This window comes from Nocardioides carbamazepini (genome assembly GCF_024614185.1).
GTDB classification, from domain to species: domain Bacteria; phylum Actinomycetota; class Actinomycetes; order Propionibacteriales; family Nocardioidaceae; genus Nocardioides; species Nocardioides carbamazepini.
In genome coordinates, this window is sequence record NZ_JAHTLF010000025.1 from 509140 (window position 1) to 566810 (window position 57671).

Genomic DNA, 57671 nt, shown 5'->3' on the forward strand with positions numbered 1-57671 from the left:
CTGCTGTGCGTAGCGGTCGCTGGTCGTCGCCCAACCTTCCTGCGAGTGCCAGGCCAGGCCGGTCTCGGCCTCGCGCACGCAGATCCCCGGGATGGTCCGCTCAACCAGCTTGCTGCCGACCATGAAGGACTGCTCGACCGGGAGCGCGTCACCGTCGCAGGTCTCGGGTGTCTGGGTCAGCAGGCGGTCGTTGCCGAAGCCGATCCCGGTGATGTCGTCGAAGACGTCCGTCCCGGTGTCGTAGGGGACATTGAGCTGGGCGAGGTAGAGGGAGCCGATGACCCGCAGCCATCCTTGGTCATCTCCAGTTCCGGTGGCGGACCGGAACTGGACGTCCTCGAGCACCAGCCCCTTGAAGGGGTGGATCCGCGTGCACATCCGCCACGCGGAGCCGGTCGACAGGGTGCGGGTCACCAACGCGGGGCCACACGCGGGCTCCTCCGCACTCGCACCGGGCGCCGCGGCGGCCGCACGAGAGGGGCCGGCCAGCGTCGTGGTACCGGACAGCAGGGTGGCGCAGACCAGCAGCACCGAACAGGCGGCCGCGGTCAGCAGCGACCGGTGTCGGGGGTCAGCCATGACGGTGCCCTCCCGGCGGGAACAGGGTGACGGCGCGGCGACTCAGGTTCACCACGAAGTCGTCGGTGCTGAGGTACTGCCCGGATGGCAGCGCCACCAGGAGCTGCACACAGCGCTCGGTGCCACACGTCCGTGTAGCGCTGCTTCCACCGCCGTCCTCGGGAGCCCAGGCGGCTCCGATCACGCGCACCTCGTCCGCGGCAAGAAGCGGCGCCCCGGTCAGCTGGCGGAACTGGTCGACGAAGGCGGGCGCCGGCATCGCGGTGAGGGCCAGGTCCAGCGCGACCTGGGTCTCGGCTGTCGATGGGGGCGGTTGTACGCCGGTCAGTGCCTCCTCGGAGATCACCCGCCCGGTCGGCAAGTCCAGGAGGATCTGGTGCAGCCGATCGTCGTCATAGTCGTACGCCGTGACCTGGACCCGTCGACGGCCGTCGCGCAGGTCCACCGCCGGCAGATCGGCCGCGAGCACCTCCGCCCTCGCCTCGTCGAGGACATCGCGGCCTGAGTCGGGGAGGCTGGCGAGGGCGAGGCCGATGGCGTAGCCACGCTCGGCGGTGCTCAGCGGTGCCCCCTGCTCCCTAAGGGGTGGCCGCTTCTCGGGGAGAGTGCCGTCACCGGCCACCTCGAACTCGTCGCTGCTGGATGCGCTGCCGTGTGCCGGTGCGCCCGGGGAGGGTGTCCAGAGCAGGAAGAGACTGCCGGCCACCAACACGACCGCAGCCACGGCGCTGGCGAGAAGATGGCGAGGCATGCACGCTCCTTCTCGCTCGTGAGCGGGGAGTCAGCGACCGCTCTGTGCTGCTGCCTGATGGAGGGCCAGCGTTGCCCGGTCTACCGTCGCTATGGCGCGGCTCCATGGGGAACCTTGCAATCGCAAGCCGAATTACTCACCCGCGTGACAAGCAATTGTTCGTGCGCCGAGCGGGGACAGCCGACACCAAACAGCCCTCCCCTGGCGAGCTGCCAGGGGAGGGCTGGTGGTCGGCGAGAGCAACCGTGGGGGCCTCAGTCCTCGCCGCGCTCGGGATAGGGAATCAGTTCGTCCGGCTCGTATGGACGGCACCAGACCGGGTCGTCGGACGGGCCTGGATCCGGAAACGGGAACTTGTTCCAATCGCCGGGAGCCGGGGGACGGTAGAAGGTGCTCTCCTGGGTGCACGCCGACCTTGCGCGGGCGGCCACCCGGTTCCCGGGGCCCGAGGCGCTGAGTGTGAGCATGGGGGATAGATCATCCCCGCTCTTGGTGGTGCATCCTGTGAACGGCGGGATATCGATGGTGCCTGTGAGCTGACCGCCGTAGATCGGGTTGAAGTAGTTTTCCTCGCCGAGCGTCGCCAGGTACGCCATGACATCTTGTTCGGAGCCCGCGTGTTCGGGTGGGATCGTGTATCCGGGGCCCACCATCCGGACCGGCGCGGGCCGGACTGTGCGGCACTTCCCGCTGATCCCGATGTCAACGCCGTCCAGTAGGACCTGGGTGACCCGAATCTCGAACGCGTCTTCCACCACGGTGTCGGGGAAGATCCTCGTCTGGTCCGGCATGACAATGGAGTCGACTTCCGCGTGGACGGGGATCACCCGCCCGTCGGGGCGCCGCCGCTGACTGATCTGGATCGTGGCTTCGGTTGGGAGCAGACCGAAACCCACTGTCCGCACTCGCATCGGCGGCATGTAGCCGTAGGGCTCCGGTGCTCCTGGTGGTGAGACGAAGGCGGCGTCGCCTCCCACCTTCAGGAATTTCGGCTCTCCGGGCTGGGTTGTTCCGGTGGGAATGCTCCCGCCATAGGCGGCCAGCGTTAGCGGCGGGACAGCCACGTACTGCTTGGCCTTGGCCGTCTCCGACATTCCCATCTGCTGGACCCACATCCACTGGCCTGGCTCGATGGTCGGCTCGGGGAGGCCGGGGTACGGCATCGGAGCGGCCTGGCTGCTGACTGGCCAGCAAAGCACCAGAATCAGGCCTAGACACAGCAGCCGCCGTCGTCGGCGGATCGTGGTCCACATGGTGGGGACTGTGCCCGATGTGACTGGACTCGCTCAAGCCTTTGCTCTGCACGGCGGCGTCGGGCGACCGATGTTGTGACGGGGGTGACAAGGACGGGGATGTCGTGTTCCAGGCGGCAGCGGTGTCTCCGTTGCTTGTTCTGTAGGGAGGGCGGCATTGTCGCGCGATTGACTCTGTGGTGACTGTGCGCGAACAGCGGCACATTGGGCCAGGTGGATGTCGGTGAGGCTGATGGCGCACGTCGATGTGGCGCTCCGCGCCGACGCACGGCGGTTTCCGGACTTGTCAGGTTCCAGACTGTCCGTTGCCAATCCGGCTGGTTCACGGCTACGTCGATGGCGGCTCGGGTGATCGAGACGCCCGGCTCCGGGGCTGACGGTGGTTCGGAGAGGTGCGAGCAACCAACTTTCAAGGAAGCCCGGCGGTGATCGGGTGACCTGGTAGCTGCGCGCAGGCAAGGGCGCCGTGCTCGCCTGCTGCCGTGGCACCCGGATGGCCGAAATGCAACGGTCCTGCCCAGGGGGAGTTCCCTGGACAGGACCGCAGCTCGTAGGTCGAGGGGCGCGGAGGCCTACCTCTTGACCTTGATCTTCACCGGCGGGCTGGAGGCCGCGTTGTGGGTGGCGTCGCCCGCATAGCTGGCGGTGACGGTCCACTTGCCCTTGGCGCCCTTGATCTTCTTGATCGTGACGTTCGCGGTGCCGTTGGCGACCGCTCCGGTGACGGTGATGGTCTTGGTCTTCTTCTTCTTGCCCTTCTTGAGGATCTTGCCGGTTGCGGTCACGGTGACTGAGCCGGTGGCGGCGACACCACCCTGCACGGTGACGGTGGCCTTGCCTGCCTTCCTCGTCGTGGGAGCCTTGGTCACCTTCACGCCCACCACCGGCGTCGTCTTGGACGTCCCCGTCGTGGGGGCCGGGGCGACAGTCGTGACGGCCGAGGTCGCGGTCACCGGTTCCTCGCCGGCTTTGGTGGCGGTGGAGCGATAGGCGATCGTCGTGCCGGCAGGGTAGTCAGCCAGGGGCAGCGAGCCCGAGGTGGACTCACCGGCGACCGGTGTGCCAACGGCCTGCCCGTTGACCAGCCACTGACTGGTCACGTCGTCGGGCTCGGCGGAGAAGGTGCCAGGCGTGCCCGTAAGCAGCCCGGAGCCAACCTGAGCCGTCCCAACGACCGTCGGCAGTTTCGCCCGGAGCATGCGTGTCACGATGGCTGCGGCGTTGCTGGAGCCGTAGATGCCGAACTGGCCAATCGGCTGGCCTGCCAGCGACGCCGGGATCTGCAGGAATGCGCTTGCGTGCAGTGCTCCATCCTCGTCCAGGGCCAGCGCGCCGACGGGCAGGCCGGCAGCTGTGATCGCCACTGCCTTGGTCCCCGCCATATCGGGCAGGGACTGTGGGCCACTCGCAGATCCCCAGGACACGGTCGAGCCGTCGGCCAGCAGCGCGTACGCCGGTCCCGCACTCGTCCCGTTGCTCGCGATCGCCTTCACATTGCCCGACACCTGGGTGGCGGGCGGCAGCGGGAAGGTGCTGTTAGTGGCAGAGCCCCAGCCGATGACAGTGCCGTCGGTGGTCAACGCGTGCACGAAGTACTGGCCCGCCGCGATCTGGGTGGCTTCCAGTCCATTGGGCACTTGGGTCAACCCGTCTGCAATCTCAAACCCATCGCCGCCTTGGTTGCCCCAGGCCACGACGGTGCCGTCCGACTTCAACGCAAACCCGTTGTAGTAGCCCAGGGCGAGCTGGACCACTCGGGGTTCTCCGGGCGCGGCGGGCCGAGTCAACTCCTGTGGCACGTCCGTCGGGTCTCCATAGGACGCTGAGCGACCCCAGACCACCACCCGGCCGTCTGCGCCCACTACTCCGGCGTTGTTCACCGACCCGACGGCCAGGTCCACCACGTCCATCGACGCGACTTCCGCCGGTATGTCCTCGAGGCCTGCGGCGTTCTGGCCCCATGCTGCGACCCGACCGTCGCCGGTTAGCGCCAGTGTCACTGATTCTGCCGTCGCGACTTCGAGCAGCGCGACGTCCTCTAACTCGGCGGGCAGACTCCATTGGCCAAGGTCGGTGCCGCTGCCCCAGCCGACATAAGAACCAGCCAGTGCCAGGGACGCGGGCAGCGCCATCGGGCCCGGCACGTCTGTCCCGGGGCCGCTCGTCGGGCCGTCCGCGATTGCCGGCGCCGCTGCCAGTCCCAGGCCGACCGTGAGAGTGACTGCCGCTATGGCCGCCCTCCCCGATGATCTCCGCATGCTCCGTCCACCCACGATCTCTGCGTCACGTCTCATGGTCGGGACTGTGCCGGACGAGTCGGTTCGACTCAACCTGTTCCGGTGTCTTGGTCCGCTGCGCAGGGCGATGTTGTGACAGGGATGACAAGGACGTGCATCGGGCGCTTCGGGGATTCGGTTCTTGTGATCCGCGTGAGCAATTCCGGTGATGCTTGGGCATATGGACGGCCCGGGACCTTGCGGACCGACGCGTGATCGGGATCACTATGCGGTGCAGCCCGGCGCATCCGGTGCCGGGTGTCAAATCGAAAGGATCGGACCCATGTTCCGTCATATTTCCAAGCTGGGCCTCAGGCTCCTCGCGGTCGTGGCCGCGCTGGCCGTGGCAGCGATGATCGCAGCCCCGGCCCAGGCCGCCTCGGGCCCCATGCGCGCAGTCGTTCTCCAGAACGCGGCCGGCGTCGCCTATGCCTCGGGCGACAAGCCGGTGACCCTTGTTGACAAGGGCGCTGGCTCGGTCTCGGCCACGTTCCTCGGCACGACCTACGCCTGTGCGAGCGCGAGCGCGAGCGGCACGTTCCACTCCAGCACGACCTCCGTGCCGGACCCGTACCTCACGCTCACGACTGTCAACATCAACGGTTGCGCTGGGCCTGCCGGTACGACCATCAATGTGCGGCTGAAGTCGACCGCTGGCTGCTCGCTGAGGGTCTACGCCAACAAGCCCAGCCCGCTCCCGACGGTTGACGACCTGCTCATTGACACCGTTCTCGGTCAGCTGAACACCAACCACCCGGTCACCGGTGCCCCGTGCCTGGTTGCCGACGGCGGCGCTCTCTGCCAGATGGACGTCGGCGGCGTGACGGGTGGGGACTTCCTCGAGGCCACCCAGCAGCTTCGGGTCAGCGGTCCTGGCCTGAGCATCTCGAACGCCACCGGTCTGTGCGCGTTCGTCAACGGCGCCGCGATCACGCTCAACGTGCTCTTCAAGGTCACCCCCGGCAGCACGGTGGGCGACAAGATCAACTTCATTCCGTGATCGCGCGCACGTTGATCCTCGATTGCTGAGGGTCATCTGATCTCGGGGAACCCCCCCCCGGCCGGTCGGCCCGGTAGACGAAGTACCGGGCCGACCGGCCACCCATGGTAATGAGTCGCTCCCACGCGTGGTAATGAGTCGGTCGCTGTGTGTGGGTGTCGACATTTGTCGAAGACCAGAGATGGAGCATCCCTTGAGAATCCGTACCCTGCTGACCGCCACGACCGTTGGCGCCGTGACCTTCGCCTTGGCTGGCGCGGCAGTTGGCCCGGCGCTTGCCAGCCAGCCGATCCCCGCCAATCAGAGCGGTCATCTGGTGAGTTGGGGAGCGGCGAGTTCTGCTGTTGCCACCACGTTGCCCGCAGAGCTTGCTGGGAAGCGGATCGTGAGTGTTTCGGCCAGCAACAACCCGGTGACCGGTGCGGTCACCGACGACGGTGAGCTGGTGGTCTGGGGTTCCGGAGCGGACGGAGTGAAGGCAGGCGCGCCCACCGGCCTGACCGACGTCGCTGCGGTCGAACTGAAGGAGGGCAACGGCATCGTCCTGCGCGAGGGCGGCGAGGTCGAGGCGTGGGGAAACAGCGCTGGAATCTCCAACGAGCCGAACGGTCTACTGGCCCGGGCCGTGGCGGTGGACACCATGGGCACCGCCTTCGCGGTGACGACCGACGGGACCCTGGAGCACTGGGGCACCGCTCCGTTCCTGGCTCCGCCCGATGACCTGACCGGCCTGGTTGACGTGGTGGCGGGCAACGCCGGCGCCGCGCTCGACGCCGATGGCAATGTCATCGCCTTCGGGACCGACTTGATGCCCGGCAACACCCCGCCCGGTGACATCCAGGGTCACGTCACCCAGCTCGCCAGCGGTGCCTACACCCTCGGGGCCATCCTCGACGACGGCTCGATCCGGCTGTGGGGCACGGTCCTCAATCCGGCTGAGCCCATCCCGGCCGTGCCGGCGAAGCCGGACGGCAAGAACGTCATCTCCCTCGGGATCGCCAACGGCAACAATGTCATCGCCGTCACGGAGGACGGCCAGGTATACGCGTGGGGGCCCCACGCCGATCTGGGCAATGTCGGTGCTGTGGACGGCATCAACGACGGCGAGCAGGTCGCGGCCGTCAGCGTCGGCAAGGATCACGCCGCTGTCATCGTGACCGACTTCCGCGCGGCCGCCGCTCCCATCATCGCCGGCTCGCCGGTGACCGGGCAGCAGGTGAAGGTCACCACGCCTGCGGAGTTCACTCTCGACCCCGACGGCGAGGTCACTGGCCAGTGGCTCAAGACGACGGGTGGCACCACGACCGAGGTCGCCGGTGCGACCAGCGACACCCTGACCCTCGACAAGAGCCTCGAGGGCGCGACGATCAGCTACGAGGCCACCGCCGAGCGCGGCGGCGAGACCGTGGTCACCACCTCCAACGCGCTCGGTCCGGTCACCGCGGCGCCCGTCGTCAAGGTCGCCAGCAAGCTCACCGCCGACAAGCCCGTGAGCAAGTACAAGGGCAAGAAGGCCGCCGCGAAGAAGGCCAAGAAGACCACCTTCGCCGCCACCCTCGCCACGCCCGGTGTCACGCCGGCGGGCACGCTCACCCTCGCCGTCGAGGGCAAGGTGAAGAACAAGAAGGGCAAGACCAAGACGGTCACCAAGAACGCGACGGCGACCGTGGGCGCCAACGGCACCGTCCAGATCGTGATCAAGGGCCTCAAGCGGGGCAAGTACACCGCCACCTGGTCTTACCCGGGCAGCTCTACCGCGCTTCCCTCGACCATCGTGGTGAAGTTCAAGGTCTGACCTGACCATCACGTCGAGTCTGCCGAGACCTCGGGGTCTCGGCAGGCTCGACGTCGTCTGTCATCGCATCTGCCCCGGACCGCTCGCGGTCCGGGCAGATGTCATTCGGGCACGCATGAGGGCGAGCGCAGTTGACGGTCGTCGTTGCGGAGCCGGTTCTTGTGATGTGGGTGAGCGATTCCGGTGTTGTCAGTGTGCTTGGGTGACCGGACCCCTTGCGGGGAGAAGTGCGAGCGCGGGTCACTGTCCGGAAAGCTCGGTGCACTCGGTGCCGGCGTCCATCGGAAGGATCGGACCCATGTCCCGTCAGATTTCCAAGCTGGGCCTCAGGCTCTTCGCGGTCGTGGCCGCGTCGGCCGTGGCAGCGATGATCGCTGCGCCGGCCCAGGCGGCCGTGTCATCGGTCGTGCTCCAGAACGGCCCGCCTTATGCGTCGGGCAACTATCCCGTGACTGTTGTCGACAAGGGGCCGGGCACGGTTTCGGCGACGTACCTCGGCAGCACCTACCCGTGTGCCAGCGCGAACGGGTCCGGCCAGGTTCACACCAACATCGCCGGTGTGCCGAGCCCGTATCTGACGCTCACCGCCGCCAACATCAACAACTGCGCCGGTCCGGCCGGCACGACGATCAACGTCGTGCTGAAGGCCGGTTGCTCGCTCAAGGTCCGGGTCGACCCGACCACTCAGGCCTCGGCCGCCGGGCTGACCGACACCGCCATCACCGGCAAGGTGAACGCCAACGATGCCTCGGGCAACCCGTGCCTGCGTGCTAACGGCGGCGCCCTGTGCCAGATGGACGTCGGCGGCGAGACGGACGCGACCTACAACGAGGTCACCCAGCAGCTCACGATCAGCGGGTCCGGATTCAGCGTCTCCAACGCCACGGGCATCTGCGCGTTCGTCAACGGCGCGTCGATCTCGCTGAACGTCGCCTTCGACATCACTCCCGGAAGCAACCCAGACGATGCGATCAACTTCCGGCCCTGAACCGGGTGCGCAATGACTCCTGATCACTGAGAGCCAGCGGATCCTGGCAATCCTCGGTCGGCCGGCCCGGTAGACGAAGTGCCGGGCCGACCGGCCACCAGTCCTCTGAGCGATGCGGGACAGTACGCCGAAGACCGGACCACTGCGACCCTCGCTCTCGGCACGCTGCGCTATCGCGTCTAACGGACGCACATTCTGCCATCCAAAAACGCGCTATCGCTTCCGTCGGCACCGAAGAGACCTACGCTGTGATGGCGGACACATCGGGGGGTTGGTCCTCGCGGACGCGGGACCAGTGGTGCCTGTGAGCCGGAGGGAGTCCGACATGACGGAGACGCCGATGCCGTCCCTGGAGTCATCGGAGGAGTCGCCTCGAGATGCGCTGTCCCGGGTCGTCCAGATCCTGCGCCCTCAGATGGAGACCATGGCCGAGCAGATCGTCCGCCAGATCCAGGACTCCGTGCCCGAGCTCGCCGGGCCCGCCGGCGCGCCACGTAGCCAGGTCCTCGTCCTCGCCGCTCGTACGGCGGCGCGGCACTTCCTCGACGATGCCGAGCAGCTGCCCGGGCAGGAGCGTCACGTCGACGAGATGTTCCGTCGTCTCGGCTACACGCAGGCCCAGCGAGGGCGCAGCCTGGAGGCGCTCGAGGCCGCACTGCGGGCAGCGACCCGATGGTCCTGGCGCTATCTCGCGGAGTTCGCCGTCGGTCACGACCTGTCCGGCACGGATCTGCGAGATCTGGCCGGTGCCGTCTTCGACTATCTCGAGCACCTGCGTGACCAACTCGTCGCGGGCTTCGAGCTGGCACATCGGGTGGGGAAGGTCGGTCACGACGCCGCCCGTGACCGGTTGTTCGAACGGTTCCTGGCCGACCCGGTGTCCCGGCCCGGTCCAGGGGTCAGGCTGGGAATCGACCACCAGGACCTGCGGGCGCTGGCCGAGGCCGCGGGATGGTCCATCCCCGAGACCGTGGTGGCGCTGGCGGTCAGCTACTTCGGGGAGCCCCCCACTGTGCTCGAATCGCCGACCATGCTCATCCATGTCGAGCCCCGGCGCATGCTCGTCTTGTGCCCACCCGAGGAGCGGGACGAGCTCGTCGCGCAGATCAGCTCCTCCGGCCCCGGCCTGCGGATCGCGGTGAGCTGGCCCGTACCCCCTGGAGAGTCGGGATCGGCGCTGCGCTGGTGCCAACGTGCCCTCGACCTCGTCCAGCGCGGCATCATCGTGCCGACACAGGTCGTCAACTGCGCCGAGCACGCCACCCAGCTGTGGCTGCACGCCGAGCCGTCCATGCGCCAGCACCTGTGCCAAGAGCTGTTGCGTCCGCTCCTCGCCGAGGCGCCCAACTCACGATGGATCCTGTCCGAGACCCTCCTGATCTGGGCCGAGACCCGGGACAGCGCACCCGCGATCGCGGCTCGGCTCGACGTGCATCCACAGACCGTGCGCTACAGGTGGAAGCGGATCAATCAGCTGTTCGGGGAGTCCTTGCGCGACCCCGAGTTCATCGTCCAGATGACCCTCGCGCTCAAGTCCAGCCTCCCGTTGTGGAAGGCCGGTGACCAGAGCGACTTCGACCTGTTCCACGAACGGTTGGAGTCGAGCGCCTGACCCGGCGCACGGCACACGGCAGACTCGCCAGCGCTGACTGACCGCCGTTCCCGCGGCGAACACCGGATTTCGGGCCCGGCAACGGCCTCCAGCAGTCCGTCCCCGCTTCGGAGCACCGTCGGCTCGGCCATGAGCACCTCTTCCTTCGGGCCTTCGGTCTCCTGGAGTGCGGGTCGGATGGCGGTGGGCGCCTGCCTGTGGAGAGTGATCGGGAGGTGCCGGAACTCATGGGCAGACTCGGCGCATGCCCAGTGCCGAAGACGAGAGTCGGGGTCAGCCTCACGACTCGCTGTTCCGGCTTGTCTTCGACAACGCCGTGAACGCCGCTTCGGAGTTGCGGTCGCTGCTGGCGCCGGCGGTGCTGGACCGGATGGACCTCGATGGCCTCGAGCGGGTGCCGGGCAGCTTCGTCGACGATGACTTGCGTCAGCGTCATGCCGATGTGCTGTTCCGTGTCCCGCTCGACGGGCGTGAGGCCTATCTGTATGTGCTGGTCGAGCACCAGTCCGCTCCAGACCGGTTGATGGCGTTGCGGATGGCGGCCTACCAGGTCCGGATCTGGGAGCGGCATGTCAAGGCGCACCCGGGGAGTGGGCTGCTGCCGTTGATCGTCCCGGTGGTCGTCCACTCCGGTCGCCGTCGTTGGAACGCTGCCACCGACCTGGGCGAGCTCATCGACCGCAGCAGTGCGAGCGACGGGAGCGCGGATGGGCTGGTTCCATCATGGCGCTATCTGCTCGACGATCTGGCCATGGTCGATGACCAGGCGTTGCGGCAGCGTCCGCTGACCGACCAGGCGCGTCTGGCGTTCGTCGCGTTCCGGCTGCCTGCGTCCGAGGACGCCGTCGCTCGGTTGGCCGGGTGGCGCGAGGACGTCCGGCGGGCTCTCGATGAGCCGGGCGGGCGCGGCTTCCTGCACGCGTGGTTCACCTACGTGTGGGCGACCACCGATCATCCGCTCGAGAGTATCGTTGGCTTTGCTGAGACGGTCGGACAACAGGCAATGGAGGTCGCCATGAGCACTGCGGACGTCCTGGAAGCACGCGGTGAGGCGCGTGGGAAGGTCGGTGCCGTCCTCTCGGTGCTCGCTGCGCGGGGGATCGAGGTCCCCGACGATGTGCGCGAGCAGATCGCGTCGGCGACTGACCTCGATCTCCTCGACACCTGGCTCCGCCGAGCGGTGACTGCCGCCAGCGCCGGCGAGGTTGTCGCGCACTGATTCTTGCCGCGGCGGCAGTCTCCGCCGTCATGCGCGGCTCCGAGCACGACGCCCCCGTCGCGCTCTCGTCATGACTTCGAACTCCCGGCCGTAGGCGCCGCCTACCGCGTGCCGGGACCCTTGCGACGGTCGCCGGCGTCGAAGCGCCGGTACCTCTCGGTCATCGTCATCGCCGGGCTCCTCCGCCGGTACGCGCGCCGTCTTGTCACGCACCTCACAACTGTCGGCCCATACTCGGGTGGGGTGATCGCAGGTCGTCGCGGGGGAGTGGGCGGTAGGGCACGGTGTCGGCTATGAAGATCGCCTGCCCGCGGGCTGCTGAAGGTGCGCGGCGTGCAGTGAGCCGCTCCCGCGCGGTCCCGTCACGACACCGTTTGTTGTCACTCCACTGACAAGGCGCGTCACTTGCACGCGCGGTCGTACGCAATCGCGCCCGTGTGACTGGGCGCACACCTACGCTGCTGGGGGCCGCCCCTCGGTCACGGCAGCCCCACTGACCAGCACGCGTATCCAGCACGTACGAAAACCGCACAGAAACCCAGGAGGACCCCGTGGGCGGATCGATCGAAGTGACCGGGCTCAGCAAGACGTACGGCCGACAGAACATCTGGCACGACGTCACGCTGACCCTGCCGCCCGGCGAGATCACGGCGATGATGGGGCCCTCGGGCACCGGCAAGTCGGTCTTCCTCAAGTCGCTCATCGGGCTGGTGCAGCCCGAGGAGGGGCAGGTGCTGGTCGACGGCGTCGACATGGTGTCGGTGCCGGAGTCGCACAAGCTCGAGCTGCGCAAGAAGTTCGGCATCCTGTTCCAGGACGGCGCGCTCTTCGGCTCGATGAACGTCTACGACAACGTCGCCTTCCCGCTGCGTGAGCACACCAAGCTCAAGGAGCCGCAGGTGCGCGACGTGGTCATGGAGAAGCTCGACATGGTCGGGCTGGTGGGTCAGGAGCACAAGCTGCCGGGGGAGATCTCGGGTGGCATGAAGAAGCGGGCCGGCCTGGCCCGCTCCCTGGTCACCGACCCGGAGATCATCCTCATCGACGAGCCGGACTCCGGCCTCGACCCGGTGCGCACCTCCAACCTCGCCCAGCTGCTGATCGAGGTCAATGCCGCCACCGACGCCACCATGCTGGTCGTCACCCACAACATCGAGCTGGCGCGCACGCTGCCCGACAACATCGGCATGCTCTACCGCCGCGAGCTCGTGATGTTCGGCCCGCGCGAGTCCTTCCTGATCACCGACCACCCGGTCGTGTCGCAGTTCATGAGCGGCGACCCCGACGGCCCGATCGGCATGAGCGAGGAGACCGACCACCGGCGCTCCGAGCCGTACGACCTCGTCGGCAGTGGCTACCCCGGCGGCGGGATGATCCCCAGCGGGGCCCGCGCCATCGAGGTCGTGCCCCGGCAGCTCGCTCCCCGCTCGGGAGCGGCCCGGCCCAGCTCCGAGCGGCACCGGGCGCGCGTGGCCTCCGGCGGCGCGCCTCTGTACGTCGCCGACGACGAGGAGTCTGACCAGGCGCGTTCCGTCGCTCGTCCCAGCCTCCCCGTCCGCTCGCTGAACGCCACCGGAAGCCTCTTCGCACTCGCGTTGGACACGATGCGGGCCCTCTTCAGGCGCCCCTTCCGGGCGAGTGAGACGCTTGAGCAGTTCTGGTTCGTGGTCAGCGTCTCCTGGGTCCCCGCGATCCTGATCTCGATCCCGCTGGGCGCGGTGATCGCGCTCCAGCTGGGCACGCTGACCACCCAGCTCGGGGCGCAGTCCTTCACCGGCGCGGCCAGCGTGCTCGCCATCGTCCAACAGGCCGCGCCGATGGTCACCACGCTGGTGATCGCCGGCGCCGGAGGTGCCGCGATCTGCGCGGAGCTCGGGTCACGGACCATCCGCGACGAGATCGCCGCGATGCGGGTGATGGGTCTCAACCCCGTCCACCGGCTCGTGGTGCCCCGGGTGCTGGCCTGTGTCGGGGCGGCGGTCCTGCTCAACGGCCTGGTCTCGGTGGTCGGCGTGCTCGGCGGCTACTTCTTCAACGTCATGCTCCAGGGCGGGACGCCCGGCGCCTACCTGTCGAGCTTCACGGCCCTGGCCCAGATCTCCGACCTGTGGGTCGGCGAGATCAAGGCCGTGATCTTCGGGTTCATCGCCGCCGTCGTGGCCTGCTATCGCGGGCTCAACACCGCGCCCGGCCCCAAGGGCGTCGGCGACTCGGTGAACCAGTCGGTGGTCGTCACCTTCCTGCTGCTCTTCTTCGTCAACTCCGTCCTCACCGCGCTCTACCTGACGCTGGTGCCCATGAAGGGGGCCTGACATGGCTGCCACCACTCCGCAGCCCCGGTTCTCGCCGCCCCGACGGGTCGCGATGCGACCGGTCGACAAGCTGGCCCAGATCGGCGCCGACATGCGCTTCTACGGCGAGGTGATGCGCCACATCCCCGCCACGATCCGCCACTACCCCCGTGAGGTGATGCGCCTCCTGGCCGAGGTCAGCTTCGGCTCCGGTGCCCTGGCCGTGATCGGCGGCACCGTCGGCGTGATGCTCGGGCTGACGCTCTCGGTCGGCCTCGTCGTCGGCATGCAGGGGTACGCCGCCCTCGACCAGATCGGCACCGCGACCCTCACCGGCTTCATCTCCGCCTACTTCAACACCCGCGAGGTCGCCCCGATGGTCGCGGCGCTCGCGCTCTCGGCGACCGTCGGCTCCGGCTTCACGGCCCAGCTCGGTGCGATGCGGATCAACGAGGAGGTCGACGCGCTCACCGCGATGGCCGTCTCCAGCGTGCAGTTCCTCGTCACGACCCGGGTCATCGCCGGCTTCGTCGCGATCATCCCGCTCTACGTGATCGGCCTGCTCACGTCGTACGCCGGATCGCGGTTGGTCACCGTCTATGTCTACGGCCAATCCGCCGGCACCTATGACCACTACTTCGAGCTCTTCCTGCCACCGATCGACATCCTGCTGTCCTTCGTCAAGGTGCTCGTCTTCGCCGTGATGATCATCCTGGTGCACTGCCGGATGGGCTTCTCCGCCTCTGGCGGTCCCGCCGGTGTCGGCGTCGCGGTGGGCCGTGCCGTGCGCCGCAGCCTCGTCGCGGTGGCGCTGCTCGACCTGATCCTGTCCATGGCGCTGTGGGGCGCCACCACGACGGTGAGGATCGCGGGATGAGCACGACCAATCCGGGTCGGATCCGCGACGTGATCGTGGGTCTGTGCGCCGTCGGCCTCGCCGTCGTGCTGCTGACCGTGGCCTATCTCGCCTACCACCGGGTGCTCGTGCCGAGCGAGACCGTCACGCTGCGCACCGACGTGGTCGGCAACGCCATGCAGACCGGCTCCGACGTGAAGCTCAACGGGGTGCCCATCGGCCGGGTGGAGAAGATCCGGGCCACCGAGGAGGGCGCCGCGCTGTCCCTGGCCCTCAACCCCGACGTGCTCGAGCTCCTGCCCGACAACGTCGTGGCCCGGCTGCTGCCCAAGACCCTCTTCGGCGAGCGGTACGTCGCGCTGGTCGAGCCGGGCACGCCGAGCGGCAGCCGGCTGCGCGGTGGCGACGTGATCCGGCAGGATGCGTCGGCCGAGGCGGCCGAGCTGCAGCAGGTCCTCGACGAGCTGCTGCCGGTGATGAAGGCGATCCAGCCCGACAAGCTCGCCGCGATGATGGGCGAGTTCGCCGAGATGCTGCGCGGCAACGGCGAGGAGATCGGCGACGCGCTGTCGATCTGGCAGCGCTACCTGACCAAGCTCGAGCCGCTCGTGCCGCAGATGGCCGACGACCTCGTCCGACTCGGCCGGGTCGCCGAGGAGTGGAACGTCGCCGCGCCCGACCTGGTCGACGCCCTCGCCACGATGACCACCAGCACGCAGCTGCTGGTCGACGAGCAGACCCAGCTGCGCGACGTCTACGCCAGCGTCATCGGCTCCGCCGACACCACCCGCGGCTGGGTGGCGAGCAACCACAACACGATCACGGTGCTCTCCAAGGAGAGCCGCCGGGCGCTGCGGGCCACGTCGCCCTATGCGTCACAGTTCCCGTGCCTGCTCCGCGCGGTGCGCGACTTCATCCCCAAGATGGAGCAGACGCTCGGCAAGGGCCGGGGCGAGCCCGGCCTGCACGCGGTGCTCCAGGTGGTGCCGACGCGGAGCAAGTACCTCGCCGGCCGCGACAAGCTCACCTACACCAAGGGAAACCCGAAGCCCCGGTGCCCGTACGTCACCGGACAGGTCGGCACCCAGCCGGCTCCCCGGGCCACGTTGCCCGGTACGACGGACCCGGCCGAGGGCGCCGACACCGGCTGGCCCGCCACCGGGACGCCCGACACCGATGACTCGGCAGATACGGGTGACTCGGGTGAGCCGCCCGCCATCGCCCCGCCGCCGGGCAGCAGCGTGCAGTCCTACGAGTACGCCATGACCGGGCTGGGCGACGCCAACTCGCCCGGTGAGAACCAGCTGATCGCCGAGCTGGTCGCGCCCACCCAGGGCATGGCCCCCGGCGAGTACCCGACGTGGAGCAGCCTGCTCCTGGGACCGACCCTGCGGAACACGAAGGTGGTGCTGCGATGAGCGGCGCGTCCGACCGCCACCACCTGCGCTGGACGGCGGTGAAGGCCCTGGTGTTCACCGTGGTCACCGTGCTGGCCACCATGGTGCTGGCCCTCACGATCCGCAACGACTCCGGTGGCGACGCCCAGGACTACGCGGCCGTCATCACCGACGCGACCAGCGTCAGCCGCGGCGACGACGTCCGGATGGCCGGCGTCAAGGTCGGCAGCGTCCGAGACGTGAAGATCACCGACGGCCGGCTGGCCAAGGTGAGGTTCACGGTCCGCAAGGGCGTGCGCCTGCCGGAGAGCACGATCGTCCAGATCCGCTTCCGCAACCTGGTCGGGCAGCGCTACCTGGCGCTCGTCCAGCCGTCCGGCGTGACCAGCAGCCCGACGGTCGGGCAGACCGGCACCGACGCCACCGCGGTGAGCAACACGACCGCCGCCACGGGTGCCACCATCAAGCCCGGGCACACCTTCGGCGTCGACCAGACCCGGCCGGCGCTGGACCTGACCCTGCTGTTCAACGGCTTCCAGCCGCTGCTGCGGATGCTGGACCCCGACGACGTGAACCGCCTCAGCGAGCAGATCATCGCGGTCTTCCAGGGTGAGGGCGCCACCGTCGAGGGACTGCTGAAGAGCACCGCGTCGCTCACCACGACCCTGGCCGAGAAGGACCAGGTGATCGGGGACCTGATCACCAGCCTGAGCAGCGTGCTCACCACCGTCAACGAGCGCTCCGGCCAGCTCGACACCACGCTGCTCACCATGCAGCAGCTGGTCTCCGGCCTCGCCGAGGACCGGGCCGCCATCGGCGGCGCGATCAGCGGCATGGGAGACCTGACCACCAGCGTGGCCGACCTGCTGGGCCAGACCCGACCGGCCGTCCGCCAGTCGATCAAGCACCTGGGCAAGCTCTCGCAGAACCTCGACGAGCACAGCGACGAGGTCGAGTCCTTCCTCGAGCTGCTGCCCGTCAAGCTGGACCGGATCGGCCGCCTGAGCAGCTACGGATCGTGGCTCAACACCTATCTGTGCTCGATGGAGGGACGGATCCCCATGCCCCAGGGATATATGGGCGACCTCGGCGCCCTGCCGGTCGCGGAGAGGTGCCACTGATGACCCGCTTCCGCCGCTCGTTCGCCGAGCGCAACCTGGTCGTGATCGCCCTGGTCGGGATGGTCGTGCTCGGTGTCTCCTTCATGGCCGCCATCAACCTGTCGTCCCTGCCGGTCGTCGGCGGCGGCCCCGAGCACGAGGCCGTCTTCGCCGAGGCCGGCGGGCTCAGCCCCGGCGACGAGGTCCGCGTGGCCGGCGTCCGGGTCGGCGAGGTCACCGACGTCGACCTGCGCGGTCGCGACGTCGTGGTCCGCTTCCGGGCCAAGGGCGTCGACCTCCCCGACAAGACGACCGCCGCGGTCAAGGTCAAGACCATGCTCGGGCAGAAGTTCCTCGCCATCGACCCGCTCGGCTCCGGTGAGCTGAAGGGCGCGATCCCGCTGGAGCGCACCTCCGTGCCGTACGACGTCAACGCGGCCTTCTCCGACCTGAGCACCGCCGCCAGCGAGATCGACACCGATCAGCTCGAGCAGAGCTTCCGGGCGATCTCCGACACCTTCCGCGGCACGCCCGAGTCGGTCCGGCAGATGGTCGACGGCCTGACCGCGCTCTCCCGAACCATCTCCACCCGTGACGAGGACCTGGCCGAGCTGCTGAAGGCGACGAGCAAGGTGAGCGGCACCCTCGCGGGCCGCAACGAGCAGATCGCGGCCCTGATCAACGACGGCTCCGACCTGCTCGGCGAGCTCCAGCAGCGCCGCGACGCGGTGAACGCGATGCTGGTCGGCACCGCCAACCTCGGCACCCAGGTGCGTGGCTTCGTACAGGACAACCAGAAGACCCTGGCGCCGGCCCTGGCCAAGCTCGACAAGGTCTCCGCCATCCTCGAGCGCAACCAGGACAACCTCGACAAGGCGCTGCGCCAGCTCGGTCCCTACTACCGCGTGCTGGCCTCCGCCACGGGCAACGGTCCCTGGGCCGACTCCTACCTGTGCGGCCTCTTCGACGACGACCTCAACCCGATCCTCGAGAACGACGTCGTCCGCAACTGCCACCCCGGAGGTGCCCGATGAGCTCCCTGCGCCAACGCCGACTCGTGATCGGCCTCGTGGTCCTGCTCCTCGTCGCCGGCGGCTTCGGCCTCCGTGCGCTGCTGCGCGACGAGCCGGTGCGGTTCAGCGCGATGTTCGAGTCCACGGTCGGCCTCTACCCGGGCTCCGACGTGCAGGTGCTCGGCGTACCGGTCGGACGGGTGACGGCGGTCGAGCCGGACGGCGAGAGCGTCCGGGTCGCCATGGAGCTCGACCCCGGCCGCGAGGTCGCCGCCGACACGGCGGCGGTCATCATCGCGCCGACGCTGGTCAGCGACCGGTTCGTCCAGCTCACCACGCCCTGGGTCGCGGGGGAGGGCACCACCAAGCTCCGCTCCGGCGCCGAGCTCAGCATGGACCGGACCGCGGTCCCCGTCGAGGTCGACGACCTGTACGAGGGCCTCCAGAGCGTGTCCGACGCCCTCGGCCCCGACGGTGCCAACCGCGACGGCGCGCTGAGTGACCTGCTCGAGGTCGCGGCGGCCAACCTGGAGGGCGAGGGCGAGGGCCTCAACACCATGTTCCGGGAGTTCGGCGAGGCCAGCGCCACGCTGTCCGGCCTCGACGACGACTTCTTCGCCACCATCAGCAACTTCGAGAAGCTCAGCGCGATGCTGCTCGAGAACGACGCCGCCGTCGGCGAGGTCAACAAGCAGTTCGCTGACGTGGCCGGCTACCTCGCCGAGGACCGTGACGACATGGGCGCCGCGGCGAAGAACCTCGGGGAGGCGATGCAGGTCCTCGACGACTTCATCCGCCAGAACCGAGGCAAGCTGAAGGCCAGCGTCGACAACCTGGTGCCCACCACCAAGGTCCTGCGCAAGCAGCGCGACTCCCTGGAGGAGATGGTGCGGCTGGCGCCCCTGCTGATGCAGAACCTGCTCGACCTCTACGACCCGGAGCACAACGTGCTCGTCGGCCGCGGCAACCTCAACGAGGCCACGATCTGGGCCGACGCGCTCACCGCGCGGACCTCCGAGAACGCGCCGCCGACGATGTTCGAGGGCGCCGGAAGGAGCCGACGATGAGCACCCGACCCACGACCCGCCCGCCGCGCAGCGCCCGTCGCTGGGCCGCGGTGACCGGAGCCCTGGCGTTCGTCCTCTCCGGCTGCGGCCTGGGCGGCGGCATCTACGACGTGCCTCTGCCCGGTGGCGCCGATGTCGGCAACGACCCGATGACGATCACCGTCGACTTCACCGACGTGGTCGACCTCGTGCCGCAGAGCAGCGTCAAGGTCTCCAACATCGCCGTCGGCCGGGTCTCGGACATCGAGCTCAACCCCGACGGGCTCAGTGCCCGCGTCACGCTGGTGGTCCGCAACGACCTCGACCTGCCCGAGAACACCGGCGCCCGGCTGCAGCAGTCCTCGCTGCTGGGCGAGAAGTACATCGCCCTGGTGCGCCCGTCCACCCCGGCCGGCGGGGGAGAGCTGCGTACGGGCTCCCACATCGGGCTCGCCGCGACCAGCCAGGTGGCCGAGGTCGAGCAGGTCCTCGGCGCCGTGTCGACCGTGCTCAACGGCGGCGCGGTCGGGAAGTTCCAGGAGATCTCCCGCGAGCTGCAGAAGGTCGCCGAGGGACGGCCCGAGCAGATCCGCGACTTCCTGCGCACCACACGGGTCTTCGTGGAGAGCCTCGACGCCCGCAAGGACGCGATCGCCTCCGCCCTCGACTCGCTCGCCGACCTGTCCGCGACGCTCGACGACGACAAGGACAAGATCGCCACGGCGCTGGAGGGGCTCAGCCCCGGCATGAAGGTCCTCGCCGAGCAGCGACCCCAGCTGGTGGCCATGCTCACCTCGCTCGACCAGCTCAGCACGGTCACGATGCGGACCCTCGACGCCTCGAAGGAGGACATGATCGAGGACTTCCGGCTGCTCGAGCCGATCCTGAAGAACCTCGCCGCCGCCGGTGACGCGCTGCCCGAGTCGCTGCAGATCCTGCTGACCTACCCGTTCCCCGATGCCGTGCTCGGCACCATCAAGGGCGACTACCTCAACGCCTTCGTGACGACCAACTACAGCTCGCTGCCGCCCGGCTGCGCCGCGATGGGCTGCCCGTGGTCCCAGCCCGGCTTCGACCTCACCGGCATCGCGTCCGGGGGGCCGGCGCAGGCACAGCGGCACTCCTCCTCGGCATCGACGCCGCCCGCGACCGAGGGGACGCCCGCGGCCACGGAGTCGCCCTCGGGCACGCCGTCGTCGTCCCCGACGTCCGGGGCCTCGCCCTCGCCGTCGCTCCTGCCGCCGACGGACTCGCCGATCCCGGGCATCCCGGCGCCGACCCTGCAGGTGCCGAAGCCGACCGGCACACCGAGCCCGTCCGGTCCGACCGGCGCTCCGTCGTCCACTCCGACCACTACGGAGGACTGATGCTCAACATCACCGCCAAGGCCAAGCTGTTCGTCTTCATGGCGCTCGCGATGGTGACCACCACCTTCCTCGCGGCGCAGTACGTCGGGCTGGACCGCTACGTCGGCGGCTACCGGATCACCGTGGAGCTGTCCGAGGCCGGCGGCCTGTTCGACAACAGCGAGGTCACCTACCGCGGCGTCCCGGTCGGCCGGGTGGAGAGCCTGGTCGCCACCGACGACGGTGCGCGCGCCGTCGTCCGGATCAAGCCGGGCTCGCCCGACATGCCGGCCGACGTCGAGGCGCGGGTCGTCAACCGCTCCGCGATCGGCGAGCAGTACCTCGACCTGCGCGGCGGCCCCCTGGGCGGCGACAAGCTGGGCGAGGGCGACCGGCTCACGGTGGGCGCCAACGGGCTGCCGCCGTCGCTCGACGGGCTGCTGCGCAGCGGCCGGGACTTCGTGGCGTCCGTGCCCTCCGACGCGCTCACCACGGTCATCGACGAGACCTACGACCTCTCCCGCGGCAACGGGCAGCACATGGCCCGCCTGGTCGAGACCTCCTCCGAGTTCGCCCGCAGCGCGGACAAGCACTTCCTGGTCTCGGCCAGCCTGATCCGCAGCTCCGGCACGGTCCTGGCCACCCAGGAGGCCGCGGCCGAGAGCTTCCAGAGCTTCAGCAAGGACATGTCGCTGCTGGCTCACGCGCTCGCCGAGCAGAACGAGTCGTGGCGTCAGCTGATCGAGCAGACCCCGGCCGCCGCGCGCGAGCTGGGGGTTCTCTTCAAGACCGTCGGAGAGCCGCTCGGCGACCTGATGGGCAACCTGGTCTCGACCGCCCAGGTCTTCGGCACCAACGCCGCGGGGGTCAAGGAGACGCTCATCAAGCTGCCCGAGGGGATCAGCATCACCTATGCCGTGATGACCGCGAAGGGCCTGCGGATGGGCGTCACGCCCACCTTCTTCAACCCCCTGCCGTGTGTCACCGGCTATGGTGCGACCGAGTTGCGCCCCGGCCTGGACGTCAGTCCGGGCAAGCCGTTCAACACCGACGCCGGGTGCACGGCGCCCGCCGCGGGCGGCAACGTCCGCGGGCCGGGTGCGGTGCCGAAGGGCAAGCGGCCGGTGGGCGTGGACATGACCGGCAGCCTGGAGGATCTCATGGGAGGGACGCCGTGACGGACGGACCGGACGAGAGCACCGAGTCGTCGGAGGATCCCGTGGCCGACTCTGCGGGGGACCCCGCGGAGGACGCTGCCGGCGAGTCGGCCGCCGCGCCGGAGCTCGACGGCCGTCCGTCGGTCGTCGTGCTGGGTGCGGACGACTCCGCGGCCACGTCGGGGCGCCTGCGCCTGGGGCGCTGGACGCTGGTCGTGCTCGCCGCCAGCATCGTCGCCGTGGTGGTGGCGTACCTGTCCTGGAGCAGGGCCGACGACGATCCCGCGCTGGCGCGGGCGGAGCTGCGTGACCTGGCCATCATCGAGGGCACGGCCGCGGTGGAGGCGATGAACTCGATGGACTACCGCGACGTGGAGGCGGGCCTGGAGGCCTGGCGCTCGGTCACGACGGGTGTGCTGCGCGACCAGCTGAGCGCGATCGCCGCCGACGAGCGGCAGCTCCTGGCCGACCAGGGCAAGATCGCCACCGGCCGCGTCGTGGAGGCCGCGCTCACCGAGCTGACCGACCGCACCGCGACGATGATCGCGGCGGTCGAGGTCACCGTCGCCGACAAGGACCCCGCTCAGGAGCCGACCGTCAAGCGGAACCGCTACAGCGCCGACCTCGTCCTGGTCGACGGCGACTGGCTGCTCGAGAACCTCGGACAGGTCCCGGTGGCGACATCATGACGGTCATGACGCGATCCGCGAACCGCGCCTTGATCGCCCAGGCGCTCGCGCTGGTCGTCGCCGTCGTCCTGATCGGCGTCGCGGTGGTGCTGGGCCTGCGTGCGCAGTCCCTGCGTGACGACCCGGCCCTGGCCAACCGTGCCCAGCTCGACGACGCGGCGGTGCGTCAGGTGACGACCGAGGTGTCCCGCGGGCTCGCCCAGGTGTTCAGCTACGACTGGTCGCAGCCCGGCATCACCAAGGCGGCCGCCGACGAGCTGCTCTCCGGCCAGGCGCGCGAGGAGTACGACACCCTCTTCGCCAGTCTCCAGGAGCGTGCCCCCGACCAGAAGCTCACCCTGAGCACGCAGGTCCAGGTCGCCGGTGTCCAGCACCTCACCGAGACCAAGGCGACCCTGCTGGTCTTCCTCGACCAGTCCAGCAGCCGTGCCGAGGACGAGGAGTCCTCGGTGTCGGCGGCTCAGCTGCGCGTGGAGGCCGAGCTCGACGGTCGGTCGTGGGTGATCACGGCCCTCAACCCCCTGTGAGGGGCGGGGCTCAGCCGCCCTGGGTCAGATCGGGCGCCCAGACGGGGAGCAACGAGCTGAGGGACACGCCCAGCGCCTGACTCAGGGCCAGGGCGTTGCGCATGCTCATGTTCGCCGGCGAGCCGGGCTTCGACTCGCCCTTCTCGTACTGGCGATAGGTGTTGGCGGCGATCCCGGCGCGTTGCGCCACACGCTCCTGGCTCAGCCCGGACTCGTGGCGGGCGCGTTGGAGGTTGACGCCGAGCTCGCGGACGAAGGCGTCCCAGGAATGGTCGGCAGGCGAGGAGGACACGGGGTCAAGCATGCAGCGAATCACCGACACAGGTGTACATACTGGTATGTGGATATCTGGTGGTCGGGGCGTCCTGTGGACAACGTCCGGTCGACGGCGGCAGCTGTCGGGGCTGGTTCCTAGTCTCCAGAGACCGTCATCATCCGCTCGGACTCCGGAGGCAGATCATGGAGAGCTCGCGCCCCACCTGGCTCGATGAGCCGTGCCCGCCGTGGTGCCTCCGGGAGCACGACGAGGACGACCACCCGGAGGACCGGGAGCACCGCGGCGCGGCGATCGACGTGGCGGTGGTTGCCACGGGTGAGGATGCTGTACCCGTGACCGACGCACTGAGCCACCTCGACCTCGTCGTCCAGCTCCACCGCCGGGTCGGCGGACCGGAGGAGTGGGTCAGCATCGAGCCGGCCGAGGCGCGGCAGCCCCGATTGGCGCTCACGCGCGGGTCGGCCCGTGCCCTCGTGGCGGCCCTGCACCGCGTCGACGGTCACCCGGGACCGGGGTCCCTGGTCGAGATCGCGGACGATTTGTCACCTGGATGACAACTGACGACATCTGCCCGGAGCGCGTCGGCCGCGCGTGAGGAACGATCAGGACAGGAGTGAGACTGTGACCGGTGACACTGAGCGTCCAGGGGGAGGCGGTGATCAGAGGGAGGGTGCCGTGCCGGATGCAGCGATGCAGATGGACTCCTCGGAGACAGCCCGGCTCGTCCTTCCATCTGTCCGCCGCCGACTGCCACGCATCGCCCAGCAGGTCACCGAGGAGATCCGGACCACGGTTCCCGGCTTCGCCGACAGCGACCATCGACAACAGCTGGTCTCTACGGCCGTCAACAGTGCGGCCGCCTACTTCCTGGGCAGCGCGTTGGGCGAGCCGGTGTCCTCGATGGCCTCCGACGACCTGTTCCGCAAGATGGGCTTCCGCGAGGGCGGGCTCGGCGCGGACCTCTCCTCCCTGGACAGTGCGGTGCGGGTCGCCGCCGGCACCTACTGGGCCGAGATCCGGGTGGAGGCCGCCCGGCTGGGCGTCTCGCCGTACGCGCTGGAGGACCTTCGCGACGCCCTCGACGTCTATGTCGACCACCTGCTCGCCCAGGCGCGCCAGGGCCACGTCGCCGGCAGCGCCGCGCGCGAGCAGGACAGCGGGCTCGCCCGGCGCCGGCTCGTCGACGGGCTGCTTGCCGGCGCGGACCCCGACGACATCGTGGCGTACGCCGAGGTGGCGCTCTGGCCACTCCCGCCGCTGCTGGTCGTGGCGGCCGTCGAGCTGCCGGGGGGTGCGCGCCTCGACCCGAGTGTGCTTCCCTCCTCTGTGCTGTGCCGGACCGCATCGGGGCGGGCCGCATTGATCACGAGCGAGGACGTCATGACGGATGCGATCGCCACCGTCAGGAGCCAGCTGCCCGCGGCGCGGTTCGCGGTCTGCTGGCCGGTGGAGGCGCGCGACGCGCCCGCGGCCTACCGCTGGACCCAACGCGCGCTGGCGCTGGCGAGCAAGGGGATCCTCCCCGCTCGTCCGGTCCTCGACTGCCGGGCCTACCGCACCGAGATCTGGCTCCACGCCGAGCCCGTCATGCGTCGCCAGCTCGCGCAGGAGCTGCTCCAGCCCCTGCTGGAGGAGACGCCCAACTCCCGCGAGATCCTGTCCGAGACGCTGCTGGTGTGGCTGGAGACCCGCGACAGCGCCCCGGCGATCGCGGCACGACTGGGGGTCCATCCGCAGACCGTGCGCTATCGCTGGCGCCGCATCAACCAGCTCTTCGGTGAGGCGCTGCACGACCCGGAGTACGTCGTCCAGCTGACCCTTGTCCTCAAGGCCAGCATCGCGCTCTGGGTCGCGGGTGATCAGAGCGACTTCGAGCGATACTCGGGACGCGTTCAGTGAACCTCGTGATCGTGCTCATCGTCCTGATCCCGGCGATGGTCGCCCTGCTGCCGCTGCCGGGGTGGCTGGCCCTGCGGCGCTCGCGGCAGCAGGGTGTCGAGTTCCGGGACCTCGCCGCGCTGCAGGCGGCGCGGGGGGTGGACACCGTCCTCCTCGACCGCTGGGGCACGGTCACCACCGGCGAGCTCGTGGTCAGCGACATCGATCCCATCGAGGACGGCAACGAGCGCAACCTGCGGTGGTTCGCGGCCGCGCTCGAGCATGCCGCCGACGACCATCCGGTGGCGCGCGCGATCGCCCGCCTCGCCGGTCCGGGACGCCTCACGGGGGTCGAGTCCTTCCCCGGTCGCGGCATCAGCGGGGCGGTGGACCGCCATCCGGTCCGGGTGGGCAGCCCCGGCTGGCTGGGCATGGAGGCCCGCGACGGCCTGGGGAAGACCATCGGCGTCGAGGTCGATCACCGCCCTTTCGGCTACCTGACGGTGACCGACCAGGTCCGCGCCGACGCGGCGCTGGCGGTCGCCCGGCTGCGGGCCGCGGGGATCCAGCCGATCCTGCTCTCCGACGGCACCGCCCTCGACACCGAGCACCTGGCGCAGGCCTGCGGGATCGACAAGTGGCTCCTCGGCAAGGACCCCGCCCACCGGGAGGAGCTGGTCCGGGAGCAGCGCGGCCGCGGGCACACCGTTGCCCTGGTCGCGCGCGACGACGGCAATGCGGCGGCGCTCGCCGCGGCCGACCTCGCGTTCACCGATGCCGCTCCGGCGGTCGACGCGGAGACCGGCGCGGAGGCGGGCGCGGAGGCGGGGCCAGTCCCGCACGCGCGCCTGGTCGACCTGGACGCGCAGCGGGTCGCGCACGCCCTCGAGCTCGCCCGCGCCCTGCCGGGCGTCGTGGCACGGACCCGGATCGCCGGCCTCCTGATCACCGGCGTCGGCGCCCTGCTCGCCGGCCTCGGCCGACTGAACCTCGCCGGCGCCATCGGCTGCGCCGCCCTCGGCGCCCTCGTCGTCGCCGTGGTGGCGGTGTGGTCGTTGGAGCGCCGCCGGCTCAGCTGACCTCGCTGGGGGGCCTGTCTCAGATGATGCCGGCCGCCTCGGCCACCTCGCGGTAGGCGGCGGCCAGCGACGCGACCGTCTCGTGGGCGTTGAGGCCGCTCGGGTTCGGCACGACCCACAGCTCGGCACCGGCCCACAGGTCGTCCAGGGGCTCGGGTTGGCGGCCTGGCGTGGCCTTGGGCAGACCGAAGGCGGTGCGGTACGCCGTGATGCCGGCGATGGCCACGACCTTCGGCCGCGTACGGGCGACGAGCTCGGTCAGCCGGACGCCGCCCGCCCGCAGCTCCTCGGCGCTCAGCTCCGAGGCCTTCGCAGTGGCGCGGTGCACCACATTGCTGATCCCGATCCCACGCTCGCGCATCATCGTGCGCTCCGCGTCGCCCATCCCGTCGGCCGGGTCGACCGGCTCGGTGATCACCCCGCCGAGCAGCAGCGCCGGATAGAACCGGTTGCCCGGATGCGCGAAGTGGGTCTGCGTCGCGGCGGTCCACAGGCCCGGGTTGATGCCGACGAAGAGCAGCTTCAGCTGCTGGCCGGGCGCGTTCGGGAGCAGGTCGGGGACCTCGGCGTCGCGGAAGGACTCCAGCTCGGCCCGGGAGAAGGTACGACGGCGGCTCACGTCAGGAATCTTGTCATCGTCGTGTGGATCTGGTCGCACCAGGCGCGACCAGATCCACACGACGATGGCTGTGGGTCAGCACCGGGGGCAGCTGGTGCTCCGGCCGGTCCAACCCCGCTGGTTGAGCAGTTGGCCGATGCTCCACGCCGTGTGGCACTGGCTGCCGAAGACCTGGCCCCAGCCGAGGCGTACGGTTTCGCGCCCGGCCACCGCGGCGTCGAGGTCGCGGGCCAGATCGCGGTCACGGTTCCGGATGCCGGAGTGGTGCAGCCGACCGTCCAGCTCGACGATCAGTCCGAAGGCGACGTACACGACATCGCGGTAGACCGTGCCCTTGGCCGACTCCATCACCTGGCGAGCGGCGATCGGCAAGCCATGGGCCTGCTCCACGCGGTGGAGATAGCCGTGCTCGAGGGTGGAGCACGTCCCGGCTCCGGCATCGGCCACGACCTGGGTGAGGAAGGCCCGGCGGCGGATTCGGGTACGGCCTGCCAGCGCTGCCGAGAGCGTCGACGCGCTCAGCTGACGGCCACCGATCGCGTCGGTGATGACGGCCACGGCGTCCATGTCGTTCGCCGCCGCGGCAGCAAGGTCCAAGGCCCACTGCGCCGGCAGCTGGCGGGGCGGAGAGGTCGTCCAGTCCACGTCGTGGGGGAACCGGCGGGACCGGCGTACGTCGATGCCCGGGACGCGGAGGCTGCGGGTCCAGTCGACGACGACCTCGATCGGACGATGGTCGTCGGCACTCCGGCGCCGCCGCGCGTCTGCGGCCCGGGCAGCCGAGGCCGCTCGCAGGCCGGCTGGCCAGCACGCGAGCACCGCGGCCCACGACCGCTGGTGCCAGCTGAGGGGACCGGTCTGGTCGGCGTACACGCCGTCGTGGACGCTCGTCAGCTCACGTCGCCTGATCAGCCGCGCGATGTCGTTGGGGGAACAGCCCAGCTCGAGCAGCTGCGCGCGGCGGATCAGCCCCGCCTGCTCCTCGCGGATCTGCGCCGCGAGTTGGTCCCTGCCGTCCACGACCACGACTCTGGTCGGGCTCTTCCCCCGCTGCAACCGATCTCGCGCCGGCCTGTGGACGACGTGCGAGGATCGGCGCCGTGGGCGCCGATCCGGGACCGTGGAACACCTTCATCGAGGGCGACAACCTCGACGTGCTCGCCGCCGTGCTCGAAGGCAGGCCGGACGCCGTGCCGACGGAGTACGACCTGATCTATCTCGACCCGCCCTACAACACCGGCAACGACTTCGCCTACCACGACGACTTCAAGGGCAAGCGCGGCGCGGGGGCGGCCGGGCGGCATGCGACGTGGGTGGACTACCTGCGTCCCAGGATCGAGGCCGGGCACCGGGTGCTGGCCGAGACCGGCGCGCTCTACGTCAGCATCGACGACCACGAGGTCGCCCATCTGCGGCTGCTCCTCGACGAGGTGTACGGCGAGGCGAACTTCCTGGCCCAGATCGTCGTCAACCTCAACCCGAAGGGGCGGCAGCTGGGGAGGGGCTTCGCGACGTCGCACGAGTACCTGCTCGTCTACGCGAAGGACGCCGCCCGGTGCGTGCTCGACGCCTCGTCGGCGCACACCGTGGTGGAGGGGGACTTCCCGCTCGAGGCGCCCGACGGTCGTCGCTACCGCCGGCTCCCGTTGCGCAACACCAACAAGCGGTTCAACCCGCTCTCCACGCCGACCCTGCACTACGCGCTCTGGGGCGAGCCCGCCACCGGTCGGGTGGCGACCGCGCCGTTCGACGGCGCGGTCGAGGTCAAGCCCGTCTTCGGCGACGGTACGCCGGCGGTGTGGCGCTGGTCCCGCCCGCGGGTCGACGAGCGGCCCGACGACCTCGAGTGCCGGGTCGTGCGCGGGGCGCGGGGCGAGCGGGTGGACATCTACCAGCGCGACTGGCGGCACCCGGTCGGCGGCCGGCGCAAGAAGCTGCGCACCATCTGGCTCGCCGAGGAGGTCGGCTCCACCGACACCGCGGTCGCCGAGCTCAAGGACCTGGTCGGACACGTCTTCGAGTCGCCCAAGCCGACCGGCCTGCTGCTGCGGGTGCTCGGCACGATGCCCGACGATGCGCGGGTGCTCGACTACTTCGCCGGCAGCGGGACCACCGGGCATGCGGTGGCGCTGGCCAACGCGGCCGACGGTGGCCGGCGCACCTGTCTGTCGGTGAACTCCGCCGAGCCGACCCGGCCCGGCTCCAACGCGGAGCGGGCCGGCCACGCGACGGTGTCCGCGATCACCCGGGCCCGGCTGCGGGCCGCGGCCGAGCGCGTCGGCGGCGGCTTCGCCGAGCTGTTCGTCGAGTAGCCCGAGCCCCGGTCGCTGGAGTGAGCTGGTGGAGTTGAGTCGTCACATCTGACCCATTGAACCGTCAATTCCGTTCATCGCCGATGGCCGCCGGATCCAGAAAGTGACGACTCGACGGGTCAGATGTGACGACTCAACGGGTCAGGAGACTCCCGCGGCCTTCTCCAGCGCGGCGAGCTCGTCGTCGAGGAAGGTCAGCAGCCGCTGCAGGTGCGGGACGGTGCGCCGGCAGCCGGTGAGGCCGAAGCCCATGTTGCCGGCGTACGACGTGCAGGTGATGTTGAGCGCCATGCCGTTGATCGGGATCGAGACGGGGTAGTTGCCGACCAGCTGCGCGCCGTTCCAGTAGTGGGGGACGCGCGGCCCCGGGACGTTGCTGATGATCAGGTTGTACGGCGGCCGCACGATGCCCTGCATCCGCAGCATCGGCACCACGATGGACGGCGCCATGCCGATCGCGCTCATCGCGACGATCTGGGCGGGCGTCATCGACGACAGCGCCTCCTTGCCGTCCTTCATGGACCGGCTGATCGTGCGCAGTCGGTCGGCCGGGTCGGCCCGGTCGGTGGCCAGGCGGACCATCACCGACCCGATCGCGTTTCCGCCGTCCGCCGAGGGCGTCCCGGCCTGGCGGCCCTTGAGACCGACCGGGACCATGGAGACCATCGATTGCTCGGGCAGGGCGTCGAGCTCGGTCAGGTAGGTCCGCATGGCGCCGCTGCACATGGCGAGCACGACGTCGTTGATCGTCGTGTCGGTGGCCTTGCCGACGCCGCGGATCCGCTCCACCGGCCAGTCCTGGGCCGCGAACCGGCGGGCGCCGGTGATCGACTGGTTGAAGATCGTGCGCGGCGCGGCCAGCGACACCGCGGACGTCTCGTTGCGCAGGCCCTTGCGCAGGGTCCTGACCAGCGCGAGCGGCATCCCGGCCGCGTCGGCGCTGACACTGAGCGCCGTCCGGACGGCGTCCCCGGGCAGGTCGGCGAGGGTGCGGGCGGCCGTTGCGGCCGCGTCGACCGCGGCAGCCGGGAGCGAATCGGGTTCGTCGGGCCCCGGCCGGCGCCGACGGCCCGCACCGTCGGCGAAGGGCGCGGGCATGGCGCGGCGGTCGGCGTCGGAGGAGAGCACGCTCGCCATCAGCCGCATCGCGGAGATGCCGTCGACGAGGGCATGGTGGAGCTTGGTGTACATCGCCACCCGGCCGTCGGCCAGCCCCTCGATGACATGGGTCTCCCACAACGGCCGCTCCCACGCCAGCCGGGTGGAGTGCAGTCGGCCGACCAGCTCGAGCAGCTCGCGGACCCGGCCCGGCTGGGGGAGCGCGCTGTGCCGCACGTGGTGCTCGATGTCGAACTGCTCGTCCTCGCGCCAGACCAGGGTGCCGCCGGTCCGCACCGACCGGTAGGGGTGCTTGAGGAAGAGCGGCGCGATCCGCTCGGTGTCGCGCATCGACTCGAACATCTCCCGGACGAAGTCGGGGCCCGCGCCCGCCGGCGGCTCGAAGAGCTGGAGGCCGCCGACGTGCATGGGCATGTTGCGGTTCTCGGCGAGCAGGAAGGCGGTGGCGGTGGGGTCGATCAGGCGGTTGCCGGGAACGGAGACCACGGAGCAGCCCCTTTCGTCGCAGGTGTCCTGATCCTTGCGTGTCGTGACGGGCGTCACAAGCCGAACGGGTCGGATCGCCACGGCCCGCGAGCGGGAGGCGTGAGCGGCGATCCGGTGGGGTAGGAGGCCCGCACGCGGCCGCACCGGAACGGATGGGGCTGCCCGCGACGAGGGGGAATGGGCCTTGAGCAAGATCACCCCGCCCGGCTGGTACCCGGACGGTGACGGCTGGGAGCGACGCTGGGACGGCGACGCCTGGACCGACGACCGCCGCTTGATGACGAGGTTCGCACCCGTCGAGGAGACGACCCGGGCGCGGTCCACGCCGCCGCCGGCCGCGTCGTACCCGGTCCCGTCGTACCCGGTCCCGCCGCAGCCGGTCGCCCCGCAGCCGATCGCCCCGCAGCCGGCTGTCCACACGCACCCGGCGTGGCCCGCGCAGCCCGCGCCCGCGCAGCCCGCGCCCGGGCAGGTCGTGCCGCCCGGCCACGGCGTCCCGGGCACCCGCCGCCGTCTCGGGCTGTGGATCACGCTGGGCGTCGTCCTCGTGCTCCTGGCCGGTGCCGCGGGCGCCCTGGCCGCGCTGCGCCCCTGGGAGGACGGCGACCCGGCCGCGGTGGAGGGTGACGGCCCGGGCGGTGGGGATCGCCCGGCCACCGTCCAGGGGGACGTGGACGGCGACGGGCACGGCGACGCCATCTACTACTTCTCCCCGGACTACGACAGCACCACGAAGATCACCGCGTCCAGCAACGGCACGGTGTTCACCACGAGTGAGCTCGCGGTGGACGAGTCGCGGGAGCCCGACGAGCTCTACCTCGACTGGGACGGCGACGGCGCCAACGAGTCACTCACCTGGGCCTTCGTCGACGACGCCAACCAGCTGACCCTGTCGTCGTCCGACCGGGAGTTCCCCGGCGACCAGACCTTCCGGCTGCAGCTGTCCTCGCTCAAGGAGTACGGCGTCCGGATCCAGGTCCAGCCCGGCGACTTCGACGGGGACGGTGACGTCGACCTCGCCGTCGCCGGTCCCAACGACCGGGCCGTCGACGTCCAGGTCCTCATCGGTGACGGGGCGGGCGGGTTCGCCGAGCCGGTGCGCTGGGCCGCGCTGTCCAACGCCACGGTCGACTCGACCGAGATCCGCGCCGGCGACTTCGACCACGACGGCAGGACCGACCTGTGGACCCGGCTGCCGGCGGAGAAGCTGACCGACGAGGACTACTCCGGCTACTACTCCGGCAACCAGGGCTACGCGATGCTGACCTCGACCGGAGCGGACTTCGAGGTCGGTGCCGTCTTCGAGAGCGACCTCGCGGCCGACGCGCACCTCGTCGGTGACGTCACGGGCGACGGCACGACCAGCCTGGTGACCGTCCAGGCCAGCGGCTACGACGAGACGGTCGAGGTCAAGGTCTTCGACCTGGCCTCGGGCCGGCCGCAGGAGGTGGCCGGGTTCGCGGGGTCCTCCACGATCGGCCAGCGCAGCCTCCAGGGCGCCACGCTCAGCGACGTGGACGGCGACGGCCGCGCGGACGTGGTGTTCGTGGTCAAGGCGTACCAGGAGTCGAAGTTCACCGGCGTCCAGGTGATGCGGTCCACCGGCTCGACGTTCGAACGCGCGACGGTGTGGGCCGAGACCCCGCCGTGCGACAGCACGGACTGCCGGATCGAGTTCCCCGGGTCGTAGGCCCGTCGGCCTACAGGCCGGCCCTCAGCTCCGAGACCACCGAGTCGACCACGGCGACCAGGTCGTTGCCGGTCCGCTCGGCGACCGCCCGTTGGCGGACGTACGACGGCCCGCGGGTCGCGATCTCCAGCACCGAGGCCAGCTCCGCCTCGCAGCCCAGCCGGGCCGCGACCGGCTCCAGGCGGGGGACCAGCTCGGCGAGGTCCTCGGTGACCAGCCGCTCGCGGGAGTCGCCGTCGAGGATCACGATCGCGTCGACGCCGTACCGCGCGGCGCGCCACTTGTTCTCCTGCACGTGCCACGGCGGCATCGTGGTCAGGGTCTCGCCGGCGGCGACCCGCTCGTCGAGCCACACCACCAGGCAGTGCATGAGCGCGACCAGGCCCGCCATGTCGGCCAGGGTGGAGACGCCGTCGCAGATCCGGTTCTCCAGCGTGCCGTGCTTGGTCGCCGGCCGGACGTCCCAGCGGATCTCGCTGAGCTCGTCGATGACGCCGGTCGTGATCTGGTCGTGGGCGAAGCGCTCGAACTCCGCCCAGGTCTCGAACTGGAACGGCAGGCCCGCGGTCGGCAGCTGCTGGAACATCAGCGCCCGGTTGGAGGCGTACCCGGTGTCGACGCCCATCCAGATCGGCGAGGACGCCGAGAGCGCCTGGAGGTGGGGGTAGTAGGTGAGCAGCCCGGAGAGGACCTGCATCACGCGGTCCCTCTCCGGCAGGCCGACGTGCACGTGCACGCCCCAGATGAGCATCTGCCGCCCCCACCACTGGGTGCGGTTGATCAGCTCGGCGTACCGGTGACCCTCGGTCAGCTGCTGCCCGGTCCAGTCCGCGAAGGGGTGGGTCCCGGCGCCGTACAGGTCCAGGTCGAGGTCGTCGGCCGCGGCGGCGACGTGGCGCAGGGTCTCGCGCAGGTCGGTCATCGCCTCCCCGACGGTGCCGCAGACGCCGGTCACGACCTCGACGGTGTTCTTCAGCAGCTCCTTGTGGAGCTTGTCCGGCGCGGGCATCCGCGGCTTGGCCCGGGCGAACAGATGGGCGGCGTCGTTGCGGAGGTCGCGGGTGCGGCGATCGACGAGTGCGAACTCCCACTCCACCCCCAGCGTCGGCTCGGGTGAGCCGTGGAAGTCGATGCGCACGCGACCAGCGTAGAGCGCTGCGCGGACCTGACACCATGGCGACATGGACGACCTGCGGACCCTGCACCGCACGCTCGACCTGTGTCTCAAGGTCGGGGAGGTGCTGCTCTCCTCCGGGGCCGGCGCCCCCGACGTGGTGGCGACGATGCGGGCGCTGGCGCGGGCGCTCGGCGTGCGCCACACGCAGGTCGACGTCACCTTCACCTCGCTGGCGATGAGCGTCCAGCAGGGCCCCGACGAGCCGCCGGTGGTGCAGCTCCGGGCGGTCACCCAGCGCGAGATCGACTACGAGGACCTCACCCGGGTCGACCACCTGGTGCGCGAGGTCGTCGCCGGCCGCATCGACCTCGAGGGCGCCCGCACCGAGGTGGCGCAGATCGTGTCCTCGGGACATGCCCGGCCGCGCTGGGCCGCGACCCTCGGGTGGGGGCTGATGTGCGCCGGGGTCGGCCTCCAGCTCGGCGGCAACCTCGTCGTCGTCCTCGTCGCGATGCTGGCCGCGATCTGCATCGACCGCCTCCAGCTGCTGATGACCCGGCGCCGGCTGCCGGGGTTCTACCAGCAGGTCGCCGGCGGTGTCGTGGCCACGGTCCTGGCCGCGCTCGGCACCCGGCTCGCCGAGCCGTGGCTGCATCTCAACGCGTCGCTGGTCGTGACCGCCAACATCATCATGCTGCTCGCCGGCATCGGCTTCATGGGCGCGATCCAGGACGCCCTGTCCGGCTTCTTCGTCACGGGTGGCGCCCGGATCCTCGAGGCGGTGCTCGCCACCGCGGGCATCATCGCCGGGGTCAGTGGCGGGCTGTCCCTGTGCGCCGCGGTCGGCCTGGACATCCCGGAGCTCACGCTGCCCAGGTTCGACCTGGTGGGCGTGAGCGCGCTCGGGGTGGGTGGCGCGGTCGCGGCGGCGGCCTTCGCGTTCGCGTCGTACGCACCCCTGCGCACGCTGCTCCCGGTCGGCATCCTCGGCGGCGTCGCCCTGGTGGTCACCCAGGTCGTGGTCGAGGCCGGCTTCGGGCGCACCTGGGCGGTCGGTCTCGCGGCCTTCCTGATCGGCCTGTTCGGCTACACCGTCGGCCGCACCTTCCGGGTGCCGCCCCTGGTGGTCGTCGTCTCGGCCGTCGTCCCCCTGCTCCCCGGCCTCTCGATCTACCGTGGCCTGTTCCTGCTCGGAGAGGAGGGCGGCCGGCAGGCGGCCCAGGGCCTGCTCGCCATGGTCACCGCCGCCTCCATCGCCATCGCCCTGGCCTCCGGCGTGATCCTCGGCGAGTACGTCGCCCAGCCGGTCATGCGCGAGGCCCGCCGGGTCGAGGCCCGTCTCGCCGGCCCCCGCCTGGTCGGCGTCACCCGGGCCCGTCGTCGGAACCGGCCTCGCGCGCGAGGCCGGTGACGGCGGCGCGCGTCCCAGATGTTTCACCTGACGTTTCCGTGGGAGGCTCCTCACGCTTCCCGGACCGCGGTGCTCATCCGCGAGCATCCGGGATGCGCCTATCGCGATCATTCGCCTGAACTACGGAGACAACCTATGAAGAAGACCACCCTCGGCCTCGGCAGCATCATCCTCGCGGCTGCCTTCTCGCTCACCGCGTGTGGTGGTGCCGACGAGGGCAAGCTCGCCGAGGAGTACTGCGAGCTGGCCAAGGACGCGCAGGACGCCGCCGAGTCGGGCGACGCCGACAAGATGCAGAAGGCGTCCGACGCTCTCCTGAAGTGGGCCGACGACAACAAGGACGAGAAGGGCGACGAGAAGGAGTTCACCGACGCCGTCAAGGACGAGTGCGGCGACGTGGCGAACCTGTCCTGACCTGATCGCGCCTGGCGAGCCGGGATCCCCACTGACGGGGATCCCGGCTCGTCACTTTTTCGGCCGGCCCGGATCTCGCCTGATCAGGGGAGGGTGTCGATGATCGCGGGGAGGGACGCGGTGATCACCTGGAGCAGGTCGTCGCGCGACAGGCCGGCGGGGGTGTCGCACCAGGTGAGGACGAGGTCCTCGACCATGGCCTGCCAGGCGTGGATGACGAGGCGGACGGCGGGGGTGTCGGGCAGCTCGAGAGTGCCGGTGTCGACGGTGAAGAAGCGGTCGGCGAGGGCGGCGAAGGTGGTCTCGTAGATGGCACGCAGCGCGTCGTTGCTCCCCGACGCGGCCTTGACCAGCGAGCGGTAGCCGGCCTGGTTGGAGACGACGTAGTCGACGTAGCCGGTGATGGAGCCGAGCAGTCGCTCGAGCGGCTCGCCCTCGCTCGGGGGAGCGGTCCGCGCGTAGAGGTCGTCGGCCGCGTGCTGGACGACCGCCTCGTAGAAGCCCAGCTTGGTGCCGAAGTAGTGGTACAGCAGCCCCCGGGAGATGCCGGCCTCCTCCGCGAGGACGTCGATGGAGAGCTCGTCGAGCGACCGGGTCGCGAGCAGCCGGACGCCGATGTCGAGCAGCTGGGTACGACGCTCGTCCGGTGAGAGCCGGGTGCGGGAGGTGGTCGCGGTCACGTCCCCCATTCTATTGACAGATGTTCAATAACGCCAATAGCGTCATCCCATGAGTGCTACTCCGGGTCGCAGCAATGTCGACCACCTCATCGTCGGCGCCGGCTTCGCCGGCCTGGCCGCCGCCATCAAGCTCGACGAGGCCGCCGAGCGCGACTTCGTCGTGATCGAGAAGGACAGCGACGTCGGGGGCACCTGGCACATCAACACCTACCCCGGTGCCGAGTGCGACGTCCCGAGCCAGCTCTACTCCTACTCCTTCGCGCTCAACCCCGACTGGTCGAAGGTCTACTCGCCGCAGCGGGAGATCTGGGAGTACACCCGCAAGGTCGCCGAGGAGTCCGGCACGCTCGACCGCTTCGTCTTCGACACCGCCGTCCTCGACGCCCGGTGGGACGACCAGGCGCAGCGCTGGATCGTGCGGACCGAGGGGCCCGCCGGCGTCACGGAGTACGCCGCCCGCACGGTGATCTCCGGCTCCGGTGGCCTCTCCGAGCCACGGCTGCCCGAGATCGAGGGCATCGACGACTTCCAGGGCGAGATCTTCCACTCGGCCCGTTGGGACCACGACGTCGACCTCGCCGGCAAGCGGGTCGCCGTCATCGGCACCGGCGCCTCCGCCATCCAGCTCGTGCCCGAGCTGCAGAAGGTCCTGAGTGCATCCGGGGGCCACCTGGACGTCTACCAGCGCACGCCCAACTGGGTCATCCCGCGCAACGAGCGCTCCTTCACCGCCTTCGAGAAGGCCGTGTTCAAGCGGGTGCCCGGCGCCCAGCGCGCGCTCCGGTCCCTCGTCTACGCCACCCTCGAGTCCCGCGTGCCCGCCTTCGCGAAGTTCCCGCAGGCGATGCGCGCCGTCGAGCTCCAGGGCAGGCGGAACATCGCCAAGGGCATCAGCGACCCCGAGCTGCGCCGCAGGGTCACCCCGGACTACCGCGCCGGCTGCAAGCGGATCCTGATCTCCAACAAGTGGTACCCCGCACTCGACGCCGACAACGTCGACCTGGTCACGGACCCCATCGCCAAGATCACCGGGGACGCGATCGTCTCCGCCGACGGCGTCGAGCGGCCGATCGACGTGCTCGTCGTGGCCACCGGCTTCTACGTGACCGAGCCCCCGATCGCGCAGCACGTCACCGGCCGGGCGGGCCGCACGCTCGCCGACGTCTGGGACGACGGTGGCATGGCGGCGTACAAGGGGACCACGATCCACGGCTTCCCCAACCTCTTCCAGCTCGTAGGCCCCAACACGGCGCTCGGCCACTCCAGCATGATCTTCATCATCGAGTCGCAGGTGAAGTACGTCGTCGAGGCCGCGAAGGCGATGCGCCGCGAGGGCCTCGCCACCGTCGAGCCGACCCGGGCCGCGCAGGACGCGTGGACCGCCGAGATCCGCCACAAGATGAAGCCGACCGTGTGGCAGACCGGCGGCTGCGCCAGCTGGTACCTCGACAAGTTCGGCAACAACACCACCCTGTGGCCGGGCCAGACCTTCACCTTCCGGCAGCACCTGAGCAGGTTCGACCTCGACAAGTACGACGTCCAGGCCGACGGCCGAGGTCACCGCAGCACCCAGCGAGAGGAAGTCAGCGCATGAAGCACCTCAACAACAAGGTCGTCGTGATCACCGGCGCGGGCTCGGGCATCGGCCGCGCGCTCGCGGTCAACCTCGCCGGCAAGGGCGCCCGGCTGGCGCTCTCCGACGTCGACGACGCCGGGCTCACCGAGACCGCGGCGCTGGCCAAGGACGCCGGCGCCCCCGATGTCCACACCGCCCGTCTCGACGTGGCCGATCGCGCCGCGTTCACGGCGTACGCCGCTGAGGTGGCCGGGCACTTCGGCCAGGTCAACGTGGTCATCAACAACGCCGGCGTGGCACTGGCCGGGGACGTCGTCGACCTCGACTACCAGGACATGGAGTGGATCGTCGGCATCAACTTCTGGGGGGTCGTGCACGGCACCAAGGAGTTCCTGCCGCACCTGATCGCCTCCGGTGACGGTCACGTCGTCAACCTGTCGTCGCTCTTCGGCCTGCTCGCGATGCCCGGCCAGAGCGCCTACAACGCGACCAAGTTCGCGGTCCGCGGCTTCACTGAGGCACTGCGCGAGGAGATGCTCATCGCCGGCCACCGGGTCGGTGTGACGTCGGTCCACCCCGGTGGCATCAAGACCGCGATCGCCCGCAACGCCCGGGTCTCCGACAAGGAGGACAAGGCCGCGACGGCGAAGCTCTTCGACGAGAAGCTCGCGAAGATGACGCCCGAGCGGGCCGCGGAGATCATCGTCAAGGGCATCGTGAAGAACCAGGCGCGCGTCCTCGTCGGCCTCGACGCCCACGCGCTGCACACCTTCCAGAAGTTCACCGGCTCGCGCTACGAGGACGTCGTCGCGCTCGTCTCCAAGAGGGTGCTCCCGGCCAAGGCCGTCTAACCCCTAGGGTCTCCTCTGTGGAGGCGATGTCCGACGGGGTGCTCGACCGGATGTGGTCGCGCAGCCGCCTGTCGCTGCGCGGTCGCATCGACCGGTGGCGCGACAAGCTGTGGGTGGTCGCGCAGTGCTCGGCCGCGGCCGGGGTGGCCTGGTTCATCGCCCACGACCTGCTCGGCCACGACCTGCCGTTCTTCGCGCCGATCGCCGCGGTGCTGTGCCTGGGCACGTCGTACGGCCAGCGGCTGCGGCGGGTCATCGAGGTCATGCTCGGCGTCGCGATCGGCGTCTTCATGGCCGACGTCCTGGTCGCGGGGATCGGCTCGGGCGCCTGGCAGCTCGCCCTGATCGTCTTCCTCTCGATGTCGATGGCGCTGCTGCTCGACGCCGGGATCATGTTCGTGTCCCAGGCGGCGGTGCAGTCGATCGTGGTCACCGTGCTGCTTCCCGGAGCCGGCGGGGCCTTCCTGCGCTGGACGGACGCGGTCATCGGCGGGTGCGTGGCCCTGGTCGCCGCGATGGTCGTCCCCGCGGCGCCCCTGCGCCGTCCCCGGGAGCAGGCCGCCGCCGTCGCCCGCAAGATCGCCGAGCTGCTGCGCGCCGCGTCCGACGTGATGGTCGACGGCGAGGTCACTCCCGCGCTCGAGCTCCTCGCCGACGCCCGCCGCACGGACCGCCTCATCCGCGAGCTGCAGGCCGCCGCCGAGGAGGGGATGTCGGTGGTGAACTCCTCGCCCTTCCGGGTCCGCCACCGCGAGCCGCTGCGCCGGATGGTCGAGCTGGTCGACCCGCTGGACCGCGCGCTGCGCAGCACCCGCGTCCTCGTCCGGCAGACCTCGATCACCGCGTACCGGCGGCTGCCGGTGCCGTCCTCCTACGCCCTGCTCGCGGCGGACCTCGCCCGCGCGGCCGACGAGGTCGCCGACGAGCTCAAGGCGAACCGGATCGCGACCGCCGCCCGCGACGACATCCTGGCCGTCGGTGCGGCGACCGGGCAGGTCGAGCGCAGCGGCGTGCTCGCGGTCGAGGCGATCCTCTCCCAGCTGCGGGCGATCGTCGCCGACCTGCTCATGGTCACCGGGATGGGCCAGCTCGAGTCGACCGACGCGCTGCCGCCGCCGCGCTGATCGTCGCCCCGCTGATCGCCGGCGCGGACCCCGCGAGAACCCGCGACGGCGTGTCACACTTCCGCCGTGACGAACGTGGTGGAGCAGAGCGTCGAGATCGCGGCGCCGATCGGCAAGGTGTTCGCGTACGTCGACGACTTCAGCACCACGAAGGACTGGATGTACGGCCTCAGCAGGATCGAGCCGGTCACCGAGCAGCTGCGCGGGGTCGGCGCCCAGTACGACGGTGTGATGAAGGTCGGCGTACCGCTCAAGGCCCGGATCGAGTGCACCGCCTGGGAGCAGGACCGGCTGCTCGAGCTGACCTCGGTCAAGGGGATCGAGACCACCCAGCGGTGGAGCTTCACCGACCTCGGCGGTGGTCGGACCCGCGTGGACGCGTGGATCAGCTACACGCTGCCCGGCGGCCCGGCCGGCAAGGCGATCGCCGGCGCGGTCAAGCCCGTCGTCGGCGTCGCGGTCAAGCACTCCAGCGAGGCGCTGGTCCGCAACGTCGAGGCGCTGTGACTCGGTCGACCGCGATTACCCGAGCTCCCACAGGGCGCTGATAGGAAGCGCGCGGTGCCGCGGCCCGAAGGCCAGCGTTTCTGTCCCGCAGTAGAGAACGATGCCGGCCAGCAGATCGTCCCCCAGCCGCTCGGCCAGGTGGCGGATGCCGCGGAAGTCTCAGGACGCACGCCCTGGTGTTCTTCTGGTCGCACCTCCTATGTTCTTCTCGTCGCACAGGTTGTGAACGTTTCGTCGCAAGCGACGGTCCATGCAGGATCACCGCCACGGTCGAGCGCCCAACCGATCCGTGATCCGTTCCGTCAACAAGGCAACAGTGCCGGACGGAGAGGAGCAGGGTGAGCAGCATGCGGGACGAGGAGTTCGCGGTCTATGTCGCCGAGCGGCGGCCACAGCTGTTCCGGGCGGCATGGCTGCTGTGCGGTGACTCCCACCAGGCCGAGGACATCGTCCAGGCGGCCCTGACGCGGCTGTACGTCGCGTGGCCGCGGGTGCGGCGGGCGGACTCGATCGACGCGTACGTGCGCCGGGCCGTCGTGAACGCACACCTCGACGAGGGCCGCCGGCCGTGGCGGCGGGAGGCGGCAGCGGGCGAGGGACTGCCCGAGGTCGCGGTGTCCGCCTCCGCGGTCGAGGAGCACGACGCGCTGTGGCGGGCGCTGCGCGCCCTGCCGCCCGGCCAGCGCCGGGTGGTCGTGCTGCGGCACTGGTGGGGACTCAGCGTCGAGGAGACCGCCGCCGACCTCGACGTCAGCACCGGAACCGTGAAGAGCCAGACCTCCGCCGCCCTCGCCGCCCTCCGGGTGGCGCTGGCCGACGACTTGACCAAGGAGACATCATGACCGACCTGATCGACACCGACCTGGCCGCGCGCCTCTACCACCTGAGCGACGGTGCGCCCGTGCCGACGGTCGCCACCGCCGATGACGTACGACGGGGGCGGGGCCGGCTGCGTCGCCGGCGCCTGGCCCGGGTGGGTGCCGGTGGCACCACGCTCGCGGTGGCGACCGTGACCGGGCTCGCGCTCGGCGTACCGGGGACCCAGCAGGCGGCGCCCGCGCCGACCGCCCAGCAGCCGCCCGCGGTGCAGGCACCCCAGCAGGCACCCCGGCAGGTCCCCCAGCAGGCGCCGGGGGAGGCGGTGGCCGCGAAGGTGGAGGCTCTCGCCCGGACGCAGGGGCACGCCGTCGTGAGGCTCGACCAGTTGCTCGCGATGTCCAGCGTGCTGGAGGACGACTTCGGCCGAGAGACGACGCAGCTGGCGATCGGGGCCTCGGTCACCTGGCAGGGTGCCGGCGCCGACGAGTGCCCGGCGGGCTGGGACTGCCGCGACGCCGACGTCGCCGACGCCTCCCGGGCCAAGGTCGCCTCCGACGACACGACCACCCAGGTGATCGCGGAGTTTCCGCAGGGTGTCGTGATCCTGTCCTTCACGACGGCGGACGCGTTCCCGGCGGACCTGGCGTACCGCGACCCGAGTCCCGACCCGGCCGGGCTGCGCCTGCGCGACTGACCGCCCGAATCCAGGTCGATCCGGTGGGGGTGGTGATGGGACAATGGCCGCGCTGTGGACATCACCTACCCGCCCGACCTCCCGGTCAGCACCCGACGCGACGACATCGCTGCCGCGATCCGTGACCACCAGGTCGTGATCGTCGCGGGTGAGACCGGCTCCGGCAAGACCACCCAGCTGCCCAAGATCTGTCTCGAGCTGGGCAGGGGGGCGCCGGGGGAGGACGGCCGGCCGCGGATGGTCGGGCACACCCAGCCCCGCCGGATCGCGGCCCGCTCGGTCGCCGAGCGGATCGCCGAGGAGCTGGGGACCGAGCTGGGGGACCTGGTCGGCTACCAGGTCCGGTTCACCGACCGGACCTCGAAGCAGAGCCGGGTCAAGCTGATGACCGACGGCATCCTGCTGGCCGAGCTGCAGCGCGACCGGATGCTGCGCCGCTACGACACGATCATCATCGACGAGGCCCACGAGCGCAGCCTCAACATCGACTTCCTGCTGGGCTACCTCCGTCAGCTGCTGCCGAAGCGGCCCGACCTCAAGGTGGTCATCACCTCCGCGACCATCGACGTCGAGCGGTTCGCGGCGCACTTCGACGCGCCCGTCATCGAGGTCTCCGGGCGGACCTACCCGGTCGAGGTGCGCTACCGGCCGTTGATGGACCTGCCTGAGGACGATGACGAGGGCGAGCCCATCGTCAGGGACCAGACCGAGGCGGTCGTCGACGCCGTCAAGGAGCTCTCGGCCGAGGGGCCCGGCGACATCCTGGTCTTCCTCCCCGGCGAGCGCGAGATCCGCGACACCGCCGAGGCGCTCGCCCCACTGGGAGACGCCAATCCCGGTGGATACGGCCGCGGCGTCGACGTACTCCCGCTCTTCTCGCGGCTCTCCGCCGCTGAGCAGCACCGCGTGTTCGCGCCCGCCACGAGCTCGCGGCGCCGTGTCGTCCTGGCCACCAACGTCGCCGAGACGTCGCTGACGGTGCCCGGCATCCGCTACGTCATCGACACCGGTGTCGCGCGCATCTCGCGCTACTCCGCGCGCACCAAGGTCCAGCGCCTCCCCATCGAGCCGATCAGCCAGGCCTCCGCCAACCAGCGCTCCGGCCGCTGCGGCCGGGTGGCCGCGGGCATCGCCATCCGGCTGTACGCCGAGGAGGACTTCGAGGCCCGGCCCGAGTTCACCGATCCCGAGATCCTGCGGACCAACCTGGCCTCCGTCATCTTGCAGATGACCTCGCTGGGGCTCGGCGACATCGAGCGCTTCCCGTTCGTCGAGCCGCCGGACCGCCGCAACGTCCAGGCCGGCACCCAGCTGCTCGAGGAGCTCGGCGCGGTGTCCGGCCGTGGCGAGCTCACCAAGATCGGCCGTCGGCTCGCCCGGCTGCCGATCGACCCGCGGCTGGGCCGGATGCTGCTGGAGGCCGAGCGGCTCGGCTGCGTGCGCGACGTCCTCGTCATCGTCGCCGCCCTCTCGCTCCAGGACCCGCGCGAGCGACCGGGCGCGGACCGCCCGGCCGAGCGGGCGCAGGCCGACCAGCTCCACGCGCGCTTCAAGGCCGAGGACTCCGACTTCCTCGCCTGGCTCAACCTGATGAGCCATCTGCGCCAGCAGCAGAAGGAGCTCTCGGGGAGCGCCTTCCGCCGGATGTGCAAGCGCGAGTACCTCAACTACCTGCGCGTGCGCGAGTGGCAGGAGTTCGTCGCCCAGCTGCGTCAGGTCACCAAGGAGATGGGCATCCGCCTGGAGGCGCCGAGCGAGACTCCTGACGCCGATGGCATCCACCAGGCGCTGCTCTCCGGCCTGCTCTCCCATGTCGGCGTCCTCGAGGAGCGTGAGAAGCCCGGCAAGTCGGGGCCCGGGTCGCGGCAGGCCGGGCGTCGCCCGGGACCGCGGGAGTACCTCGGCGCCCGCGGCGCGAAGTTCGCGATCTTCCCCGGCTCCGGCCTGGCCCGGCGGAACCCGCCGTTCGTCATGGCCGGCGAGCTCGTCGAGACCGGTCGGCTCTGGGCCCGCCAGAACGCCGCGATCGACCCGCTCTGGGCCGAGCGGCTCGGCGCCCACCTCGTGAAGCGGACCTACTCCGAGCCGAGCTGGTCCCGCAAGCGCCAGGCGGTCATGGCCCGTGAGCGGGTCACCCTGTACGGCGTACCGCTGGCCGCCGATCGCGCCGTCTCCTACGGCAAGGTCGATCCCGAGCTGTCGCGCGAGATCTTCATCCGGCACGCCCTCGTCTACGGCGAGTGGGACACCCGCCACCACTTCTTCCGCGACAACCGGCGGCTGCTGGAGCAGGCCGAGGAGCTCGAGCACCGGGCCCGGCGCCGGGACCTGGTCGTCGACGAGCACACGCTCTTCGACTTCTACGACGCCCGCGTGCCGGAGGGGATCGTCAGCGGCGCGCACTTCGACCGCTGGTGGCGCGACGCCCGGCGCGAGCAGCCCGAGCTGCTCACCTTCGACCCGGCGATGCTCACCCACGACACCGCCGACGAGGTCCGCGAGGCGGACTACCCGGAGGAGTGGTCGGTCGCGGGCGGGCTGACCTTCCCGATCAGCTACCACTTCGAGCCGGGCGCGAAGGACGACGGCCTCACCATCGACATCCCCGTCGGCACCCTCAACCGGGTCGACGACGACGACTTCTCCTGGATCGTCCCCGGGCTGCGCGAGGAGCTGGTCACCGAGCTGATCCGCAGCCTCCCGAAGCAGCTGCGGGTCAGCTTCGTGCCGGCACCGAACACCGCGCGGGAGTTCCTGGCCGCCGTACCCGCGGGGGAGGAGGCGCTGCTCACCGCGCTGGAGCGCCATCTGCGCTCCACCACGGGGGTGCACGTGCCCCGCGAGGCCTGGGGCCTGTCGACGCTGCCGGAGCACCTCAAGCCGACGTACCGGGTGGTCGACGAGGACGGCCGGGTGGAGGGGCGCGGCAAGTCGCTCGCCGACCTCAAGGCCCCGCTGCAGCCCCAGTTCGAGAAGGCGATGGCCGCCGTCGCCTCCGACTCGGGCGTGGCCCGCTCCGGGGAGACCGACTGGGTCTTCGACGAGATCCCCGCCACCGCCACCTGGACCCGCGCCGGCCACGAGGTCGAGGCCTATCCCGGCCTGGTCGACGAGGTCGCCAGCGTCGGACTGCAGGTCTTCGGCTCCGCCGACGAGCGCGACGCGCGGCACCGGCTGGCCGTCGTCCGGCTGGCGTTGCTGGCGCTCGGCTCCGCGCCGCTCGCCGGAGTCGTCGAGGGACTGGGCAACGCCGACAAGCTCGGCCTCGCCGGGACGCCCTATCCCGGCGTGCCCGCGATCCTCGACGACTGCCTGCGCGCCGTCGTCGTCGACGTCGTCGACGCCCGACCTCCGGTGCGCAGCCGGGAGGAGTACGACGCTCTGCTGGCCGCCCTGCGCCCGAGTGCCGCCGCGGGCGTGCGTGAGGTGCTCGCCGAGCTGCTCCGGGTGTTGGCGACCTGGCGCGAGGTCGACCGCCTGCTCAGCGGCCGGGCCGACCTGCCGATGCTCCCGGCGCTCACCGACCTGCAGGGCCAGCTCGGGCGGCTCGTGCACGACGGCTTCGTCGGTGAGGCCGGCGCCACCCGGCTGCGTCGCTACCGCACCTGGCTGGCGGCGATGCGCGAGCGTCGTACCGCGCTCGAGACCGGCGGCCCCGCCGCCCTCATGAAGGACCGTCAGCGGATGGACGTCCTCCAGCCGCTCCAGGACGCCTACCTCGCGCGGATCGCGGCCCTTCCCGAGGGCCGGCCCGCCGGCGCCGGCCTGCGGGCGATCCGGTGGATGCTCGAGGAGTACCGGGTCTCGCTGTGGGCCCAGCAGCTCGGCACCGACGGCCCGATCTCGGACGTGCGGATCCGCAAGGCCCTCGACTCCCTCTGACCCCGACCCGGCGCAGACTGAACTCTGAGTCGCGCCGACCCGGCGCAGACTGAACTCTGAGTCGCGCCGACCCGGCGCAGACTGAACTCTGAGTCGCGCCGACCCGGCGCAGACTGAACTCTGAGTCGCGCCGACCCGGCGCAGACTGAGCTTCCGCCCTGTTCAATCTGAGCCGGGTCGGCGCGCTGAGCCATTCAACCTGAGCCGGGTCAGCGCAGGGCGTACCCGTTCACGCTGCCCGCGCCGATCGCCACCACTCCGGTCAAGGAGAGCTCCACGGGAGTCGGGATGCCGCCGGTGATGGGGGAGGGGCCGGTCTTGGGTGCGCCGTTGCCGACCTGCCCGGCCTGGTGATCGCCCCAGGCCCAGACGCGGCCGGAACCCGTCAGCGCGTATCCGGTGTGGTCGCCGCCGGCGATGCGACTGACCCCGGTGAGGGTCACGTTGAATAGCGGGGTGAGCTGGGGACTGCCGCCGTTGTCGAAGGCGACATCGCCGTAGCGGCCCGATCCCCAGCTGAAGACGACGCCACCGGCCTGGACCCGGAATCCGGCGGCACCGCTCGCGCCGATCGCGACGGCGAGGAAGCCGGGCTGGATGTTGATGGGCTGATCGCGGTGGGCCGCCAGCCCGTGGCCGATCTCGCCCTGGTTGCCGTAGCCCCAGGCCCAGACCTCGCCGCTCGCCCGGCGGACGTAGGCGGTGGCATGACCGGCCGCGATGGCGGTGGCGTCGTTGATGAAGTCGACCTCGACGGGCGTCGACGCGTCGGTGCCGGACGTGTTGTTGCCGAGCTGACCCACGCCGCCCACGCCCCAGGAGCGGACGTGTCCGTCGGCCAGGACGGCGTACGCGTTGTAGCCGCCGGCCGCGATGGCGACTGCCGGTCCGGGCAGGTTGACCTTGACCGGTACGCGGGAGTGGTAGCCGAGGCCGGACAGGCCGTTGCCCAACTGACCGTAGCGGCCCGATCCCCAGGCCCACACCGTGCCGTCCGACTTCAGCGCATAGGCGGACTCCCGGTTGGCGGCGATCGCGGTGACGCCGGTCAGCCCGGCGACCCGCACGGGCCAGGAGCGGTCACCCGTGCGGCCGTTGCCGAGCTCACCGTTCTGGTTGAAGCCCCATGCCCAGACCGTGCCGTCGCCGCACAGGCCGTACGTCGACCGCGAGCCTCCGGTGATCGCCTGGAGCCCGCGGACGCGCGGGATCTCGACCGGCGCGAGTCGGTCGGTCGCGTCCGCCGTTCCGAGACGGCCGTGGTCGCCCTCGCCCCAGCCGTACGCCGTCGTCCCCGACGTCGAGCAGAAGGTCGGCACGGCGTAGGTGACCGACGCGACCTTGCGCTTGCCGTGGGGCTTCACGCGGACCTTCCTCTTGCTCACCTGGGGCGTCACCTGCTGGTCGAAGAGCTCGATCGACTCGGCCTTGATCTTGTAGACGCCCGGCGCCAGGCGCTTGAGGTTGGTGGTCTTCTTGATGACCTTCTTGAACTTCTTCTTCTGACCAGGCTGCTTCGGCCCCTTGACGGTGACCTTGACCAGCGACGCTGCCTCAGCCGGGTGTTGGAGCTGGACGCGCAGGCCCTTCTTGCCTTGCTGAGCACGCGGGCCCGCTGTCGCGTGCGCGGCGGCGTCGTCGGCGGAGCCCGGACGTGCGGACGCCTGTGGCGTCGTGGCCGAGGAGGTGACGGCCGGCAGGACCGCGGCCGCGCCGACGCTGGTGGCGAGGGCGGTGCCGAGGCACAGCACCCTGAACCGGAGAAGATGCGGACTGGTCATGCGGACTCCCGGGGCAGCGAAAAGTGAGTTGGGTCACGGTAGCCGGAGGAGCGCCGCACGACCAGGCATTGCGGAGGGGCGGACCAGAGCGCGGACTCGACCGTCGCGTGCTCAACCTGAGCCGGGTCGGCGAGCTGAGTTGTTCAACCTGAGCCGGGTCGGCGAGCTGAGTTGTTCAATCTGAGCCGGGTCGGCGAGCTGAGTTGTTCAATCTGAGCCGGGTCGGGGAGATCGAGCACACCGGGCCGGGAGCGCCTCACGGCGCAGGGCCGCTCGTGGCGGCTTGATGTTGGGACCCGGGGCTGCCGCGACCCGGCGTGCTCGAGTCCTCAGTCTACGGCCTCGGCAAGCCTGCTCACATCAGGTCGCGCAGGTCGGGTCTCAGGCCAGGCCCCGGGCGAGCTCCAGGTGGCCGGCGGCCTCGAGCTGCTCGGCGAGGGCGAGGGTGCGCCGGACGTCGGCGTCGGGGACCTCGGACAGGGCCGCGCGGCCGGCGGCGACGACCCGGGCGAAGGCGGCGGCGCGGAGGAGGACGTCGGCGAAGTCGCTCGCGGCGATGCCGCGCAGCACCTCGTCGACCATCGCGCGCAGCTGGTCGGGGCCGGGCGGGTCGGCGACGCCCGCGACGACGCGGGCGAACTCGGCGTGACCGCGGCCGGCCTCGAACTGACGGGCGACGCCGACGGGATCGGCGTACACCCACGACCGGAGGAGGTAGAGACGCCACAGGCAGCCGGCCAGGGTGTCGGCGGCCGCGTGCGACCAGACCTCGGCGATCGTCTCGATGCCCTCGGTCTCGGCGAGGTGGACGAGGCGCTCGGAGACGCCGGCGTCGTCGCTGGCGTGGGCGCCGCGCACGAGCAGGACGGCGGCGCGCTCCGCGGCCTCGGTGAGCAGGGCGGGGTCGACCCCGTCGGCGTACTCGTCGAAGAACGCGGCCTCCCGCGGCGCGGGACGGTGGTGACGCCGGTGCTCGGACACCCGATCAGCCTAGAACGGCCGCACCGGAACGGGCGATCGGACCGAGGCTGTGACCGGCCGGTAGGGTTGCCGCCGTGGGTCGGTTCACATGGCGGACGGGTGCGGTCGTGGTCGGGGTCGCCGTGGCGGTCCTCGTGGGCATGATCGCCCTCGCGAGCGGCACCGAGCAGAAGAAGGAGCCGCACCGCCCGAAGCCTCCGGCGGCCATGAAGACCGAGCTCGAGTTCGCGGCCTGGGGCAGCGACCAGGAGATCGCGGCCTATCAGACCGTCGTCGACGCCTACAACGCCAGCAGCCAGGACACGAGCGTCTCCGTGGTGTCCTGGCCGAACGCCGACGCGATGCTCGACGCGATCCGCGGCGGTGAGGCGAGCCCCGACCTCTACCTGCTCCCGCGCGGCGACCTGGCCGAGACGGTCGCGGAGAAGCGCAACATTCCGCTGCTCGACCTGGTCAACGAGCGGGAGATCCCGATCGGCGACGACTTCGCGCGCGACGCGGTGTCGGCGTTCTCGGTCGACGACGACCTGCAGTGCCTCCCGTACGCCGCCTCGCCGATGGTCATCTACTACAACACCGACCTGGTCGACTTCGCGGCGATGGACGCCGAGGGCCTGCCCACGCCGCGGGGGGAGAACACGGGCTGGAACTTCGCGGAGTTCCGGGCGGCCGCCGAGTTCGCGAGCCGACCGCGCCGCAACACCCGCGGCATCTACATCGAGCCCACGCTGCGCGGCCTGGCGCCGTTCGTGTACTCCGGCGGTGGGCAGCTCTTCGACGACGAGGGCGAGCCCACCCGCCTCGCGCTCGGTGACGACGGCTCGACCGATGCGCTGCGCCAGACCCTCGAGCTGCTGCGCGACCCGCGGCTGACCCTCAGCACCGCCCAGCTGGAGAAGCGCACCGCGCTGGAGTGGTTCCAGCGCGGCAAGCTCGCGATGATCGCCGGCTTCCGGGGCATGACACCGGACCTGCGGGCCACCGAGGGGCTCAACTTCGACGTGATGCCGATGCCGTCGCTCGGCTCGCCGCACACCATCGCCGACCTCAACGGCCTCTGCCTCGCCCCGAACGGGCCGATGCGCACGGAGGCCGCGGCCAACGTGCTCAGCTACCTGGTCAGCGACGAGGCGCTGGCGCGGGTCGCCGAGACCGGCTACGTGCAGCCCGCCAAGCTGACCGTCGCCTTCTCCGACGACTTCCTCCAGGCCGCTCAGGCGCCGGAGCACTCGGCGGTGTTCAACAGCGTGATGCGCTCGGTGGTGCTCGCGCCGCTGATGAGCCAGGGCCGCGAGCTGCGGGAGCTGGTCGACCCCGACATCGAGACCCTGCTGACCACGCCGGACATCGCCGACCTGCAAGAGGCGCTCCGGGCGATCGACGAGAAGTCCCGCAGTCTCCTCGACCCGGACTACGAGCCGTCGGAGTCGCCGTCGGGTGCGTCGTCGGGAGAGCCCGTCGACCCGGCGTCGTCCGAGACCGCCTCCGACGATCGCGGCTGAGACTTCTTCCGGCTCTCGGCCGGTGCCGCGTCGGCATCGAGGATCGCGCGGCTCAGCGCCGGTGCGGTGAGCCCGATCTGCCAGCTGCGCGCACCGAGTCCGCGGAGCTGGTCGATCACCGCCTCGAGCAGGTCGACCGCATCGCGGGTCGCCGGGGGCGACCACATGACCCGCCGCAGGCTGTCGGGGGTGAGCAGGTTCTCCAGGGGCACCGCGTGCTCCTCGGCCAGCGCGGACACCTCGGCGCGGGCGAGCTCCAGGCGCCGGGCGGCGACGGGGTCCTTGTCGGCCCAGGCGCGCGGCGTCGGCGGGCCGTCGCCGTGGGTGACTCGCGACGGCAGGTCGTTCTCCGGCAGCTCGGCCGCCTCCTGCAGCGCGGCGAGCCACTCGCGGGAGTGGCGTGCGGCGCCGCGTCCGTGGAAGCCCGAGGTGCCGAGGAGGGCGCCGCGGGTCGTCGGCATCGCCGTCGCCGCGGCGATGATGGCGGCGTCGGGGATCAGCCGCCCGGGCGTGACATCGCGCTCGCGGGCGATCTGGTCGCGCGCCTCCCACAGCGCCCGCACCGCGCCGAGGGTACGACGACCGCGGACCTTGTGCAGCCCCGACGTGCGGCGCCACGCATCGACGCGGACTGCCGGCTCGAAGCCACGGACGTGCTCGAACTCCTGCCGGGCCCAGTCGGCCTTCCCGGCGGCCTCGAGCTGCGCGGCCAGCAGGTCGCGCAGCTCGACGAGCACCTCGACGTCGAGGGCGGCGTACTCGAGCCACGGCTCGGGCAGCGGTCGCGTCGACCAGTCGACGGCCGAGTGCTCCTTGCGCAGGTGGCGCTCCAGCAGCGTCTCGACGAGGGTGGCGAGCCCCACGCGGGGGTAGTTCAGCAGGCGGCCGGCGAGCTCGGTGTCGAAGAGCGCGACGGGGCGCAGCCCGACCTCGGCCAGGCAGGGAAGGTCCTGGGTGGCGGCGTGCAGGATCCACTCCGCGTCGCCGATCGCCTCCGCGAGCGGGGCGAGGTCGTCGAAGGGGATCGGGTCGATCAGTCCGATCCCGGTGCCGGTGCGCTTGACCTGGATGAGGTAGGCGCGGTTGGAGTAGCGGTAGCCGGAGGCGCGCTCGGCGTCGATCGCCACTGGTCCGGTCCCGGCGGCGAGCGCGGCGCAGTAGGCGGCGAGCGCCTCGGGGGTGTCGATGACCGGCGGCAGGCCCTCGGCGAGGGTCAGCAGCTCGACCGGCTGCTCCTCGGAGGTCGGCTGGTCGGTCGGTGAGTCGGTCATCAGCTCCCGCTGCCTCGCTGGCCGCGCCGGGAGGGCATGACCGCGATCCCGTCGGGCACCGGCTCGAGACCGCCCGCGGTGCACATCAGCTCGCCCCATGCCTCGGCGTGGCTCGCGAGGTCGTCGGGATCGACGGGGGTCCACGACGCCCGGATCTCCAACTGGGCGTTGCCCGGCTCGTCGGCCATCGAGCCGTAGCTCTCGGTCGCCACCCGGGTGACGGTGCCGGAGACGGCGACGTGCTCGGCGCCGTGCGCCGCGAGCGCGTCGGTCAGCCAGGTCCAGCCGACGTCGGTCAGCAGCGGGTCGGTCGCCAGGTCGTGGTCGATCTCGGCACGGCAGTAGGCCACACAGCGGAAGGTGCCCTCCCACGCGTCGTTGCCGGCCGGGTCGTGGAGCAGGACCAGCCGCCCGGTGGCGACCTCCTCGTCGTCCACGGTCACGTCGGCGGACAGCGCGGCGGCATACGGCGCGATCCGCTGCGGCGCCGGCATCTCCTCGCAGAACACCTCGGGGCGGAACGAGGCGGCGCGCAGGCCCGCGACCGCAGCGGCGAACTCGGGGGGTGTGCCGGCCGCGCCGGACCCCTGGTTCATCTCCTGCCGGGCGACCATGAGGCCACCCTAGGACCAGTGGGCCGGATCGATGTGCGTCCCACGCCGTGCACCTGAGACGCTGACCCCGTGACCGCCCCACTCCATGACAGCCCCCTCTCGGACAGCACCTTCCTCAAGGCCGCCCGCGGGGAGGCGGTGCCGCACACGCCGGTGTGGTTCATGCGGCAGGCCGGGCGCTCGCTGCCGGAGTACCTCGCGACCCGTGAGGGCGTCGCCATGCTCGACGCCTGCGCCGACCCCGACCTGATCGTCGAGATCACGCTGCAGCCCGTGCGCCGCTACGGCGTCGACGCCGCGATCTTCTTCTCCGACATCGTGCTGCCGCTGAAGGCGGTCGGTGTCGACCTCGACATCGTCCCCGGGGTGGGTCCCGTCGTCGCCGACCCCGTCCGCACGCTCGCCGACGTCGAGGCGATCCCCGACCTCACCGCGGAGCAGGTTCCCTACATCACGCAGGCCGTCCAGGGACTCGTCGGCGAGCTCGCCCGGCTCAACGGGGGCACGCCGCTCATCGGGTTCGCGGGAGCTCCGTTCACCGTCGCGTCGTACCTCGTGGAGGGCGGGCCCTCGAAGGAGCACGCCAAGACCAAGGCGCTGATGTTCGGCGCCCCCGACGTCTGGGACGCGCTGATGCGCAAGATCGCGGGGATCTCCGCCGTCTTCCTCGAGACCCAGGTCGCGGCCGGGGCCTCCGCCGTGCAGCTGTTCGACTCGTGGGCCGGCGCGCTCACGCGCGACGACTACGTCCGGTACGTGCAGCCGTACTCGGCCGGTGTGCTCGAGCGCGTCGGCGAGCTCGGCGTGCCGCGCATCCACTTCGGTGTCGGTACGTCGAACCTGCTCGACCTCATGGCGGAGGCCGGCGCCGACGTGGTCGGCGTCGACTGGCGTACGCCGCTGGAGCGGGCGATCCCCGTCGTCGGCGACCGCTCCGTGCAGGGCAACCTCGACCCGACGCTGGTGTTCGCGCCGACCGAGCTGATGACCGAGCGGGCGGCCGCCGTCATCGAGGCCGGCCGGGCCGCCCGCGGGCACGTCTTCAACCTCGGCCACGGTGTCATCCCCAGCACCGACCCCGACCAGCTCGCACGGCTGACCGAGTTCGTGCAGTCCTACCCCTTGGACTGAGCCGTCTTCGTCTGAGCCGCCTTAGTGGCCGCGGCCTTCTTCGCCGGCGCCTTCTTCGCGGGCGCCTTGGCCACGGTGACCTGGCCCTTCAGCCCGACCCGCTGGGTCTCCCTGTCGAGGGTGAGGAAGTGCTGCTCCTCGACCAGCGGGAGCAGGCCGCTGTAGCCGTAGCGCTTGGGCTCGAAGGCGCTGAACAGCCGCCGCAGGTTCGTCCCGAGCGAGCTGAGGTTCGCCCAGCCGTCCTCGCCCGCCGCGTTGTTGACGGCACGGGTGAGCAGGCTGTGCAGGTTGGGGAGCTCGGGCGCCTCGTCCGCGTCGGCCGGTGCCTCGTCCGCGTCGGCCGGCGTCTCGGACGCGGCGGCCGGCTCGTGCGCCTCGTCCGCCGTGCCGAGCAGCTCGAGGAGCAGGAACTGGTCGCAGGCCTCCTGCAGGGCACGCGCCGTCTTCTCCCGCCCGACGCCGTACACGGTCTTGCCGGACTCGCGCAGGCGGTTGGCCAGCCGGGTGAAGTCGCTGTCGCTCGACACGATGGCGAACCCGTCGACGTTGCCGGAGTAGAGCAGGTCCATCGCGTCGATGATGAGCGCCGAGTCCGTCGAGTTCTTGCCACGGGTGTAGGCGAAGGTCTGCTCGGGCGAGATCGCGTGCCGGTTGAGCTTGTCCTTCCAGCCCTTCATGCTCTCGCCGGTCCAGTCCGCATAGGCCCGCTTGACCGTCGTCCTGCCGAACTTCGCGAGCTCCTCCAGCAGCACCCCGGCGTACTGGTGCGAGACATTGTCGGCGTCGATCAGGACGGCGATGCGAAAGTCGGTCACGCCTCCATCATGGCCGATGTGCGTCCTCAGCCTCGATCCGTGGCTCAGGACGCCGCGCTGGCGCTCCGGGCGCGGTCCTCCTGGGCGCGGGCGACCAGTGCTGCCTGCAGCTCCCGCACCGGAAGCGGCTGCTGCAGCGCCCGGCGCTGGCGCAGCTGCAGGGTCAAGAAGGTCTGGTCGCCGGCGATCGGGCGGGCCGTGATCGCGCCGACGCGGTGCAGCGGGTCGCCCAGCACGGCGTAGTCCGGGAGCACGGTGACGCCGATGCCCTCGGCGACCAGCGCCTTGCCCATGTCGGCGCCGTCGGTGCTGTGGGCGGCGGGCGGGAGCTCGGGGCCGAACGTGCGCTGGACCCACCGATGCATGACGTGGCCGGGCCGCATCGCCACGAACCGCTCCAGTCGCAGCTCCTCGACGCTCACGTGGGCGCGGGCGGCCAGCGGATGCGCCGAGGGGAGGACGGCGACGGGCCGGCCGTGGAGCAGGTCGATCCCGTCGAGGCCGAACGGCGGGTCCTCTCCGTCGAGGACGTCGACCAGGCCCAGGTCGAGGGTCCCCTCGGCGAGGCCCTCGTCGATCTGGGCCTGGGGCAGCGTGCGGACCTCGACCGTGGTCCCGGGATGGCGCTCCTGGAACGCCGCGACCGCGGGGGCGAGGAGTGCCGAGGTCGCGGCATGGACGGTGCCGAGGCGGATCATCCGGGTGTCGGTGCGCTGGTCGCCGGCCGCATGGCGGAGCCGGTCGACGGCGGCGAGGACGTCGGACATGTACGGGAGCAGCTCACGGCCCTCGCGGCTGATCCGGGCGCCGGAGCGGCGGCGGTCGAGCAGGGTCACCCGCAGCTCTCGTTCGAGCTTGGTCAGTGCCTCGCTGAGGGCGGGCTGGGAGAGATGGAGCTTCTCACTGGCTCGGCGCAACGAGCCGTGCTGCGTGACGGCGGCCAGGTACTCCAGCTGTTCGATGCGCATGGGTGCTGCCTTTCACATCCATCGGCGACGCCGGGGGTCCGCGTCCTTGCCCGTGACTCAAAGTAGAGTAAGACTGTAGACAAACAGTATCACGGACTCGGGTCGTCACCGCGCGATCCCGATCCACGACGGTGGTCGCGAGGCCGCGCTCCGGGCTCACGCAGCACCGGTGCGGCCCCGCGGCCGCCGGCGGAGGACCAGCCAGGCCGGGATGCCGAGCATCGCGACCAGCACCAGCCAGGGTACGAGGAAGCCGACCACCACGAGCACGGCGCCGAGCCCGTCGACGAAGGCGTCCCATCCCTTCTCGAGCCCGCCGAGGAAGCCGTCGGCGGTGTCGTCCTCCGGGGTGTGGCGGGTCGTGGGCCGCTCGATGTAGACGGTGATCGTGGACAGGCTGGTCTGGTCGCTCAGCCAGCGCTGCCGGGACTCGAGCGCGTCGAGGTCGGCCTGGCGGCTCGCGAGCTGAGCCTCGATCGCGACGATCTGCTCGATGGTCTCCGCCCGGGCGAGGAGCGTCTCGATCCGTCCGACGCTCTTGCGCTGCGCCCGGATCCGCGCGTCGACGTCGACCACCTCGGCGCTGACGTCCTCGCCGTTCGTCGTGGTCCCGGTCGGCGTCGCGACCTCCTCGAGCGCGGTCACCACCTCGTCGAACCGGTCGCTGGGCACCCGCAGCACCAGCCGGGCCGTCGTCAGTGCTCCCTTCTCGCCCGTGGTGGTCTCCTGCTCGCCGACGGTGCCCTGGTGGGCATCGACCACCTTGCGCACCTGCAGTCGCGCGTGGCCGACGTCCTCGGCCTCGAGCGAGACCGTGCCGGTCGAGATGACGGCCGGCTGCGGCGCCGTCGCCGACCCCTCCGCGTCGTCGCCGGCCGGCACGGCCGCCGGCGCCTCCGCGTCGGCGGCGCCCGTGGCGTCCCGCTCGCTGGCCGCCAGGCCGGCGGTGGAGGTCTTCGCGCCGCCGGAGCCCCCGGAGTCGTCGGCACTGCTGCATCCGGCGAGGGCCACGACCGTGGCGAACCCGGCGAGGACGAGGGCGGTACGGCGCGGTGAGGTCTGCATGCCACTCGGACGCCGCGCCCGACCCGTCGGTTCCCTACAGCAGGCCCTGGGCCTTCAGGGTGAGGTAGTGGTCGGCCAGGGCGGGCGGCAGTTGACCGGCGTCGGCGTCGATGACGTCGACGCCGAGTCGCACCAGCATGTCCCGCGTCCGGGCCCGGCGGTGCAGCTCGTGGGAGGCCGCCGCGGCGGCGTACACGTCGTCGGCAGTGGGGGCCGCACCCGGGGTGCCCTGGCCGTCGCCCAGCGCCGCCAGCCGGCTCAGCTCCGGGTCGCGGACCGATGCGACGACCACCCGGTGGTGCCGGACCAGGACGGGCAGCACGGGCAGCAGGCCGTCGGCGACGGCCGCGGGCTCCAGGGCCGTGAGGAGGACGACGAGCGCGCGCTGCCGGCCGAAGCCCTGGACGGCGCCGGCGAGCAGGTCCCAGTCCGCTTCGACCAGGGTCGGGTCCAGGTCCGCCATCTGCTCCTGCAGCCGGGCCGCGACGTCGCGCGCGCCGTGCAGTCGCTGCCGGGCGCGGACCCGCCGGTCGCCGGCCACGAAGTCGATCCGGTCGCCGGCCCGCGCGGCGAGGGCGGCGAGCAGCAGCGCGGAGTCCATCGCGGCGTCGAGCCGCGGCATGCCGTCGGTCTCCGGCTCCCCGGTGGCGCGGGCGACCCGCCCGGCCGACGTACGGGAGGTGTCGAGGACGAGCACGACCCGCCGGTCCCGCTCCGGCTGCCAGGTGCGGACCACGACGTGGGTGTTGCGGGCCGACGCCCGCCAGTCGATGGAGCGGACGTCGTCGCCGCGGACGTACTCGCGCAGCGAGTCGAACTCGGTGCCCTGCCCGCGCACCCGGACGGCCGCGCGGCCGTCGAGCTCGCGCAGCCGGGCCAGCCGCGAGGGCAGGTGCTTGCGGGACTCGAAGGGGGGCAGCGCCCGCACCGCGCCGGGGACGTCGTAGGTCCGCTGCCGGGCGACCAGCCCGAGCGGTCCCCAGGACCGGACGGTGACGCCGACGGCGCGCAGATCGCCCCGGCGACGGGGGAGGAGCGGCGTGGCCAGCCGGCGCTGGTCGCCGGGGGCGAGCCGGAGCCGGTAGCGGTTGTCGCGCGCCCCGGCCGACGGCTGCCACGCGTCGCGGACCTGCAGGTGCAGCCGCCGGCGGTTCCCGGCGACCACCAGGACGGACGATGCCGGGTCGCCGAGGCGGACCGATCCGGGCGGGCGCCGGGTGATCTCGGCGAGCGCGGGGGACGGCGTGAGCAGCCGGTCGAGGCCGACCAGCAGCAGCGCCCCGAGGAGCCACAGCCAGACCGTGCCCGCCTGTGGGCGCAGCACGACCGCCACCAGCCCCAGGAGGAGCAGCAGCGGGACCCGGCCGGAGATCACCATGGGGGCATCCTTCAGCGGGGGACCGGGACGGACGCGATCGCCGAGGTGAGCACCTGGCTCACGTCGACGCCCTCGAGCTCGGCCTCCGGGCGGACGCCGAGGCGGTGCGCCAGCGACGCCTGGGCGAGGGCCTTCACGTCGTCCGGCGTCACGAAGTCGCGGCCCGACAGCCAGGCCCAGGCCCGGGCGGCCCGCAGCAGAGCGGTCGCGCCGCGAGGGCTGACGCCCAGCGACAACGACGGGGACTGCCGGGTGGCCCGGGCGATGTCGACGATGTACGACGCCACCTCGGGCGAGACCTGCACCTTCTTCACCGCGGCCTGGCCGGCCTCGAGGTCCGCCGCGCCGGCCACGGGACGCACCCCGGCGCCGGCCACGTCGCGCGGGTCGAACCCGTCGGCGTGCCGGGTGAGGATGGTGATCTCGTCCTCGCGGGGCGGCACCGGGAGCATCACCTTGAGCAGGAACCGGTCGAGCTGGGCCTCCGGGAGCGGGTAGGTCCCCTCGAACTCGACCGGGTTCTGGGTCGCCGCGACGAGGAAGGGACGGGGCAGCGGCCGGGTGACGCCGTCGGCGGAGACCTGGCCCTCCTCCATCGCCTCCAGCAGGGCCGACTGCGTCTTCGGGGGCGTCCGGTTGATCTCGTCGGCGAGCAGCAGGTTGGTGAAGATCGGTCCCTCGCGGAAGCTGAGCTCGCCGCCCCCGGCCGAGTCGATGACGAGCGAGCCGGTGATG

50 protein-coding genes (2 of these 50 only partly in view) are annotated in these 57671 nt (G+C 71.1%); 31 read left to right on the plus strand and 19 right to left on the minus strand.

The genetic code is table 11. The features are described 5' to 3' along the window. The 4 genes from KVF89_RS28550 to KVF89_RS28565 all read right to left on the minus strand — a co-directional run. On the minus strand, nt 1-579 hold the 5' end (the start) of the coding sequence (locus tag KVF89_RS28550) for a copper amine oxidase (RefSeq protein ID WP_257430525.1). It extends 1389 nt beyond the left edge of the window; the window shows 579 of its 1968 coding nt (coding positions 1-579); its start codon is at nt 577-579; the stop codon falls past the left edge of the window. Then, nucleotides 572-1330, minus strand: a complete 759-nt coding sequence (locus KVF89_RS28555; RefSeq protein WP_257430526.1) for a hypothetical protein — start codon at nt 1328-1330, stop codon at nt 572-574. Before KVF89_RS28555 ends, KVF89_RS28550 begins: the two co-directional genes overlap by 8 nt. Nucleotides 1331-1584: 254 nt before the next feature. Next, on the minus strand, nt 1585-2583 hold the full coding sequence (locus KVF89_RS28560; RefSeq protein WP_257430527.1) for a hypothetical protein: 999 nt from the start codon (nt 2581-2583) through the stop codon (nt 1585-1587). Nucleotides 2584-3155: 572 nt separating this feature from the next. Then, nucleotides 3156-4715 carry a hypothetical protein gene (locus KVF89_RS28565; protein ID WP_257430528.1) on the minus strand — a complete coding sequence of 520 codons (1560 nt, stop codon included), beginning with the start codon at nt 4713-4715 and terminating at the stop codon, nt 3156-3158. A 472-nt stretch (nt 4716-5187) separates the two neighbouring features. Here KVF89_RS28565 and KVF89_RS28570 point away from each other — a divergent pair, with 472 nt between their 5' ends. The 15 genes from KVF89_RS28570 (at nt 5188) to KVF89_RS28645 (ending at nt 22895) form a co-directional block, all read left to right on the plus strand. Next, nucleotides 5188-5859, plus strand: a complete 672-nt coding sequence (locus KVF89_RS28570; RefSeq protein WP_257430529.1) for a hypothetical protein — start codon at nt 5188-5190, stop codon at nt 5857-5859. Between the two features lie 385 nt (nt 5860-6244). Further along, nucleotides 6245-7654, plus strand: a complete 1410-nt coding sequence (locus KVF89_RS28575; RefSeq protein ID WP_257430530.1) for an RCC1 domain-containing protein — start codon at nt 6245-6247, stop codon at nt 7652-7654. A gap of 268 nt (nt 7655-7922) precedes the next feature. Next, nucleotides 7923-8642 carry a hypothetical protein gene (locus KVF89_RS28580; protein WP_257430531.1) on the plus strand — a complete coding sequence of 240 codons (720 nt, stop codon included), beginning with the start codon at nt 7923-7925 and terminating at the stop codon, nt 8640-8642. Nucleotides 8643-8967: 325 nt separating this feature from the next. After that, on the plus strand, nt 8968-10254 hold the full coding sequence (locus KVF89_RS28585; RefSeq protein WP_257430532.1) for a PucR family transcriptional regulator: 1287 nt from the start codon (nt 8968-8970) through the stop codon (nt 10252-10254). Between the two features lie 244 nt (nt 10255-10498). Further along, complete coding sequence (locus KVF89_RS28590) at nt 10499-11473, plus strand: Rpn family recombination-promoting nuclease/putative transposase (protein WP_257430533.1); 975 nt, start codon at nt 10499-10501, stop codon at nt 11471-11473. 551 nt (nt 11474-12024) lie between these two features. Beyond that, nucleotides 12025-13785: an ABC transporter permease gene (locus KVF89_RS30685; protein WP_443690008.1), complete on the plus strand. Its 1761-nt coding sequence runs from the start codon at nt 12025-12027 to the stop codon at nt 13783-13785. A 1-nt stretch (nt 13786) separates the two neighbouring features. After that, a complete protein-coding gene (locus tag KVF89_RS28605; RefSeq protein WP_257430534.1) occupies nt 13787-14641 on the plus strand; it encodes an MlaE family ABC transporter permease in 855 nt (284 codons plus the stop codon). Further along, nucleotides 14638-16038 (plus strand): MCE family protein, encoded by a 1401-nt coding sequence (locus tag KVF89_RS28610; protein ID WP_257430535.1) that lies wholly within the window; start codon nt 14638-14640, stop codon nt 16036-16038. The genes KVF89_RS28605 and KVF89_RS28610 overlap by 4 nt, the downstream gene beginning before the upstream one ends. Further along, nucleotides 16035-17138, plus strand: a complete 1104-nt coding sequence (locus KVF89_RS28615) for an MCE family protein (protein WP_257430536.1) — start codon at nt 16035-16037, stop codon at nt 17136-17138. The genes KVF89_RS28610 and KVF89_RS28615 overlap by 4 nt, the downstream gene beginning before the upstream one ends. After that, on the plus strand, nt 17138-18151 hold the full coding sequence (locus KVF89_RS28620; protein WP_257430537.1) for an MCE family protein: 1014 nt from the start codon (nt 17138-17140) through the stop codon (nt 18149-18151). The genes KVF89_RS28615 and KVF89_RS28620 overlap by 1 nt, the downstream gene beginning before the upstream one ends. Further along, nucleotides 18148-19197 (plus strand): MCE family protein, encoded by a 1050-nt coding sequence (locus tag KVF89_RS28625; RefSeq protein WP_257430538.1) that lies wholly within the window; start codon nt 18148-18150, stop codon nt 19195-19197. Before KVF89_RS28620 ends, KVF89_RS28625 begins: the two co-directional genes overlap by 4 nt. After that, nucleotides 19194-20543: an MCE family protein gene (locus KVF89_RS28630; protein WP_257430539.1), complete on the plus strand. Its 1350-nt coding sequence runs from the start codon at nt 19194-19196 to the stop codon at nt 20541-20543. The genes KVF89_RS28625 and KVF89_RS28630 overlap by 4 nt, the downstream gene beginning before the upstream one ends. Next, a complete protein-coding gene (locus tag KVF89_RS28635) occupies nt 20543-21700 on the plus strand; it encodes an MlaD family protein (protein ID WP_257430540.1) in 1158 nt (385 codons plus the stop codon). Before KVF89_RS28630 ends, KVF89_RS28635 begins: the two co-directional genes overlap by 1 nt. Further along, nucleotides 21697-22368, plus strand: a complete 672-nt coding sequence (locus tag KVF89_RS28640; protein WP_257430541.1) for a hypothetical protein — start codon at nt 21697-21699, stop codon at nt 22366-22368. Before KVF89_RS28635 ends, KVF89_RS28640 begins: the two co-directional genes overlap by 4 nt. A gap of 5 nt (nt 22369-22373) precedes the next feature. Beyond that, nucleotides 22374-22895, plus strand: coding sequence for a hypothetical protein (locus tag KVF89_RS28645; protein WP_257430542.1), 522 nt, complete (start codon nt 22374-22376; stop codon nt 22893-22895). A gap of 10 nt (nt 22896-22905) precedes the next feature. On the opposite strand, the gene KVF89_RS28650 is transcribed toward KVF89_RS28645, so the two are convergent. After that, nucleotides 22906-23187, minus strand: a complete 282-nt coding sequence (locus KVF89_RS28650) for a helix-turn-helix domain-containing protein (RefSeq protein ID WP_257430543.1) — start codon at nt 23185-23187, stop codon at nt 22906-22908. Nucleotides 23188-23354: 167 nt separating this feature from the next. Between KVF89_RS28650 and KVF89_RS28655 the strand changes: the two genes are divergently transcribed. The 3 genes from KVF89_RS28655 (at nt 23355) to KVF89_RS28665 (ending at nt 26129) form a co-directional block, all read left to right on the plus strand. Further along, nucleotides 23355-23726 carry a DUF6907 domain-containing protein gene (locus tag KVF89_RS28655; protein ID WP_257430544.1) on the plus strand — a complete coding sequence of 124 codons (372 nt, stop codon included), beginning with the start codon at nt 23355-23357 and terminating at the stop codon, nt 23724-23726. A 121-nt stretch (nt 23727-23847) separates the two neighbouring features. Further along, entirely contained in the window at nt 23848-25071 is a 1224-nt protein-coding gene (locus KVF89_RS30530) for a PucR family transcriptional regulator (protein WP_257430545.1), read from the plus strand. Beyond that, nucleotides 25068-26129: an HAD family hydrolase gene (locus tag KVF89_RS28665; RefSeq protein ID WP_257430546.1), complete on the plus strand. Its 1062-nt coding sequence runs from the start codon at nt 25068-25070 to the stop codon at nt 26127-26129. Before KVF89_RS30530 ends, KVF89_RS28665 begins: the two co-directional genes overlap by 4 nt. 19 nt (nt 26130-26148) lie before the next feature. Here the strand turns inward: KVF89_RS28665 and KVF89_RS28670 are convergent, their stop codons facing one another. Beyond that, nucleotides 26149-26748 carry a mismatch-specific DNA-glycosylase gene (locus KVF89_RS28670; protein ID WP_257430547.1) on the minus strand — a complete coding sequence of 200 codons (600 nt, stop codon included), beginning with the start codon at nt 26746-26748 and terminating at the stop codon, nt 26149-26151. A 75-nt stretch (nt 26749-26823) separates the two neighbouring features. Further along, nucleotides 26824-27768 carry a type IV toxin-antitoxin system AbiEi family antitoxin domain-containing protein gene (locus KVF89_RS28675; protein ID WP_257430548.1) on the minus strand — a complete coding sequence of 315 codons (945 nt, stop codon included), beginning with the start codon at nt 27766-27768 and terminating at the stop codon, nt 26824-26826. An 80-nt stretch (nt 27769-27848) separates the two neighbouring features. On the opposite strand from KVF89_RS28675, the gene KVF89_RS28680 reads away from it, so the two are divergent. Next, nucleotides 27849-29060, plus strand: coding sequence for a site-specific DNA-methyltransferase (locus KVF89_RS28680; protein WP_257430549.1), 1212 nt, complete (start codon nt 27849-27851; stop codon nt 29058-29060). A 141-nt stretch (nt 29061-29201) separates the two neighbouring features. Here the strand turns inward: KVF89_RS28680 and KVF89_RS28685 are convergent, their stop codons facing one another. Continuing rightward, nucleotides 29202-30665: a WS/DGAT/MGAT family O-acyltransferase gene (locus tag KVF89_RS28685; RefSeq protein ID WP_257430550.1), complete on the minus strand. Its 1464-nt coding sequence runs from the start codon at nt 30663-30665 to the stop codon at nt 29202-29204. A gap of 184 nt (nt 30666-30849) precedes the next feature. On the opposite strand from KVF89_RS28685, the gene KVF89_RS28690 reads away from it, so the two are divergent. Next, nucleotides 30850-32355 (plus strand): DUF2510 domain-containing protein, encoded by a 1506-nt coding sequence (locus KVF89_RS28690; protein ID WP_257430551.1) that lies wholly within the window; start codon nt 30850-30852, stop codon nt 32353-32355. Between the two features lie 10 nt (nt 32356-32365). Here the strand turns inward: KVF89_RS28690 and KVF89_RS28695 are convergent, their stop codons facing one another. After that, nucleotides 32366-33493, minus strand: a complete 1128-nt coding sequence (locus tag KVF89_RS28695) for a glutamate--cysteine ligase (RefSeq protein WP_257430552.1) — start codon at nt 33491-33493, stop codon at nt 32366-32368. 43 nt (nt 33494-33536) lie between these two features. Between KVF89_RS28695 and KVF89_RS28700 the strand changes: the two genes are divergently transcribed. Continuing rightward, on the plus strand, nt 33537-34883 hold the full coding sequence (locus KVF89_RS28700; protein ID WP_257430553.1) for a threonine/serine exporter family protein: 1347 nt from the start codon (nt 33537-33539) through the stop codon (nt 34881-34883). 135 nt (nt 34884-35018) lie between these two features. Beyond that, complete coding sequence (locus KVF89_RS28705) at nt 35019-35297, plus strand: hypothetical protein (protein ID WP_257430554.1); 279 nt, start codon at nt 35019-35021, stop codon at nt 35295-35297. A gap of 83 nt (nt 35298-35380) precedes the next feature. On the opposite strand, the gene KVF89_RS28710 is transcribed toward KVF89_RS28705, so the two are convergent. Then, nucleotides 35381-35986 (minus strand): TetR/AcrR family transcriptional regulator, encoded by a 606-nt coding sequence (locus KVF89_RS28710; RefSeq protein WP_257430555.1) that lies wholly within the window; start codon nt 35984-35986, stop codon nt 35381-35383. 40 nt (nt 35987-36026) lie between these two features. On the opposite strand from KVF89_RS28710, the gene KVF89_RS28715 reads away from it, so the two are divergent. From KVF89_RS28715 to hrpA, 7 genes are all read left to right on the plus strand, one after another. After that, nucleotides 36027-37571 (plus strand): flavin-containing monooxygenase, encoded by a 1545-nt coding sequence (locus tag KVF89_RS28715; RefSeq protein WP_257430556.1) that lies wholly within the window; start codon nt 36027-36029, stop codon nt 37569-37571. Further along, a complete protein-coding gene (locus tag KVF89_RS28720; protein ID WP_257430557.1) occupies nt 37568-38404 on the plus strand; it encodes an SDR family NAD(P)-dependent oxidoreductase in 837 nt (278 codons plus the stop codon). Before KVF89_RS28715 ends, KVF89_RS28720 begins: the two co-directional genes overlap by 4 nt. A 26-nt stretch (nt 38405-38430) precedes the next feature. Next, nucleotides 38431-39528 carry an FUSC family protein gene (locus KVF89_RS28725; RefSeq protein WP_257430872.1) on the plus strand — a complete coding sequence of 366 codons (1098 nt, stop codon included), beginning with the start codon at nt 38431-38433 and terminating at the stop codon, nt 39526-39528. 66 nt (nt 39529-39594) lie between these two features. Further along, a complete protein-coding gene (locus KVF89_RS28730) occupies nt 39595-40035 on the plus strand; it encodes an SRPBCC family protein (protein ID WP_257430558.1) in 441 nt (146 codons plus the stop codon). A gap of 347 nt (nt 40036-40382) precedes the next feature. After that, the gene (locus tag KVF89_RS28735; protein WP_257430873.1) at nt 40383-40877 is read left to right on the plus strand and encodes a SigE family RNA polymerase sigma factor; all 495 of its coding nucleotides are present in this window, start codon (nt 40383-40385) and stop codon (nt 40875-40877) included. After that, nucleotides 40874-41548, plus strand: a complete 675-nt coding sequence (locus tag KVF89_RS28740; RefSeq protein ID WP_257430559.1) for a hypothetical protein — start codon at nt 40874-40876, stop codon at nt 41546-41548. Before KVF89_RS28735 ends, KVF89_RS28740 begins: the two co-directional genes overlap by 4 nt. Nucleotides 41549-41602: 54 nt before the next feature. Further along, on the plus strand, nt 41603-45430 hold the full coding sequence (gene hrpA / locus KVF89_RS28745) for an ATP-dependent RNA helicase HrpA (protein ID WP_257430560.1): 3828 nt from the start codon (nt 41603-41605) through the stop codon (nt 45428-45430). A gap of 209 nt (nt 45431-45639) precedes the next feature. Here the strand turns inward: hrpA and KVF89_RS28750 are convergent, their stop codons facing one another. Together KVF89_RS28750 and KVF89_RS28755 are read right to left on the minus strand one after the other, a co-directional pair. Further along, entirely contained in the window at nt 45640-47211 is a 1572-nt protein-coding gene (locus KVF89_RS28750; protein ID WP_257430561.1) for an RCC1 domain-containing protein, read from the minus strand. A 381-nt stretch (nt 47212-47592) separates the two neighbouring features. Then, the gene (locus KVF89_RS28755; protein WP_257430562.1) at nt 47593-48192 is read right to left on the minus strand and encodes a hypothetical protein; all 600 of its coding nucleotides are present in this window, start codon (nt 48190-48192) and stop codon (nt 47593-47595) included. A 74-nt stretch (nt 48193-48266) separates the two neighbouring features. On the opposite strand from KVF89_RS28755, the gene KVF89_RS28760 reads away from it, so the two are divergent. Further along, complete coding sequence (locus KVF89_RS28760; protein ID WP_257430563.1) at nt 48267-49694, plus strand: extracellular solute-binding protein; 1428 nt, start codon at nt 48267-48269, stop codon at nt 49692-49694. On the opposite strand, the gene KVF89_RS28765 is transcribed toward KVF89_RS28760, so the two are convergent. Next, a complete protein-coding gene (locus tag KVF89_RS28765; protein WP_257430564.1) occupies nt 49604-50965 on the minus strand; it encodes an HRDC domain-containing protein in 1362 nt (453 codons plus the stop codon). The two genes, KVF89_RS28760 and KVF89_RS28765, sit on opposite strands and share 91 nt — an antisense overlap. Further along, on the minus strand, nt 50965-51579 hold the full coding sequence (locus tag KVF89_RS28770) for a DUF3000 domain-containing protein (RefSeq protein ID WP_257430565.1): 615 nt from the start codon (nt 51577-51579) through the stop codon (nt 50965-50967). The genes KVF89_RS28765 and KVF89_RS28770 overlap by 1 nt, the downstream gene beginning before the upstream one ends. 69 nt (nt 51580-51648) lie before the next feature. On the opposite strand from KVF89_RS28770, the gene hemE reads away from it, so the two are divergent. Then, a complete protein-coding gene (hemE, locus tag KVF89_RS28775; protein ID WP_257430566.1) occupies nt 51649-52710 on the plus strand; it encodes a uroporphyrinogen decarboxylase in 1062 nt (353 codons plus the stop codon). On the opposite strand, the gene KVF89_RS28780 is transcribed toward hemE, so the two are convergent. From KVF89_RS28780 to KVF89_RS28800, 5 genes are all read right to left on the minus strand, one after another. Then, complete coding sequence (locus KVF89_RS28780) at nt 52695-53525, minus strand: NYN domain-containing protein (RefSeq protein ID WP_257430567.1); 831 nt, start codon at nt 53523-53525, stop codon at nt 52695-52697. The genes hemE and KVF89_RS28780 overlap by 16 nt on opposite strands. A 44-nt stretch (nt 53526-53569) precedes the next feature. Beyond that, the gene (locus tag KVF89_RS28785) at nt 53570-54493 is read right to left on the minus strand and encodes a LysR family transcriptional regulator (RefSeq protein ID WP_257430568.1); all 924 of its coding nucleotides are present in this window, start codon (nt 54491-54493) and stop codon (nt 53570-53572) included. Nucleotides 54494-54649: 156 nt separating this feature from the next. Next, nucleotides 54650-55558 (minus strand): DUF4349 domain-containing protein, encoded by a 909-nt coding sequence (locus KVF89_RS28790; RefSeq protein WP_257430569.1) that lies wholly within the window; start codon nt 55556-55558, stop codon nt 54650-54652. A 34-nt stretch (nt 55559-55592) separates the two neighbouring features. Beyond that, nucleotides 55593-56936, minus strand: a complete 1344-nt coding sequence (locus KVF89_RS28795; protein ID WP_257430570.1) for a DUF58 domain-containing protein — start codon at nt 56934-56936, stop codon at nt 55593-55595. Between the two features lie 11 nt (nt 56937-56947). Continuing rightward, a protein-coding gene (locus KVF89_RS28800; protein WP_372497970.1) for an AAA family ATPase crosses the window boundary here: on the minus strand, nt 56948-57671 show its 3' portion. It continues 281 nt past the right edge of the window; only the last 724 of its 1005 coding nucleotides appear in the window; its start codon lies off the right edge, out of view — the gene reads right to left on this strand; it ends in the stop codon at nt 56948-56950.

What these genes read in the sequence shown, in the direction of transcription:
- KVF89_RS28620 (WP_257430537.1), top strand. Translation starts at nt 17,138, where the DNA reads ATGACCCGCTTCCGCCGCTCGTTCGCCGAGCGCAACCTGGTCGTGATC.
- KVF89_RS28765 (WP_257430564.1), bottom strand. Translation starts at nt 50,965, where the DNA reads ATGACCGACTCACCGACCGACCAGCCGACCTCCGAGGAGCAGCCGGTC.
- KVF89_RS28635 (WP_257430540.1), top strand. Translation starts at nt 20,543, where the DNA reads ATGCTCAACATCACCGCCAAGGCCAAGCTGTTCGTCTTCATGGCGCTC.
- KVF89_RS28705 (WP_257430554.1), top strand. Translation starts at nt 35,019, where the DNA reads ATGAAGAAGACCACCCTCGGCCTCGGCAGCATCATCCTCGCGGCTGCC.
- KVF89_RS28725 (WP_257430872.1), top strand. Translation starts at nt 38,431, where the DNA reads ATGTCCGACGGGGTGCTCGACCGGATGTGGTCGCGCAGCCGCCTGTCG.
- KVF89_RS28740 (WP_257430559.1), top strand. Translation starts at nt 40,874, where the DNA reads ATGACCGACCTGATCGACACCGACCTGGCCGCGCGCCTCTACCACCTG.
- KVF89_RS28585 (WP_257430532.1), top strand. Translation starts at nt 8,968, where the DNA reads ATGACGGAGACGCCGATGCCGTCCCTGGAGTCATCGGAGGAGTCGCCT.
- KVF89_RS28610 (WP_257430535.1), top strand. Translation starts at nt 14,638, where the DNA reads ATGAGCACGACCAATCCGGGTCGGATCCGCGACGTGATCGTGGGTCTG.
- KVF89_RS28645 (WP_257430542.1), top strand. Translation starts at nt 22,374, where the DNA reads ATGACGCGATCCGCGAACCGCGCCTTGATCGCCCAGGCGCTCGCGCTG.
- KVF89_RS28750 (WP_257430561.1), bottom strand. Translation starts at nt 47,211, where the DNA reads ATGACCAGTCCGCATCTTCTCCGGTTCAGGGTGCTGTGCCTCGGCACC.
- KVF89_RS28795 (WP_257430570.1), bottom strand. Translation starts at nt 56,936, where the DNA reads ATGGTGATCTCCGGCCGGGTCCCGCTGCTGCTCCTCCTGGGGCTGGTG.
- KVF89_RS28565 (WP_257430528.1), bottom strand. Translation starts at nt 4,715, where the DNA reads ATGGCGCTGCCCGCGTCCCTGGCACTGGCTGGTTCTTATGTCGGCTGG.
- KVF89_RS28630 (WP_257430539.1), top strand. Translation starts at nt 19,194, where the DNA reads ATGAGCACCCGACCCACGACCCGCCCGCCGCGCAGCGCCCGTCGCTGG.
- KVF89_RS28615 (WP_257430536.1), top strand. Translation starts at nt 16,035, where the DNA reads ATGAGCGGCGCGTCCGACCGCCACCACCTGCGCTGGACGGCGGTGAAG.
- KVF89_RS28720 (WP_257430557.1), top strand. Translation starts at nt 37,568, where the DNA reads ATGAAGCACCTCAACAACAAGGTCGTCGTGATCACCGGCGCGGGCTCG.
- KVF89_RS28555 (WP_257430526.1), bottom strand. Translation starts at nt 1,330, where the DNA reads ATGCCTCGCCATCTTCTCGCCAGCGCCGTGGCTGCGGTCGTGTTGGTG.
- KVF89_RS28710 (WP_257430555.1), bottom strand. Translation starts at nt 35,986, where the DNA reads ATGGGGGACGTGACCGCGACCACCTCCCGCACCCGGCTCTCACCGGAC.
- KVF89_RS28655 (WP_257430544.1), top strand. Translation starts at nt 23,355, where the DNA reads ATGGAGAGCTCGCGCCCCACCTGGCTCGATGAGCCGTGCCCGCCGTGG.
- KVF89_RS28715 (WP_257430556.1), top strand. Translation starts at nt 36,027, where the DNA reads ATGAGTGCTACTCCGGGTCGCAGCAATGTCGACCACCTCATCGTCGGC.
- KVF89_RS28790 (WP_257430569.1), bottom strand. Translation starts at nt 55,558, where the DNA reads ATGCAGACCTCACCGCGCCGTACCGCCCTCGTCCTCGCCGGGTTCGCC.
- KVF89_RS28785 (WP_257430568.1), bottom strand. Translation starts at nt 54,493, where the DNA reads ATGCGCATCGAACAGCTGGAGTACCTGGCCGCCGTCACGCAGCACGGC.
- KVF89_RS28590 (WP_257430533.1), top strand. Translation starts at nt 10,499, where the DNA reads ATGCCCAGTGCCGAAGACGAGAGTCGGGGTCAGCCTCACGACTCGCTG.
- KVF89_RS28605 (WP_257430534.1), top strand. Translation starts at nt 13,787, where the DNA reads ATGGCTGCCACCACTCCGCAGCCCCGGTTCTCGCCGCCCCGACGGGTC.
- KVF89_RS28560 (WP_257430527.1), bottom strand. Translation starts at nt 2,583, where the DNA reads ATGTGGACCACGATCCGCCGACGACGGCGGCTGCTGTGTCTAGGCCTG.
- KVF89_RS28700 (WP_257430553.1), top strand. Translation starts at nt 33,537, where the DNA reads ATGGACGACCTGCGGACCCTGCACCGCACGCTCGACCTGTGTCTCAAG.
- KVF89_RS28770 (WP_257430565.1), bottom strand. Translation starts at nt 51,579, where the DNA reads ATGGTCGCCCGGCAGGAGATGAACCAGGGGTCCGGCGCGGCCGGCACA.
- KVF89_RS28625 (WP_257430538.1), top strand. Translation starts at nt 18,148, where the DNA reads ATGAGCTCCCTGCGCCAACGCCGACTCGTGATCGGCCTCGTGGTCCTG.
- KVF89_RS28735 (WP_257430873.1), top strand. Translation starts at nt 40,383, where the DNA reads ATGCGGGACGAGGAGTTCGCGGTCTATGTCGCCGAGCGGCGGCCACAG.